We start from the raw sequence: 57,671 nt of genomic DNA on the forward strand, positions 1-57,671 counted from the left end.
ATGGTCACCCGGTCGTATCCGGACGGGGCCTTGCCCGCCGAGGTGACGGTCCACGTCTGCCAGTTGTTGCCGGCCTGGCACGGCAGGGTGTAGATCGACCCGGCGCTGTTGCTGTCCAGGCACATCCCGGTGGCGTAGTTCTGGAACTGGCCGGTGAACTCGTAGGCCGCCGCCGCCGGGGAGGCGGACGCCACCGCCGCCCCCGCGACCAGCATCATCGTCGCGGCCAGTCGGGCGAGGACTCCCCGCCAGCTCGCGCCACCCATCCTGACTGTCACCTTCACTCCTCCTGTCATCGGTACGGCCCCTCCCGTGCGGGCCGACGCCATCCGGCTACCAGGAGTACAGCGGCACCCGGCGAGGGTGAACATGCAGAACAGCAGGCAACAACCGGCGGCGGCGCGGTGCGGTCGTCCGTCCCGACCGGGTGACCCGGCGGATGGGCCCCGGTCGGCCGGCCCCTGTGCGGAGGCCCGGCCGACCGGGGCGGCGCGCGCCGGTCAGCTGCGCAGGTTCCACTGCTGGTTCTGTTGGCCGTTGCACGACCACAGGATCAGCTTGGTGCCGTTGGCCGTGGCCGCGTTGTTGGCGTCGAGGCAGAGGCCGGACTGGACGCCGGTGACGGTCCCGTTGGCGTTGACGTTCCACTGCTGGTTGGTCCCACCGTGGCAGTCCCAGATGATCACCTGGGTGCCGTTGCTGGTGCCCTGCCCGTTGGCGTCGAGACACTTGTTGCCCAACACCTGCAACTGCTTGCCCGCCGTGTAGGTGAACCGCTGGGCCGTGCCCCCCGTGCAGTCCCAGAGCTGGACCTGGGTGCCGTTGGTGGTGCTGCCGTTCGGCACATCCACACACCGACCGGACTGACCGCCCACGAGCTGGACGCCCTGCTGCGGCGTGCCGCCACCGGCGGGGGCGTACCCGGCGGCGGCGATGTTGGCCTGCACCGCGTCCTCGGTGGCCGGCGACGGGTAGCCCGAGGTCAGCACGCCCTCGAAGAAGGTGCCCCGGCCGGAGACGCTGTTGTCGCCGCCGATGCCGAGCAGAATCGCGCCCTCCTTCTTCATCGGGTGGTATCCGTTGGGTCGCCGCCCGTCGAAATAGGTCGTCAGGCCGCCCGACTGCGCGTTGCCACCGCGGATCGCCCAGTGGTTCGGCTCACCCTTGACCATGGCGGTCACGAATCGGTGGTTGATGGACGCGATGTTGTTGTATCCCGCGTTCACCCCGGAGAACAGCCCCCACTCCAGGTCGGCCATGACCCACGGGCCGGCGCCGGCGCCGTAGCCCCACTGCTTGTTGGCGCCGAAGTAGACCGTCTCCATGATGGCCGGCGCGTCGGCCTGGCCGTCGGTCTGCGCATTGCCGTAGTCGAAGCAGCACCACTGGTTGTAGTGGGTGCCGTCGACGACGGCGTAGATGCCCTCGGGCTGGTCGCCGGTGGCGACGCCGTTGGTGTTGTTGTTGCGGTAGCCGGTGCCGGGTGAGACGTAGACGCCGTACGCCTTCTGGCCGCCGATCGTGACCGGGGCCGCCTTCGCGTCGGCCAGGTTGTCCCAGCCGCCCGGCGCGGGGCCGGGCCAGTAGCCCGGGGGTGCCTGGGTGAGGCGGTTGTTGCGGCCGGACTGGTCGTAGATGATGGTGATCACACAGCTCGTGTTGGCGCAGAAGGAGTCCTGGGTCGCGGCGTTGACGACGCCACCCGCGCTCAGCACCCCGACGTCCCGGGTGGTGTTGTCCGACGTCCGGCGCACCTGGTACAGCGGCCCGTTGTAAGCGCCGTACAGGGCGCGGGTGGTGCTGTGCGCGGCCACGCACGGCGTACCGCCCGAGGCGTAGATGTCGCACGGGCCGGTGGTCGCCGCCCGTGCGCCCGGCGCGTCCGCCACCACGGAGCCGCCGCTGACGACGACGAGGGTCGCCATCGTCGCCACGGCGATCGTCATACGACTGGGCCTTCTCTTCACATTCATCGAATCCTCTCCGGAACGGTATGGGTACGGTGGTGGCTGCCTCTGGTACGGCTGCGCTTCGCGTCCGAACGACCGGGGTACGGAACCGATCCGTCAGCCGCACCTGCTCCTGACATAAACGTCAGATCTTTAACATTAACTTCTGTCGATATATTGCGCTACCCTGCGATCCCTGTCCGCCCCGCCCTGTACGCCACCGAACGCCGGGCATCGGCGGATCGCCCCCCGGGAGCGGCGACGGAACTGTTCCTGCCCCGTTGGGGAATTGCCGGACGGTTATGCTCCATGGGAAACACGGCGCATTCCCGCGTCGGTGGCGGAATTCGGCTTGAGGGCGGGCATGAACATCGGTGAGATCGCCCGGCGGGCCGGGGTGTCCCGCAGCACCGTGTCCTATGTGTTGAGCGGGAAGCGGGCCGTGTCGGCGACGACCCGGCAGCGGATCCAGGCGGTCATCGACGAGCTGGGCTACCGGCCGAACGCCAGCGCCCGCGCGTTGAAGGAGGGGCGCACCCGCACCCTCGGGCTGGTGATCCCCCCGGCCAGCCAACGCCTGACCGACATGCAGCTGGGCTTCGTCGCCAGCGTCGTCGAGGCGGCGGCCCGGCACGATCTGGACGTGCTGCTGTCCCCGTCCGGCGGCGACCACGACCGGTCGTTCGAGCGGATCGTCACCGGGCGGCGGGTGGACGGGGTGGTGCTGATGGAGATCCGGCTGACCGACGACCGGGTGACCCGGCTGGCGACGGCGGGGGTGCCGTTCGTGACGATCGGACGGACGGCCGAGCCGCACGGGATGAGCTGGATCGACATCGACTACGCCACGTTGATCTCCCGCTGCGTGCACCATCTGGCCGACCTGGGGCACCGGCAGGTGGCCCTGGTGAACCGGTCCGCCGAGCTGGTCGCGGCGGGTTACGGCCCGAGCCACCGCGCCCTGACCGGCTTCCGGACGGCCGTCGCCGAACGGGGTCTGACCGGCTTCGACGTCTGCTGCGGCGACGACACGCCCTCCGGCGAGGCGTGCGTGGAGCAGCTGCTGGCAGCGCATCCGGAGGTCACCGCGGTGGCCACCATCAACGAGGCGGCGCTGCCCGGCATGCAGCGTGCGCTGCACGCCGCCGGCCGGTCGGTGCCGGGCGACTTCTCCGTCACCGGAGTGGCCGCCCAGCACTGGGCGGAGGATTTCCACCCCCCGCTGACCGCCGCCGACGTGCCGATGCGCCAGATGGGTGCCGAAGCGGTGGCGTTGCTGCTGGAGCTGATCGCCGCGCCCGGCGGCCCACCCCGCCACCGGCTCTACGCGCCGCCCATCTCGCTGCGTTCCAGCACCGGCCCGGTCCGCTCCCGCTGACCCGGCCCCGGGGTCCGGCGCAGGCCCGGCCGGTCGGCTTCCGGGTGCCGACCCGCGGTCGGTCGCACCCAGGCCGTTCACCGGGCCGCCGGCCCCGTCGCGTCCCCCGTTGGTGAGCCGTTGCGTTCCTGCTGGGCGGCGGCGAGGATGAGATAGCTGCTGGCGGTCCAGGTGTACGCCCGGTCGCGCAGCCCCGCGCCGGTCTCGGCGTCGAAGTTCTCCGCGAAGCCGGACTTCTCACACAGGGCCAGGAAACGCTGGCTGATCTCGTCGGCGACCGCGATGTGCCCGGCCCGGCGCAGGCCGTCCTCGACCAGCACCGTGGAGGGTGCCCAGATCGGGCCCCGCCAGTAGCCGTCGGCGAGGTAGTGGGCCGAGTCCGTCGGTTCGGTGGCCAGCCCGTGGGTGGTCAGGTGGGCCTCGATCCGCCGGGCCAGCACGGAGGCGACCGGGGCGGGCAGGTCGTTGCCGAGCGTGACGGGCATCAGGTCGAGCAGGCTGCGGCTGGCCCCTCGGCGGCCGGTGAGCGGGCTGCGGGCGGTGAAGCGGGTGCCGTCCCACAGGTCCCGCAGCAGGGCGGCGCGTACCCGGTCGGCCTCGGCGGACCACCGGTCGGCGGGCTCGCCCAGCTCGGTGGCCAGGTCGGCCAGGCAGCGCAGCTGGCTGACCAGGAAGGCGGCGAGGTCGGCGGTCTCCAGCACCCGGTCGTGGTCGAAGGTGGTGGCGTTGTCCCAGCCGCTGTCGTTGCCGTGCTGGTAGTGCGGCAGGTCGTGCCCCGGGGCGCGGCGCGCGTCCAGCCAGAACCGGGTCCACCGGGCCAGCCGGTCGTACGTCTGGGCCAGCGCCGCCCGGTCCGGCGGCGTGGGCAGCCGGCGGCGCAGCTGCCGCAGGGCCCAGCCGTGGACGGGTGGCTTGACGTAGTTGTACAGCACCTCCGAGTGGGTGACCGAGTCCGGCAGGGCACCGGCCGCGTCCTGGTGGTCGAAGGGCAGCTGGAACTGGTGCCAGGCCAGCTCGGGCTCGCCGGCGGCCAGGGCGATCGCGTTGAAGCAGTGGTCCCAGCTCCACACCTTGTCCATCCAGTGCTTGGACATGAGTACGGCCGGTCGGGTGACGAACCCCGCCGGCCCGACGGTGGCCGACCACACCACGTACGCGGCCAGCTCGGCGGCGGGGGTGTCGACGCCACGCCAGGGGGCGACCGCGTCGACGAACGCGGCGAACTCGGCGTCGCGGTCACGGCACAGCTCGTCGAAGGTGCCCGACCGGGCGTAGGGCCGGCGGGCGGTGGCGTACTCCTCGATCGCGATCTCCCAGGGCTGGTCGGCGGGAAGGTCCAGCCAGCGGTCGGCGGTGCCGAGCGCCTCCGCTCCCCGGGTCGCGCGCAGCGCGCCGGACAGCACGGTGATCCGGTAGCGGCGGCCCGTCTCGTAGGAGGTGAACACGGCCGACCCGTCGACCGGGTCGAGATAGAGGTAGGTGCCGCTGAACGGGGTGAGGGTGCCGGCGGCGGCGGCGATCCGCAGCCCGAGCCCCCTTCCCCGCAGCCGCAGGGTGTCCGGCCCCTGGTAACCGGCCTCGATCCGGTCGTCACCGCTGCGCCAGGTGAGCAGCGTGGGAGTGGCCACGACCGTGCTGCCGGCGTCCGGGGCGAGGCGGAGCACCGGGTGCAGTCCGGTCTGGTGGGAGACCAGGTGCAGATCGTCGGCGTACGTCTTCTCGGCCACCACCGGGGAGATGTTGAGCCACGAACCGCGGTAGCTGAACGGGATGTCCTGGAGGGAGAACTCCGGACCGGACGGTGCGACGGTCATGGCTGGTGACGCCCTTTCTGTGGTACGGGTGGTCAGTCCTTGACCGCGCCGGCGGTGATCCCGGTCGAGACGTACCGCTGGGCCAGGACCAGCAGCACGGCGGCGGGGACCGAGGCGACGACGGCGGTGGCCATGATGGCGTTCCACTGTTGGTTGTTGTTGCCGATGTAGCGGTAGATGCCCAGGGTGATCGGCTGGTGCCCGCCGCCGGCGGCCAGTGTCGAGGCGAACACGAAGTCCGACCAGGCCCAGAGGAACGCGAACAGCGACACCGTGACGACCGCGTTGCGGCTCAGCGGCAGCACCACCGACCAGAAGGTGCGTAACCGGCCCGCGCCGTCGACCACGGCGGCCTGGAGCAGCTCGTCGGGGACACCGGACATGAAGGCCGTGAAGATCAGCACGCCGAACGGCACCGCCAGGGTCGAGTCGGCCAGGATCAGACCCGGCAGGGTGTTCAGGATGCCGAGTTCGAGATATCCGGCATAGAAGCCCATCGCCATGATGATGCCCGGAATCATCTGCGCGGTCAGCAGCACGAAGCTGAGCGCCGGGCCGCCGGGTGGGCGCAGCTTCGCCAGCGCGTAGCCGGCGGGGGCGGCCAGCGCCACGGTCAACGCCACCGTCCCGAGGCCGACCAGCAGGCTGGTGCCGAGGTACGGCAGCTGCTGGTCGAGCACCGCCCGGTAGCCCTCGACGGTGCCGTCGAGGGGGAACAGGTGCGGCGGGCTGGCCCGCAGGTCCCGGTCCCGGGTGAACGACACGTTGATCATCCAGTAGACGGGGAAGAGCATCAGCCCGCTCAGCACCAGGCCGACGCCGGTCTTGCACCAGGTACGCGTCCGGCGCCGGGTGCGCCACGGGGCGGTGGTGGTCACGACCGCTGCCTCCGTTGCAGCCGAAGGTAGCCGAGCCCGGCGAGCAGGGCCAGCACGATGAGCAGGTTGCCGACCGCCGCGCCCGGGCCGAACCGGGGCAGCAGGTTCCCGAAGCCGAGCCGGTACGCCCAGGTGGCCAGGGTGGTGGACGAATCGGTCGGGCCACCCCTGGTCATGATCCAGATTAGATCGAAGACCTTCAGTGTATAGATGAGGCCCAGCAGCAGGGTGACCGCGGAGACCGGGCGCAGCAGCGGGAAGGTGATCGACCGGAACCGTTGCCAGCCCGTCGCGCCGTCGAGGGAGGACGCCTCGTACAGCTCGGCCGGGATCGCCTGGAGGCCGCTGTGCAGCACCACCAGGTTGAACGGGATGCCGATCCAGACGTTCGCGATGATCACCGAGACGAGCGACCAGCGCGGCGACGTGAGCCAGTGGACCGGGTCCACCCCGACCACACCGAGCGCCGTGTTGACCAGGCCCGCATCGCTGTTGAGCAGCCACGACCAGGTGGACGCCGAGACGATCAACGGCAGCAGCCAGGGCACCAGGATCACCGCCCGCAGGGTCCGGGAGAGCGGGAAGTGCTGGTGGAAGAAGAGGGCCAGCGCCATCCCGATGACGAACTGGAGGACCAGCGACGCCGCGGTGAAGACCAGGGTGTGCGTCAGCGCCGGCCCGAACGTCGGATCGGCCAGGACCGTCCGGTAGTTGTCCGGGCCGGCGAAGGGCGCGCCGCCCTGGACGAACGACCGGACGGTGTACTCCCGCAGGCTCAACTCCAGGTTCCGGTAGAGCGGGTACGCGTAGCAGACGAGCAGGTAACCGGTCACCGGGGCGAGGAAGGCCCAGGCCGACCACTGTCCCACCCGGGACACGCGGTAACCGGGTGGGACGGTGGCGGCCGTCCCCCGACGGCCGCGCCCGGCGGTGGCGGCAGCTGTCGGGGTGGTCGGATGCGAGGCGGTCGGACGCGGGGTGCTGGATCCCGTGGCGGTCACGATGTCGACTTGACCCGGCTATCCGGCGGCACGCTGCGCGGCGGCCAGCGCCTCCTGCGGCGGCTTCGCCCCGCTGAGTGCCGCCTGCACCCCGGTCCACAGGGCTTCGGAGATCCTCGGGTACTTCGTGCCGAGGTTGTCACCGGTGCGGCCCTTGGCGGCCCGGACCGCCTCCACCCAGACCTTGAGCTGGGGGTCGACCGCCGCCTGCCGGTCCTGCACGGCGGTCACGGGCGCGACGTAGGAGAGGGTGGTGTCGGTGGCGAGGAGGTTGTCGGCGCTGGTCAGGCAGGTGACGAGCTGGCGCGATGTCGCGTACCGGCCGGTGTCGCGCTGCACCGGGACGGAGACGAACTCCCCGCCGGTGGGTGCCGGGGCCGGGCCACCCGCGCGGGCCGGGATCGCGATGATGCCGTAACCGAAGCCGAGCTTCGCCGCGTTGGCCAGCTGCCAGGTGCCGTTCTCGGCGAAGGCGTAGTCGCCGGTGGCGAACTCCTGCCAGCTCGTGGTCTGGGTGTTGTTGATGACGGAGTTCGGGGCGTATCCCTGCCTGAGCCAGTCGGTCCACAGCGTCAGCGCGGCGACGGCCTGCGGTGAGTCCAGCGCGGTCAGTCGGGCACCGGCCCCCCAGAACCAGGGCAGGAACTGGAAGCTGCCCTCCTCGGTGCCGATCGCCGAGAAGGTGATGCCCTTCTTGCCCGCGGCCTTCACCTTGGCCAACGCGCTGTTCAACGTGGCCCAGTCGGTGATGGTGGCGGGATCGACGCCTGCGGCGGCCAGCACCTCCCTGTGGTAATAGAGGGCGAGGGTGTTCGCCCCGATCGGCACCCCGTAGGTCCGGCCCTCGCGCTGGCCGGCGCCGAGCAGGTTCGCCGCCATGGTCTCCACGTCCAGTTCGTTCTCGTCGGTGGTGGTGAGCGCGCCGGCCTCGGCCAGGGTCGAGATCACCGGGTTGTCCACGATCAGCACGTCCGGCGAGTTGCCCTGCTGGGCGGCGAGCAGGGCCTTGTTGGTCAGGTCGGTGGTGTCGTAGCCGGTCCGCTCGACCGTCACCCCGGCCGCCGCGCCGCACTTCGTGAGCAGCGCGACCCAGGCGGAGTCGGCGGCGAACTGGGGGTACGGGTCCCAGACCAGGTAGCTGCCGCCGCCCGAGGGGTCGTCGGCGGACGAGCAGGCACCGCCGGCCAGGGCGACGAGCGTGGCGACGGCGACGGCCAGGCACCGCCGACGGCTGGTTGCTGTCATGTGCTGCCTCAATTCGCGTGCGGTGTCAGGTGGCGGGAGCGACCGCCGCTCGGAGCAGCGCGGCGATCATGAGGCGAATCGATTCGACTAATCCGTTCACACGAACATAGGTCTGTCGATGCGACCGGGTCAAGGGGGGCCACTCAGGAAGGGGATCATCGGCGGAAACCCCGACGTCACGGCCCTGTCATTTCATTGACATCCTTCACAGTCTCACCCTACGATCTCTGCGAATCGATTCGCATGCGAAGCCCTCCGGAGAGCGTTCCCCGCGCCCCACCAAGGAGCCGCCCGTGAAAACCCCGTCCCGCAGCCGGCCCGGACGAGTCCGCGTGATCGTCACCCGACTCGCCGTCGGCCTGCTCGCCGTCGCCGCCAGCACCGTCGCCGCCACCCCGGCCCAGGCCGCCGACGAGTCGATCAGCGTCAACTTCTCCGCCACCGACGGCACACCGACCTACCGCGCCTCCGGCTGGATCTACGGCATGACCGAGAACGCCAGCGGTCCGGCCGACCACTTCTACCGGGACGTCAAGTTCCAGTACATGCGGGCCGGGGGCGCGCAACTGCCGGGCAGCGGCTGGGTCGGCGGCAACTACGACCGCCGGTGGAACTCCACGCTCGCCCAGGCCCGACGCACCGCCGCCCTCGGCGGTCAGTTCGTCATCCTGCCGCACGACCTGTGGGGCGCGGACGGTGCCGGAATCTCCCGCTTCCCCGGCGACAACGGCAACTGGACCGACTACGACGCCTTCCTCACCCGGCTCATCGGCGACGTCCGGTCCGCCGGGCTGAGGGTGCAGTGGGACATCTGGAACGAACCCAACATCACGATCTTCTGGAACCGCCCGATCTCCCAGTACCTCGAACTGTGGCGGCGCACCTACCAGCGGCTGCGCGCCGAGTTCCCCGACCAGCTCATCGTCGGGCCGAGCTGCGCCTGCGTGCCGTCGACCAGCCACGCGTTCTGGAACCAGTACCTCGACTTCGTCCGCTCCACCAACACGGTGCCGGACATCGTCAGCTGGCACGCGCTGCCCGGCGACCCGGTCGCCAACGTCGCCGCCGCCAACGCCACCCTCGACCCGCGCGGCATCGCCCACCCCCGCCCGTACCAGATCAACGAGTACGGCGCGTCCAACGAGCAGAACCCGGCGGACGGCGCCTGGTACGTCGCCCGGCTGGAGCGGGCCCGCGCGGACGGCCTGCGGGCGAACTGGGCCGGTGGCGGCAACCTGCACAACGACCTGGGCAACCTGCTGGTGCGCAACGCGGCCGGCCAGCACCAGCCCAAGGGCGAGTGGTGGGTCTACCGCTACTACGCCGCGCAGACCGGGCAGATCGTCGCGGTGACCCCCAGCCCGTCCTACGACGCCTTCGCCACCAGGGCGACCGGGGCGGCGAGGGTGCTGGTCGGCGGCGGTCGGACCACCGGCAACCTGACGGTCAACCTGCAACGGCTGGACGCCACCAGCGGGATCGTGCAGAACAACCAGGTGCGGGTGCTCACCCAACGCATCCCGTACAACAACGGCGGCGCGGTGCAGGGGCCGGTCACGGTGTCGAACACCGTGCTCACGCTGACCAACAACGCCGCCTCGGTGACCCTGCCGTACGGCAACCAGAACGACACGTACACGGTCACCGTCCTGCCGCCCTCGGACACCGGTTTCACCTCGGTCGCGGTGGCCCAGCACTCCCAGCAGTGCCTGGACAACACCGGCCCGGGCACCGCCGACGGCAACCCCCAGCAGCAGTTCCCCTGCGAGGGTGGTGACCAGCAGCTCTGGAACTTCCGCCCGGTCGCCGGGGTGGCCGACACGTACACCGTGGTCAACCAGCAGAGCGGCAAGTGCCTGGACGTCAGCGGGGCGTCCACCGCCGACGGCGCGGCCGTGCAGCAGTGGACCTGCCAGAACGGCCCCAGCCAGCAGTTCACCCTGCGCCGGGTGACCTACGGGGGCAACGACTCCCACGACTACCAGCTCGTCGCCCGGCACAGCAACAAGTGCGTCGACGTCAACGGGGTCTCCACCGCCGCCCAGGCGCGGATCCTCCAGTGGACCTGCAAGCCGGTCGGCCAGAGCAGCCCGCTGAACCAGACCTGGCGCGTCTGGGGTCGGTAGACCCGTCCCGCATGGGGTCGGGTGCCGAAAGGCCGGCGCCCGACCCGGCGTGGTCGCCGGAGGTGACGGGGACGAACCACCGCAAGCCATTGATTGATGTCGCTTGGTCCGTGATCCTGAAAAGGTCCGAACCGATTCGCCACCACCACCGACCGTAGGCGGATGCGCCCCGGTGCGCCGCCGACGAACCAAGGAGCCGCTTCGTGCGCACCCCGTCCCCCAGCGGACCAGGACAGGTCCGCGCCCCCATCCCCCGCCGCCGCCTGCACCGGCTGACCATGCTGGTCGGCGCGCTGGCCGGCGTCCTCGTCGTCGCCGGGGCCACACCCGGCCTCACCTCGCCGGTCGCCGAGGCCGCCGCCGCACCCGCGCTCGCCGCCATCGAGCCGGGGCAGAGCACCCGGATCGTCGGCACCGCCTCCGGGCGCTGCCTGGAGGTACCCAACTCCAGCACCACCAACGGCACCCAGACCCAGCTGTGGGACTGCCAGGGCGGGGCCAACCAGACCTGGACCTGGACCACCAGCCGGCAACTCACGGTCTACGGCAACAAGTGCCTGGACGCCTCCGGCCGGGGCACCACCGCCGGCACGGCGGCGATCATCTGGGACTGCAACGGCCAGAACAACCAGCAGTGGAACGTCAACGCCAACGGCACCATCACCGGCGTACAGTCCGGACTGTGCCTGGACGCGAACGGCAACGGCACCGCCAACGGCACCAAGATCCTGCTATGGACCTGCAACGGTCAGGCCAACCAGCAGTGGACCTCGCCGACCACCCCGCCCACCACCACCCCGCCGACCACGCCGCCGCCGACGACTCCCCCACCCGGCGGGGCCCTGCCGTGCGACATCTACGCCGCCGGTGGCACCCCGTGCGTGGCCGCCCACAGCACCACCCGGGCGCTCTACGCCGCCTACAGCGGCAACCTCTACCAGGTACGCCGCTCCTCGGACAACACGACCCGCAACATCGGGCTGACCGGCACCGGCGGCACCGCCAACGCCGCCACGCAGGACTCGTTCTGCACCGGCACCACCTGCGTGGTGACCGTCGTGTTCGACCAGTCGGGTCGCGGCAACGACCTGTGGTACCAGGGCTCCAGCGTGGTGCCCGGGTCGCCGCAGAGCCGACCGGCGGTCGCGACGTCGGAGTCGCTGACGGTGGGCGGCGCGAAGGCGTACTCGCTCTACATCAACCCGGGCAACAGCTACTGGCGTGACGGGCACCTGACCGGGGTGCCGACCGGCGCCGCGCCTGAGGGCATGTACATGGTCACCAGCGGCACCCACGTCAACAACGGCTGCTGCTTCGACTACGGCAACAGCGAGACCACCCGCAAGGCCGACGCCGCCGGCGCGATGGACGCGATCAACTTCAGCACCCAGTGCTGGTTCGGCGGCTGCTCCGGCTCCGGCCCGTGGGTGCAGGCCGACCTGGAGTGGGGGCTGTTCCCCGGCGGCAGCAGCTCGTGGAACCCCAACCAGCGGGCGTTCCCGCACAAGTTCGTCACCGCCACCCTGAAGAACAACGGCACCTCACGCTTCGCCATCAAGGGCAGCAACGCCCAGTCCGGCAGCCTCTACACCCTCTACGACGGGTCGCTGCCGCCCGGCTACAGCCCGATGAAGAAGCAGGGCGCGATCATCCTGGGCAGCGGCGGGGACTGCTGCAAGCCCGACGGCGGCGCGAACCTCAGCGCCGGCACCTTCTACGAGGGGGCGATGGTCGCCGGCTACCCGTCGGACGCCACCGAGAACGCGGTGCAGGCCAGCATCACCGCCGCCGGCTACCGCTGACCGACGACAGGTCGTCGCCGCGCCGGTCACCGTCCACGGTGGCCGGCGCGGCGGCCGTCGGCGTGGGACACCGGCGCTACCCGGCCGGCGCCCCGAGGCGGTGGTCCAGGGCGGTGTGCCGGCGGCCCGCGCCGACGGTACGGACGGCGGCGGCCAGCGCCCGCCGGGAACCGACCAGGACGACGAGTTGCCGGGCCCGGGTCACGGCGGTGTAGAGCAGGTTGCGTTGCAGCATCATCCAGGCACTGGTGGTCAGGGGTACGACCACCGCCGGGTACTCCGAGCCCTGCGAGCGGTGGATGGTCATCGCGTACGCGTGGGCCAGCTCGTCCAGCTCGTCGAACTCGTAGTCGAGGTTCTCGTCCTCGTCGGTGCGTACGGTGAGGGTCTGTTCCTCCGGGGTGATGGCGGTGACGATGCCGAGGGTGCCGTTGAAGACGCCGGCCTGACCCTTGTCGTAGTTGTTGCGGATCTGGGTGACCTTGTCGCCGATGCGGAACACCCGCCCGCCCATCCGCCGCTCCGGTTGCCCCTCACGGTGCGGGGTGAGTCGCTGTTGCAGCAGGGTGTTGAGCGCGGCGGCACCGGCCGGCCCCCGGTGCATGGGGGCGAGGACCTGCACGTCGCGGCGCGGGTCGAGGCCGAACCGGGCGGGGACCCGGGCGCAGGCGACGTCGACGGTCAGCGCGGCGGTGGCCTCGGTGTCCTCGCAGGCGAACAGGAAGAAGTCCGGCAGGCCGTCGAGCAGGGGCGGCCGGCCGGCGTTGATCCGGTGCGCGTTGGTGATCACGCCCGACTGGGCGGCCTGGCGGAACACCCGGGTCAGCCGCACCCGGGGAATGGCCGGCGCGGTGAGCAGGTCGCGCAGCACCTCCCCGGCGCCGACGCTGGGCAACTGGTCGACGTCGCCCACCAGGAGCAGGTGCGCCCCCGGCGGCACCGCCTTGACGAGCTTGTTGGCCAGGATCAGGTCGAGCATGGACGCCTCGTCGACGACGAGCAGGTCGACGTCGAGGGGGTTGTCCCGGTCGTGGACGGCTTCCCCGCCGGGACGCAGTTGCAGCAGCCGGTGCACGGTGGCGGCGGGGTGCCCGGTCAGCTCGGACAGCCGTTTCGCGGCCCGGCCGGTCGGCGCGACCAGGGTGATCCGGGCCTTCTTCGCGGCGGCCAGCGCGACGATGGACCGCACCGTGAAGCTCTTGCCGCAGCCGGGCCCGCCGGTGAGCACCGCCACCTTCGCGGTGAGCGCCAGCCGGACGGCGTGCTCCTGCTCGGGGGCGAGGTCGTTGCCGGTGACCGTCCGCAGCCAGGCCAGCGCCCGGGGCCAGTCGACGTCGGTGAAGTGGGGCAACCGGTCGGCCCTCTCGTGCAGCAGCCGCAACAGGGCGGCGGCCAGGGACTGCTCGGCGCGGTGGAACGGCACCAGGTAGACCGCCGGCACCGGCTCGCCGTCGTCGCCGGGCAGGAACTCCCGGACCACGCCCTCCTCGGCGATCAGGTCGTCCAGGCAGCGGGTGACGAGGTCACCGGGAACGTCGAGGATCTTCGTGGCGTCGGCGACGAGCGCCGGGGCGGGCAGGTAGCAGTGGCCCGAGTCGGTGGCCTCGGACAGGGTGTACCGCAGGCCCGCCATCACCCGCTGCGGACTGTCGTGCGGGATGCCCACCGCCTGGGCGATGGTGTCGGCGGTCTTGAAGCCGATGCCCCACACGTCGGCCGCCAGCCGGTACGGCTCCTTCGTCACCACCTCGATCGACGCGTCGGCGTACTGCTTGAAGATCCGCACCGCCAGCGACGTCGACACCCCGACGCCCTGGAGGAAGACCATCACCTCCTTGATGGCCTTCTGTTCCTCCCACGCGGCGGTGATCTTCGCGGTGCGTTTCGGCCCGAGCCCGGCGACCTCGACCAGCCGGGCGGGTTCCTCCTCGATGATCCGCAGGGTGTCCAGGCCGAAGTGCGCCACGATCCGCTCGGCGAACACCGGCCCGATGCCCTTGACCAGGCCGGAGCCGAGATAGCGGCGGATGCCCTGGATGGTCGCCGGCAGCACCGTGGTGTACGAGTCGACCTCGAACTGCCGGCCGTACTTCGGGTGCGACGACCAGCGTCCCGACAGCCGCAGGCTCTCGCCGGGCTGCGCGCCCAGCAACGCGCCGACCACGGTCAACAGGTCGCCGCCCCGGTCGGTGGCGACCCGGGCCACGGTGTAGCCGGTCTCCTCGTTGACGTAGGTGAGCCGTTCGAGGACCGCGTCCAGGGTGGCGAGCGGCGGGCGGGCGGGGGCGGTCACCCCCTCATCGTGCCGGGTACCCGGAGCGCCCCGTGCACCGCCCGGACGGACACCGGCGTCCTCCCCCGCCGGGCGGGCGGGGAAGGACGCCGGGTGTCGCGGTGCGCCTGGTCAGCCGATGGTGAGGTTGCCACCGGAGGCGGTCAGGGTGATCTCCCGGGTCGACGCGCCGGTCCAGTCCGACGAGAACAGCAGCCGGTCACCGTCCCAGACGGTGATGCCGATCCCGTCGCGCCGGCCCGGCTCGCCCCGGTCGGTGGCGGTCACCCGCATGGTCAGCCCGGTGGCCACCGCGACCGGGTTCTGCGCGGTGGAGATGTCGTACAGGGTGACCTGGTAGCGCAGGTCGGCGACCGCTTCCCCGGCCGTCGTGGCGACGCCGAACGACTCCAGCGCGGTGCTCTGGAACTTGTACCGCTTGCCGCCCGACTTGTAGCCGACCTTCGCGCTGCCGACCAGCTTCTTGCCGTTGTTGATCCGGCCGTCCAAGGTCACCTCGATGCGCCGGTCGTCGTCGAGCGGGTAACCACCGGCGGTGGCCCCGCCCTTCAGGTAGCCCGAGCCGGCGACCGACCGGCCGTACCCGCCGGCCACCGTGACGGTGGCCGTCGCGCTGCCGGTGTACGCCCCCGACAGCGTGGCGGTGACCGGGTGCGCGCCGTGCGGCAACACGGCGCGGCAACTGGCCGAGCCGTCGTCCGCCGCCGCGCCGAACGGCGTCGCGACCGCCGTGCAGAGGGTCTCGTCGCCCTCGGTGAAGGTCACCGTGGCGTTGCGGACGTCACCGCCGCCACCCCGGACGGTGGCCCGCAGCAGCACCCCGGTCGAGTCGGCGTCGTCCACCGGGGAGGCCAGGGCGTCACCGGTGTAGGTGACCGTGGCCGCGCGGACCTGGGTGATGGCGAGGTCGGCGTCGCTCAGGTCGAAGAAGACGTTGCCGACCGCCTCGATCTTCAGCCGGCCCCGGGCGGTGTCCACGTTCGGCAGCGTCACCGTCGCCGCCCCGGTGTTCGGGGTGCGCTCGGCCAGCACGTACGGGAAGGTCGCCCCACCGTCGGCGGAGAACGAGATCCGCACCTCGCTGACGTTGACCGGCGCGGCGTCCGTGCCGGCCACGTCCCAGGTGACCGGCATGGTGCCGCCGCCCAGGTGGGCCGCCGACGTCGCCTGCGAGGTGACCAGGAACGGGCCGGCCGCCGGGGCGAGGGTCAACGCCACGTCGGCGCTGCCGATGCCGCCGCCGCCCGGGTGGTGGTCCCGGCCGGTGAGCCGGAAGTGCAGGGTCCGGTCGTTGGTGACACCGACCCAGTCGGCGGTGGGCAGGAACTCCGAGTAGCAGTCCACCGTCGCGGCGGGCACGTTGCTCGCCCCGCCGGTGGCCGGCGGGGCAGGCGCGGCCGGGCAGGCCCCGGTGGCGGCGTTGGTGTTGTTCGCCGCGATCTGCGCCAGGTTGGGGAAGTGCCGGGTCGGATCGGTGGTCACCGCGTTCTCCCCCGGCGAGTGGTACTCCAGGGTGTCGGTCGGGCTGACCGCCGCCGCCTCGCCGAACTGCCGGAACAGCGGCCCGTTGGTCTTGGTGTTGTTGACCAGCGCGGTGCCGGTGCTGCCGCCCCGGTCGTTCTGCTCCCACAGGTAGCTGACGGTGTCCCCGTCGGCGTCGGTGGCGCTACCGGTCAGCGCGAACGGGGTCCGCGCCGGAATGGTGTGCGCCGCCGCCGGCACGGTGACCACGGGGGCCCGGTTGCCGGTCTGCGCGGTCTGGAAACCGTTGTTGCCGGCCGCCCCGCCCCGGGCGGTCTCACCGACGAAGCCGGACGCGCCGACGAGGTCGGTCAGTTCGAGCGCCGGCACGTCGACCCCGGCCAGCGGGCCCGCACCGAAGGTGACCTGGAAACCGGTGTCGTTCGGCGCGCCGAGCCCGCCGAAGGCCGACACGGTGACGGTGGCCCCGGCCGGCCAACCGGCGATCGACTCGATGGCCGCCTTGATCCCGGCGGCGGTGTAGTTGCCGCCACGCACCACCGGCACGGACGACTGCCCCGCGTAGCTGATGCGCAACGCGTCGCCGTCGGTGTCGAAACCGGACAGCGAGACGGTCTGCACCTCGTTGAGCGCCGGGCGGGTGCCGGAGACGAACGTGCTGATCTCGGTGTAGCTGCGCTGCGACCAGTACGGGTCGCTGTGCGGCTGGAGGTTGTCCTGCTGGCAGATGCCCGCGTACGCCATGATCGACGAGCCGCTGCCCGGCTCGTAGGAGTTGGCGGCGCTGCGGTTGCTGCCGGAGCAGTTGTACTGGGTGCCGTTGAAGGTGTGGTTGCCGGCGAACTGGTGCCCGATCTCGTGCGCCACGTAGTCGACGGCGTAGAAGTCACCGACCGGGGTGGGCAGGCCGGTGCAGCCGCGGGCCTTGCCGTCCAGGCCGACCACGCCCAGGCCGGCGACGCCACCACCGGGCAGGCCGAGGCCGATGTGCCCGACGTCGTAGTTGCCCGCGCCGACGAGCTGGCCGAGCACGATCCGGTTGCGGTTGAGCAGCGAGCTGGTGCACGACGAGATCTGCGCCGGGGTGTAGCAGGCCGCCGCGCCGCACGGCCCGTTCGGCTCGGTGGCCAGGGCGGCGGTGTTCAGGTTGGTCTTGTCGGTGTCGTTGACCAGCACCAGCCGGATCGCCGTCTCGTCCTCGTAGATCTGGGTGACCCGGTTGATCAGGGTCACCTTCGCCGCGGTGACGTTCTCCGCGCCGAAGAAGGTGGCGTACGACGGGTCGGTCACCAGGGCCAGCCGGTAGGTGCGCAGGGTGACCTGCGGGCCCGCCGGCTCGTCCGCGGCCACCTCCGGCGACAGCGCCCCGGCCGCCGCCGCGACGTCCTCCCGCTCCACCATGGCCGGGTCGGTGTCGACCAGGTCGCGGGCGTAGTAGCTGGCGTAGACGCTCTGGTCGCCGTGGTAGTACGGGTCGAGGTACCAGCTGCCGCCGGTCGACCGGACCGAGGCGTGGAAACCCAGCGGGGTCAGGTCGGCCCGGATGGTCGCCGTCGGGTCGTCCAGGCCCCGGCCGACGTACGTGCTGATCTCGGGGTGCCGGGCGGCGAGGCCCGGCTCCATCACCGGCGAGTCGACCAGGCTGAACCGCTGGAAGCCTCCGGTGGGGGTGGGCAGCGCGACGGTCAGCGCCGGCTGCGCCCGCCGGGCCGTGCCGGCCCGCTCGGCGGGGGCGTCGGCCAGGGTGTCGGCCAACGCGGCCCGGTCCAGGGTGTACGCGGCGAACCGCTCGGCGCGGATGTCGGGGGTACGCCCGCCCCGGGCGTTGGCCGACAGCTCGCCGGGCAGCTGCCGCCAGGGGCCGGGGTCGGCCGGCGCGGCGACCGCCGCGGTGCCGCCGATCAGCGGCAGCGCGGTGGCGACCAGCACCGCGGCGAGCAGCCCGGCCAGCCGGCGGCGGCCGCGACCAGCGGGATCGGGGGGTGGAACCGTCATCGAGTGGGCCTCACTTCACGAGGTCGGGGAACGGGCCGGATGGCGTGGCGTTCGTGGGCCACGCCGGGCTGTCCCGGGAAACACACGCTATGACGGGTCCCCTGTCGACAGACATCATCCGTAAAGTCGACGCGGCGGCACAGCCCGGCGGTGTAGACCCTCCCCGGTGGACCGCGCGCCACACGCCGGGGAGGCCCGAGCGACGCCGCCGTCCGGGCCGGCCGGGTGGGGGCGGTCGCGGACCGGGTGCCGGTGTCAGCCGGTCGGTCGATCGCCCCGGATGCGGGCGTGCAGGTGCATGTCGTGCCGACCGTCGGCGTGCACGGCGTCGCTGCGTTTGGTGCCCTCCAGGAGGAAACCGGCGCGCAGGGCGGTCCGGCAGGAGGCGACGTTGCGGGTCGAGTGGTCCAGGTGCAGCCGGTGGAAACCCGCCGTGTCCAACGCCCAGTCACCCAGCGCCGTCAACGCCCGGGAGGCCACCCCCGCCCGGCGGGCGGCGGGAAGCACCCAGTACGCGCACCCGGCGACGCCGTCGTCGAGATCCATGCTGGTCAGGGCGATCCGGCCGAGCACCTCGACGCCGTCGCGGGTCACCGCCCAACTGGCGCCGGTCTCCCCCGCCCAGGCCCGGTCATAACCCCCGAACCACTCACGGACCTGACTCTCCGAGGCCGGATGACGGGTGTGCCAGTGCCGGATCTCCGGGTCCCGGTAGGCGGCCAGGAACACCGGGGCATCGGACGCCTCCCAGGGACGCAGGACCAGGCCCCCCGGCGCGGCGAGGGTCGGCTGCGCACCGGCGGCGAGGGCCCCGGCGGGAATGGCCGGTGGTGTGGAAAGAGGGACCCGCACGTCTCATCCTCCCCCGATGCCGTGTGCCGGTGTCAAACCCCGCCCGGTGCGGCGACGTCGACGTCGACGCGGGCGACGCCCCGGTGCGCGGCGAGGCGTTCCGCCTGTGCGACGATGCCGTCGCGGGTGGCGGCAGGCAGCTTCCGCCACGGCTGGACGGCGAGCGTCAGCGTCCGGCCGGCCTTACGGGGACGCCAGGTGCCGACGATCTCACCGCCGGCCAGGACGGCGCCGGGGCGGCCCAGCACCGGCCACAACTGCTTGGCGTGGGCCGCGTCCGGCACCAGGGTCGCCCGGTCCCGCGCCTGGAGGAACAGGTCGTACGGGCCGAGCAGGCGGACCGCCGTGGTGTCGGCGGCACCGGCGAGCGCCGGCTCGTCGGCGGCGAGCAGCGAACGGGCCTCCCCGTCGACCCGCACCTCGACCACGTCCTGCGGCCAGCGGGCCCGCACGTCCCTCACCGGGGCGTCGAGGTAGTCGGCGACCTGCCGGGGGGTGGCCGGGCCGAGCAGCCGCAGGTAGGCGCGGACCAGGTCGAACCGGTCGCCGGGCGGGGCGGCCCGGGTGAACCCGGGGATGCGGTGCAGGACCGGTGGCGAGGTGTCGGCGCGCAGCTCCAGCCCGGCCCGCACGGCCGCCAGCCGGAACGGCATCTCGTAGAGGTGGGTGGCGGCGCAGGGCCGGCAGAACCGCAGGTAGGGCTCGGGCAGCAGGGCGGCCAGCCGCCCGGAGACGTCGCCCTTGACCGTCGGGGTGGTGACCACGGCCCGCATCCGCGCCGCCACCTCGTCGAGGGCGGCCAGGTTGCCGATGCCGGCGGCCTTCAGCGGCCGGGCGGCGTCGTAGATGCGTTTGCCCGCGTCCGCGTCGGAGTACGGCGCGACCGCCCCCGCCACCTCGGCCACGTCGGCGCGACGGTAGAGATGCGGCGCGCCCCGCACGGTCCACAGCAGGACCAGGTCGTCCGCGACCGGTGCGGTCACCGCGACCCCGCGCAGGGCCAGGGCCCACCGGCCGCCGTCCGGGCCGGTGTCCTGCACCCCGATGTCGAGCACGGCGGTGTCCGCCGGCGTGCCCTCGGCCCGGCCGAGTTGCTGCGCCCCGACCCGGAACTGCATCACCTGACGGCGGTCGATCATCCGACCAGCCTAGGTGCCAACCCCGACAACCTCCGTCCCGTCGGGACCGGCACGCCGCGCACCGTCGTGGCCGGCACCCCGGGGCACCGGCCACGACGGGCGGGCCGCTGCTACTCCCGGAGCCCGATGTGGTCGACCGGCGGGACCCGGAGCAGCCGGCGGACCGGCCACACCGTCGTCGCCAGCGCCAGCAGGGCGACGCCGCCGAGCACCACCACCACACCCAGCGGCGGCACGTACGGCACCGGGCTGCCGGTCAACGCGGCGACGATCGCGCCCAGGGTCAGCGTGGCGACCGTCGCGCCGATCAGCACCGCGCTGCCGAGCAGCCCGGCCTGCTCGGCAAGGACCATCCTGCGGATCTGCCGCCGGGTGACCCCGACCAGCCGCAGCAAGGCCAGTTCGCGGCGGCGGGCCAGCGCGGCCAGCACCATCGTGGTGGCCGAGGCCAGCGCCGCGTAGCCCACCAGCACGCCGATCAGCAGCCGGTTCAGCCAGGCACCCAGCGCCAGGTCGGTGCCGATCAGCCGGGTCCGGGTGGCCGCGTCGCGCAGCTGCCCGCCCGGCTGGCCGGCCGCCCAGCCGGCCAGCGGCGCGTCGGCGTCCGGGCCGGCGCGGACCAGGATCTCGTCGGCGGTGGCCCCGGCGGTGTGCCCGGCGACCGTCCCGGTGGCCAGGGTGACGTCACCGAAGCCGAGGCCCCGGCCGTAGACCGCCACGACCCGCAGGGTGACCGGGGTGCCGTCGCCCAGCCACAGGTCGGCCCGGTCGCCGACCCGCCACCCGGACGCGGACGCCTGCGTCGTGGACAGCGCGACCGTGCCCACTGTCAGGTCGGCCAGGTCGCCGTCGCGCACGTCGAGGTCCATCGTGTCGGTGAGGCCGACCGGGTCGACGGCCTGCGCGGGGACCGGCGTGATGCCGTCGAGCGACGACCGCACCACCACCTGGGTCCGGCGTACCCCGGTGGCGGCCCGCACCCCGGGCAGCGCGCGGACCTGGCCGGCGGCGTCGGCGGGCAGCCCACCCGGCGCGGTCAGCACCCGCCCGGCGAGCGTCCCCGCGCCGCTCTGGGCGACGGTCTGCCGTTCCAGGTTGGTCTGGAAGAACCAGACCGAGCCACCGAGGCCCACCGCCAGCACCAGGAAGGTCAGCACCGTCGCCGTGCCCCGCGCGGTGGCCCGCAGGTTGGCCGCGGCCAGGTAGCCGCCGACCCCCCAGAGGCGGGGCAGCGCCGGGGTGAGCAGCCGCGCGACGTACCCGTTGATCCACGGCGCGAGCAGCGCCACCGCGACGACGAACAGGTAGAGCATGCCGACCGCGCCGGCCAGCGCACCCGTCGAGCCGGTGCTGCCGGCGGTGACCGCCCCGGACGAGACCGCGCCCGCCAGCGTCAGGCCACCGACGACCAGCCGCACCCGGCCCGGCGGTCGGGCCTCGACGGCGGGCTCGCCGAGCGCCTCGACCGGCTTGATCGCGGTGACCCGACGCCCGGCGACCAGGGCGGCGAGCACCGCCACCAGCACCGCCGTGCCGGCGGCGGCAGGCACCGCGAGCAGGCCGCCGGCCATCGGGAAACCGGCCGGGACGAAGCCCCGGTCGACCAGCTCACCGTGCACCCAGCGGGCGGCCAGCAGCCCGGCGGGCCCGCCGAGCGCGGCGGCGACCAGGGCGAGCAGGGCGGCCTCGGCGAGTAGCAGCCGACGCACCTGGCCCGGGGTGGCCGCGATCGCGCGCAGCAGCGCCAGGTCCCGGCGGCGGTGCCGGACGGAGAGCCCGATCGTGCCGGCCACCACGAACACGACCAGCAGGACGACGTACCCGCCGAAGGCCGAGCCGACGGTGACCAGCAGGCCCTGGGCGGCCAGGTCCGCCGGCTGCTCCACCGTGCCCCGGTCGCCGCCGACGTGGACGGTGGCGCCGGTGGGCGCGGCGACCCGGCGGACCGCGTCGGCGACCGCGTCGTGGTCGGCGTCGGGGGCGAGCCGCACACCGATCGTGTCCACCCGGCCCGGGTGGACGGACAGCCGGGCCGCCTGCGCGTCGGTGAAGAACACCGCGTCGGTGCCGGTGTCGACGGTGGCGCTCACCCGGTGGGACCGGGCGACCCCGCCGACGACCAGGTCGATCCGGTCGCCGGGGGACGCGCCGAGCCGCACGTCGACCGCCACCTCGTCGTCGGCGCGGGGCGCGACGCCCATGCTGACCGGCCGGCCGGCGAAGGCGTACGTGGCCCAGCCGTGCCCGACGGCCGGGGGCACACCGATCGGCACCCGGTCGTCGCCGGTGGCGTCCGCGACGCCGGGCAGCCGACGGACGCGTTCCACCAGGGCGGCGTCCACCGTGCCGCCCTCGGGCAGGGCGACGGTGCTGGTGGTGGTGTCGCCGCCGAACTCCCGCGTCTGCTCGCTGAGCGTGCGGTGGGCGACCACCAGGTCGGCAGTCGCCCAGAGCCGGGGCTCCGGCCGCCACCGCAGCCCGGACTCGACGAGGGTGCCCATGGCGACCAGGATCGTCACCCCGGCGAGCAGGGCGAGCAGCGTCGCGACGGCCGGGCCGGCGCGGTGGCGCAGCAGCCGGGCGGCGAGCCGGGTCATCGGACGGCCCGCCCGTCCAGCGCCGCCAGGCGTTCGGCGATCCGGGCCGCCCCGAGCTGCGGCAGGTCGGCGACGATCCGGCCGTCGGCCAGCACCAGCACCCGGTCGGCGTACGACGCGGCGACCGGGTCGTGGGTCACCATCACCACGGTCAACCCGTGTTCGTCGACGATCGCGCGCAGCAGCGTCAGCACCTGTGCCGCGGTGTGCGAGTCGAGCGCCCCGGTGGGCTCGTCGCAGAAGACCACCTCGGGTCGGGTGGCGAGCGCGCGGGCGATCGCCACCCGCTGCTGCTGGCCACCGGAGAGCGCGGCCGGCCGGTGACGCAGCCGGTCGGTGAGCCCGACCCGCGCCACCACCTGACCCAGCCAGGCCCGGTCGGGGCGGACCCCGGCCAGCCGCAGCGGCAGCACGATGTTCTCCTCGACGGTGAGCGCGCCGATCAGGTTGAACGCCTGGAAGACGAACCCCATCCGGGTCCGCCGCAGCTCGGTCAGCCGGGTCTCGGACAGGGTCGACAGGTCGGTGTCGCCGAGGACGACCCGGCCGGAGGTGGGCCGGTCGAGCCCGGCGGCGACGTGCAGCAGGGTGCTCTTGCCGGACCCGGAGGGGCCCATCACGGCGGTGAAGGTGCCCCGGTCGAAGCCGACGTCGACCCCGGCCAGCGCGGTCACCGGGGTGGGACCGGACGGGTAGACCCGGGTGAGCCGGGCGACGCGCACCGCCGCGCCGACGGGCCCCGCCGGGTCGGCGGTCCGTACGGGGTCGAGGGGGTGTGCCGGATGGACTGGCATCCTGGTGGCCTTCCGTGTCAGCGGGTGTGGGCTGCGCGCACCAGGAACGCTATGCAGGTGGAGGACCGGGAACCATCCAGCGGGCTGCCCGGACGGCGGTACCGCAGGCGCTACCCCCGGCCGCCGTCGAGGTGCCGCAGCACCGCGGTGACCCGGCGGTCGACCCGGTCGTCCGGGGGGAGTTGGAGCTTGGCGAAGATGTTGCGGATGTGCTTGTGCACCGCCCCGTCGGTGACGAACAGGCGCTCGGCGATCGCGGTGTTGCCGAGCCCCTCGGCCATCAGCCCCAGCACCTCGCGCTCGCGTGGCGACAGCTCGCCCAGCGCGGTGTCCGGGCGGCGGTTGCGGGCCAGCAGCTGCCCCACCACCTCCGGGTCGATCACGCTGCCGCCGTCGGCGACCCGGTGCAGCGCGGCGAGGAACTCCTCGACCCGGCCCACCCGTTCCTTGAGCAGGTAGCCGAGCCCGACCGCGCCGACGGAGAACAGGTCGGTGGCGAACGCCTGCTCGACGTACGCCGAGAGGACCAGCACCGCGAGGCCGGGCCGGCGGCGGCGGGCCTCCACCGCGGCCACGATGCCCTCGTCGGTGTGCGTCGGCGGCATCCGGACGTCCACGATCGCCACGTCCGGCGTGTGGGCGTCGACGGCGGCCAGGAACTCGCCCGGGGTGCCCGCCGTGGCGACCACGTCCAGGTCCTCCGCCCGCAGCAGCAGCGCCAGCCCCTCCCGCAGCAGCGGGTCGTCCTCGGCGATCACGATCCGCACGGCAACTCCACCTCCAGTCTCGTCGGCCCTCCCGGTGGGCTGGTCAGCGTCATCCGGCCGTCGTACGCCCCGACCCGCCGACGGATGCCGGTCAGCCCCGAGCCGCCGGCCTCGTCGGCGTCGCCGTGCCCGTCGTCGGTGACGGTCACCAGCAGCCGGTCCCGCTCGCGGCGGACGGTCACGTCGACCCGGCCGGCGCCGCTGTGCCGGACCACGTTGGTCAACGCCTCCGCCACCACGAAGTAGGCGGTGGCCTCCACCGAGACGGCGCAGCGTACCGGCACGTCGACGGTGAGCCGGCAGGGCACCGCGCAGCCGCCGGCCAGGCCGGCCAGGGCACCGGTGAGGCCCCGGTCGTCCAGCACGGGCGGCAGGATGCCCCGCACCACCGTACGCAGTTCGCCGAGCGCCTGTTCCGCCGCGTCCTGCGCCTGCCCGAGGATCTCGTCGGCCCGGTCCGGGTCCCGCCGTACCGCCCGGCGGGCCGCCCCCAGCAGCACGTTGACGGCGACCAGCCGGTTCTGGGTGCCGTCGTGCAGGGAGCGTTCGATGCGGCGCAGTTCGACCGCGTGGGCGTCCAGCGCCGCGGCCCGGGTGGCGGTCAGCTCGGCGACCCGCAGCGACAGGTCGAAGCCCGGCGGCGGGGGCAGCAGCCACCGGCCCGGCCGGGCCTGGAGGCGGGCCAGCGCCGGCACGAACGCGACGGTGGCGGCCAGCCAGCCGAAGCCGAGCAGCCCGACCACGAGCGCCTCGCCCAGCCCGTCGATGCGCCACCAGACGATCCCCGGCGCGCCGGCCTCGGGTGGCAGCAGCCGGTACCACAGCGGGAAGGTGAGGTCCTGCACGGCGTAGAGCGGCAGGGACAGGCCGAGCAGTCCGCCGGTCAGGCCGGTGACCGCGTGCAGCGCGACCCAGCCGAGTTCCCGGCGGACGAACGGGTCGCGTACCGCCACCCGCAGCTCGGCCGGCACCGGGCCCGGGGCGGGGACCGGCCCGCCCCAGCGGGACAGCCGGGCCCGCTCCCGGTCGGCCACCGCGCGTACCGCCCGCAGCGTGCCGGGCGCCGCCGGCAGCCCCACCCAGACCAGGCAGGCCGTCGCCACGACGAGCACCCGGAGCAGGGTGGCCAGCGCCAGCAGCGCGGTGCCGAGCCCTCCGACGAGGTGGGCGAGGGCGTCGACCGTGGTACGGGCCCGGTCCCGCAGGTGTGTCATCGGAAGACCTCCCGCGCCAACATAGGCCACCGGGCGGCCGGCCCGGCACCGTCGGTGCGGAAAGTACCGCCTGCTGTACCACCGTCGGTCGTGCTGGCGGGATCGTGTCCGGCCCGCCGCCGCGCCTAGCGTCGACCTGGTCGAACACCCGCCCACCCGAGGAGGCAGCCATGACCGATCCGTACCGCATCGCCGACGCCCCGGCCGACCCGCCGCAGCCGGCGGCCGACCGGCTCCGTCCGCTGCTGTGGCTGGTGCTGGTGGTCAGTGTCGCCGCCAACGCGGTGCTGACGACCGTGCTGGACAACCAGTGGGCCGGCTCCGCGTGCGGCCTGCTGGCGGTGCTCTGCGCCGGGACGCTCGTCGCCCGGCACCGCCGCGCCCGGTGACCGGCGCCGGGCCCGCCACCGGCCCCCGGGGCGGTGGCGGGCGGGCAGCCGTCGGCCGGAGCGGTCGAGCCGCGCCGGTGCCAGCGGTCACGGTTCCCGGTCGCGGAGCATCAGCACGTACGTCGCGGTGAGCGCCACCGGGCGGTCCGCGTCGACGGCCAGCTCCGCCAGGGCCCGCGACGCCCGCTCCCCCGGGATGCCCGCGAGCGCCTGGGTCAGGCGACGGCGTACCGGCGACGCGACGGCGTCACCGGTGAGGCCCGCGACGAGCGCGGCGGCGATCCGGTCGGCCGATTCGGCGTCGACGGCCAACGCGGCCAGCGCGTCGGCGGCCTCGACGTCGTTCGCCTCCTGCACGACCATGTCGACGAGCGTCGGAACGGCCTCGGGTACGCCCCGGGCACCGAGCGTGAGCGCCGCGCACCTGCGGACCGCCACGTCACGGTGGTCGAGGGCGTCACGCAGCAGCGCCGTCGCGGCGTCGTGCGGGATCTCCACCAGGCACCGCACCGCGCGGTCGCGTACCGCCGCCACGGGCGCGTCGAGCCCCTGTGCCAGCAGCGGCAGTCCCGCCGCGCCGGCCCGCGCCACCGCCCACCGCAGCGCCCCGGCCACGTGCGGGTCGGGTTCGCCCAGCGCCGCCTCGACCAGGGCCTCCACCGCGACCGCCCCGACCGGGGCCAGGGCGGCCCGTTGCCGCTGCGCCGCGTGCGACGAGCCCAGGGCCCGCAGCAGCGCGACGGTCTGCAGGACGTCGGTCCAGTCGCCCGGCCCGGCGGCGTCGATGCGCTCCAGCCGGGTGAGCAGCCGCGTCTCGTCGGCGATCCGCGCCCGGGTCCGCCGGATCAGGTCGTCGACAAGCGTCGTCGGGGTGAAATCCGGATCGTCGAGCGCCTGCCCCACGGCGCGCAGCGACAGCCCGAGCGACCGCAGGCTCTCGATGTGGAAGATCCGCCGGACGTCCTCACCGGAGTACTCGCGGTAGCCCGCGCCGGTGCGTCCGCCCGGCCGTACCAGGCCGAGCGACTCGTAGTGCCGGAGCATCCGGACGCTGACCCCGCAGCGCCGTGCCACGTCGCCGATCAACACCGCTGCTCACCCCTGCCGGTCGGCGTCGCCGAGCGCCACGACGCGTTTCGCCTCCTCGAGCGAGAACGCGAAGCCGGCGTCCGGGTCACGCATCAGCCGCCGGGTGGCGGTCGCGTGGGCCCGTACCCGGGGGTCGGGGTGGGACGCGGCGGCGTCCAGCACCGGCGTGACGACCTCGCCGAGGGCGGCCAGTGCGCGGGCCAGGCTCAGCCACGTCGCCCGGTCGCCCCGCCCGAGCTGGGTGGCCAGGATCGCGGCCAGCCCGGCTTCGGCGTCGTGGGGCACGAGCACGACTGCGGCCCGCCAGGCCGCCCGCGCCACCTCGTCGTCGGCGTCGGTGAGCAGCGCCGGGGTGAGCGCCGGCCAGGCCGACCTGTCCCCGATCTTGGACAGGGTGTGCAACGCCTGGCTCCGGGCCTGCGCGGACGGCGTGCCGAGCGCGGCGACCAGCCGGGGGACCGTCACCGCCGCGGGGTGCCGGGTGAGCGCCCAGGTCAGCATCTCGCGTACCGCGAAGTCCGGTTCGACCGCGCACCGGGCGACGAGCGGGTCGACGTCGCGCGGGTCGGGGGCGGTGCCCAACGCGAGCGCCACCCGTAGCCGCACCGACGGGTCGCCGCCCGCCAACCCCCGTGTCCGGTCCGTGTCCGCTGCCGACCCGGTCATCGTGACCACCTCCGGGTCACAGTGAAGACCCTGCCACCGTGTCAGGGTCAAGCCGGTCCGGGGCGGGCGTGGCGGCGGTCGGCGTGGCCCGCCGGGTCAGTGGGCGCGCTGCGGCGTCGCCCCGGTGGGGGTCGACGCCCCGGCCGGACGGCGGGAGACGAGCATCCCGAAGGCGGCGGCGGTGAAGAACATGAGGCTGCCGTAGACCACCGACGGCATCGCCATCGTGGGGTTGTCCAGCAGCGTCGGGCTCATCCCGATGGTGATGGCCAGGGTGGCGTTGTGCAGGCCGATCTCGAACGAGGAGGCGACCGAGTCGCGGTGCCCGGCCCGTAGCAGGCGCGGCGCGAGGTAGCCGACGGCGAGGCTGAGCAGGTTGAACAGGGCGACGATCACGATGATCTCGCCGAGGGTGGCCAGCACGTCGTCCTTGATGCCGGCCACCGCACCCACGATGATCACGGCCAGCACCAGGACGGAGACGATCTTCACCGGGCGTTCCATCCGCAGGGCGAACGTGGGGAACCGACGCCGCAGCAGCATGCCGACCGCGATCGGGACCAGGACCAGCGCGAAGACCTGGACCACCTTGCCGAACTGGAGACCGATCGTGCCGTCCGCACCGGCGAAGCCGGCCACCGACAGGTTGACGATCAACGGGAGGGTGAACAGGGCCAGCACCGAGTTGATCGCGGTCAGCGAGACGTTGAGCGCGACGTTGCCCCGGAACAGGTGGCTGTAGAGACCGGCGGTGCTGCCCCCCGGCGAGGCGGCCAGCAGCATCATCCCCACCGCCAGCTCCGGACGCAGGTCGAAGGCGGTCACCAGGCCCAGGCAGACCACCGGCAGGAGCAGCATCTGACACCCGAGGCAGATCAGCACGACCCGGGGGTGGCGGGCCACCCGGCGGAAGTCCTCGACGGTCAGGCTGAGGCCGATGCCCAACATGACGATGCCGAGGGCGACCGGGAAGAGGGCGAGCGACAACCCGGAACCCATGATCCACCACCCTCCGGAGAAAAATTGACTTGCCTCGTTGGAGGATGGCACCGGCGGGTGTCCCCGGGCACCTCACGGCATGCTCATCCCCGGCCGTCCACCCCGGAACGACCCCGGCGCACCCGCTCCGACCAGGCAACCGGACGGTCCGGGGTGTCGGGTTGTTGTCGGGGCGCAGTCGGGTGCCCGCTAGAGGCGGGTGCGGTGTGAGCGGAGGGTGACACCAGCCGACCCGCCACTGCGAGACGAGGTAGTCATGCCCGTCACCCCGACCTATCCCGGCGTGTACATCGAGGAAGTCGCGAGTTCCGTCCGCCCCGTGATCGGCGTGGCCACCGGGGTGACCGCCTTCGTGGGATACGTCCGGACCGGACCGGAGAACCGTGCCGTCCGGGTGAACACCTTCGGCGAGTTCGAACGCCGGTTCGGCGGGGTCGACCGGGACTCCGAACTCAGCCTGGCCGTGCAACAGTTCTTCCGCAACGGCGGGGCCGCCGCCCTGGTCGTCCGGGTGCCCCGCGCCGACGCCCGCGCCGCCTCGGTGACCCTGCTGGACAAGGTCGGCGCCGGGGCGAAGTCCGCGCTGCTGCTGGACGCGACGAGCACCGGCGCGTGGGGCAGCGGGCTGCTCGTCGACGTCGATCACGACGGGGTCGCCGACGCCAAGTCGTTCAACCTCACCGTCACCGACACCGCCACCGGCGACACCGAACGGTTCACCGGGCTGTCCGCCGACCCGGCCAGCGCCGCGTACGCGGTGGCCCTGCTCAACGACCCGGACCGGGGTTCGGCGCTGGTCCGGGCACGCGCCGGGGCCGCCGGGGCGGGCCGGCCGGTGCCCAGCGGCACGGTCGGCACCGCTCTCGGCACCCCCACCGTCGACGCCGCGAAGAACTACCGGCTCACCGTGCAGCCCGACCGGCCCACCAAGCCGGACCCGAACGACCCGGCCAAGACCGTGCCGGCGGTCGCCCCGGTGACCGTGACCGTGCTGGACAAGGGAGAGCGGCTGCCGTCCTCCCCCGCCGGGGTGGCCGCGCTGCTGCAACGGAAGGTCAACGCCGCGTTGGGTGCCGCCGACAGCGCGGCCGGCCTGCGGGTACGGGTGACCCCCACCGCCGCCGGCGGGCTGCGCGTCCTCGGTGACGTGGACGCGGTGGTCGCCCCGGCGGCGCTCGACGCGGCCTTCACCGTCGCGGGGGTCTCCCCCGCCGGTGACGTCGCCGACGGCGCGGCCCTGCTGGGCCTGGCCGGGACGACCGCCAACGTCGGCCGGTTCAGCCCGCTCGGCGTCAAGCGGCTCGGCCAGGGTGACCTGGTCACCGGCTCCGACGGCACCACCCTGCCCGGCACCGGCGCGCTGATCGGCAGCGAGGCCGCCTACACCGGCATCTACGCGCTGCTCAAAACCGACCTGTTCAACCTGCTCTGCATCCCCGACGCCACCCGTGCCCGGCACGGCGACCCCGCCGCCATCGACAACGGGCTGGACCCGGAGGCCGTCTGGTCGGCCGCCTACGACCTCTGCGAACGCCGCCGGGCGGTCCTGCTGGTCGACCCGCCGCCCGGGGTGGACGACCCAGACCGCGCCCTGGACTGGATCAACCAGCTCGGGGTCAAGGGCCCCAACGCGGTGGCCCACTTCCCCCGCCTGCGCATCCCCGACCCTACCGACGGTTTCCAGCCCCGCACCGTCGCCCCCGGCGGCACCCTCGCCGGCCTGTACGCCCGCCAGGACACCGAGCGGGGCGTGTGGAAGGCGCCGGCCGGCACCGAGGCGCAGCTACGCGGGGTGACCAACCTAGTCTATCCGTTGACCGACGCCGAGAACGGGGCGCTCAACCCGTTGGGGCTCAACTGCCTGCGCACCTTCCCGGTGACCGGCACGGTCAACTGGGGGGCCCGCACCACCGCCGGCGCGGACGTGCTGGCCAGCCAGTGGAAGTACACGCCGGTGCGCCGGCTCGCCCTGTTCATCGAGGAGAGCGTCTACCGGGGCACCCAGTGGGCGGTCTTCGAGCCCAACGACGAGCCGCTCTGGTCGCAGCTGCGGCTGAACCTGACGTCGTTCATGCAGGACCTGTTCCGCAAGGGCGCGTTCGCCGGGCGTACGCCCCGGGAGGCGTACCTGGTGCGGTGCGACGCGGAGACCACCACCGCCGACGACCGGGACCGGGGAGTGGTCAACGTGGTCGTCGGGTTCGCCCCGCTCAAACCCGCCGAGTTCGTCATCGTGCGGATCCAGCAGCTCGCCGGCCAGAGCCCGTCCTGAGAGGTGTGAGTCATGGTGCAGTTCGCGGTCAACCCGACGCGCTTCGACCCGTACAAGAACTTCAAGTTCCGGGTGAAGTGGGACGGCCGCTACGTGGCCGGGGTCAGCAAGGTCAGCGCGTTGAAGCGGACCACCGAGGTGGTCAAGCACCGCGACGGCGGCAACCCGTCGACCAGTCACAAGTCGCCGGGGCGGACCGAGTTCGAGGCGGTCACCCTGGAACGGGGGCTGACCCACGACGCCGAGTTCGCCCAGTGGGCGGGCCGGATCTGGGCGCTGCACGCCGGTGCCGGGGCGGAGGTGTCGCTGGCCGACTTCCGGCGGGACATCACCATCGAGCTGCTCAACGAGGCCGGCCAGGTCGCCCAGTCGTACCGGCTGTTCCGCTGCTGGGTGTCGGAGTACCAGGCGCTGCCGGAGCTGGACGCCAACGCCAACGCGGTGGCGATCGAACACCTCAAGCTGGAGAACGAGGGCTGGGAGCGCGACGAGGCGGTCGCCGAACCGGCCGAACCCCGGCTCGGGTCGTGACCGCCGCGGGCCCGCCGTCGACCGAGGTGGCGCTGGTCCACGCCTGGGACGACGCGCTCGGTCAGCCCGCGCCGCGCCGGGGGTTGCTGCTGCTCGGCCGGCCCGACGCCGACCGGCTGCCGGTGGGCGAGGTGACGGCGCTGCTGCTGGCCACCGCCGGTGGCTGGACCGGCGGCCGGGTGGCGACCACGGTGGACTGTCCGGCCTGCGCGCAACGGCTGGAGGTGACCCTCACCGTCGCCGACCTGCTGACCGCCGCGCCGCAGCGGACCGACCGGACCGCCGGCCCGTTCACCCTGCGGTGGCGGGGGCACCTGCTCACCCTGCGGCTGCCCACCCCCGCCGACCTGGCCGGGGCGGCGCGGGCCGGTGACGCGGCGGCGGCCGAGCGGTGGCTGCTCGACGCCTGCCTGCTCGACGCCGACCCGCCACTGGCCGACCCGTCCGCCGCGCTGCCGGCGGTGTCCGCCGCGATGGCCGAGCGCGACCCGCTCGGCGTCGTCGCGGTCGCCCTGACCTGTCCGGGCTGCGGCGGCGACACCGAGGCGCTGTTGGACGTGCCGGCGTGGGCGTGGCACGCCGCCGACGTCCGGGTGCGCCGGCTGCTCGACGAGGTGCACCGGCTGGCCCGCGCGTACGGCTGGTCCGAGGCGGAGGTGCTGGCCCTGGGTCCGCACCGCCGGGCGGCGTACCTGGAGCGGGTCCCGTGAGCGGCTACCTGGCCGCGCTGGCCGCCCTGGCCATCGGGACCGCGCCCCGGCTGCGTCCCCGCGCCCTCGGCCGGTTCGAGCCGCAGGAGCCGGAACCGGACGGCTTCCTGACCGAGCAGGAGCAGGAGCGGTGGCCGGCCACCCCGCCGCCGCCCGCCCGACCGACCGGCGCGCCGCCGTCGCCGGAGTCGCCGCCACCGCTGCCGTCGTCGCCGGGTTCACCGGTGGTCGCTCCGGCGGCACCGGCCGTGCCGGTGGCGACGCCGCCCGCGCCGCCGGCCGGGGCACCGGTCCCCGGGCCGCCCCGCCCACTGCCTCCGCCCGGCACCCGCGCCCCGGACGTGCCCGGGCCGGACCGGCCGGTGATGGTTCCGGCGCGGGCGGACGCGACCCGACCGGGCGCGCCCGTACCCGCGCCGGCGACCCGGGACGCACCGCCCCGACCGCCGGTCACCCCGACCGCGTCGGCCGCGCCGACCGGGGCACCGGCGCGTCGCCGGGACGACCCGGACGATCCGCCGGCCCGGACGGCCACCCCGACGCCCGCCGTGCCGGCCCCGGTCGCCCCACCGGTTCCCGCCGTGCCGGTGGCACGCGTCGCGCCGACCGTCGAGCCCGCCCACCGCGCACCGGTCACCCGGGCCGACGCGCGGGTGCCCGAGCCGGTCGCCGTGCACGTGCACATCGGTCGGATCGAGGTCCGGCTCACCCCGCAGCGGAATCCGGCGGCAGCCCCGCCGGTCACCGCACCGACGGCCGCCCCGGCACCCGCCGTCGCCCCGGGCCCGGCGCCGGAACTGGAGTCGTACCTGCGCGGATCGGGGGTGACGCGGTGAGCACCGGGTACGCCCTCGCCGCCGTGACCGCCGTGCTGCGCGGGCAGTTGATGGCGTACCTGCGGGCCACCGGCGCCTCGTCGGCGGTCGGCGGGGTGTCCGTCTCCGCCGGCCCACCCGACCGGGTGACCGTCGGCAACCAGGAGGGCAACCAGGTCAACCTGTTCCTGAGCCGGGTGACCCGCAACCCCACCTGGGCCAACCTGGGGCCACCGCCGCGCAGCACCGGCGGGGACGACGTCGCCGCGCCGCCGCTCGGGGTCGACCTGCACTACGTGGCCAGCGTCTACGGTCACGACCCGCTGACCGGGGAGATCCTGCTCGGTCACCTGCTGGCGATGCTGCACGAGACGCCGGTGCTGACCCGGGCGGCGATCCGCCGGTCACTCGCCCCCGACCCGCCGGACCCGACGCTGCCCGCCCCGGTGGCCGAATCCCGCCTCGCCGAGCAGGTCGAGCAGTTACGGGTGAGCGTCACCAACAGCCCCGGTGGGGAGGAGAGCTTCCGGCTCTGGTCGGCATTCAGCGCGCCGTACCGCAGCAGCGTCTTCTTCGACGTTTCGGTGGTGCTGATCGACCCGCTGCGCGGCGCGCGGGAGCCGCTGCCGGTCCGTGCGGTCACCGCCGGCACCGTCGACGTCGCCGGTCCCGAGGTCGACCAGGTCCGCGCCGACGGGCCGACCGGCACCCCGGTCACGGCCGGCGCGACGCTGGTGGTGACCGGCCGCAACCTCGCCGGGCCGGACGTGCGGGTGCGGATCGGGGCGGCCTCGGCCAGCCCCGCCACCGTCACGGCGGGCGAGCTGCGGCTGCCGCTGACCGCGTTCGACCGGCCCGTCGCGGCCGGTATCCGGGGGCTGGTCGTCACCCACGCGGTGGCGCTGGGCGACCCGCCCACGCCCCGGCCGGCGGTCAGCTCCGACGCGGTGCCGGTCACCTACCGGCCGACGATCACCGTGGCCCCCGCCGACGTGGTCGTCGAGTCCAGCCGCACGGTCGACGGGGTGCTGCTGCGCACCGGCACGGTCACCGTCGACGTCGTCCCCGAGGTCGAGACCGGCCAGCAGGTCACCCTCGGGCTGACCGGGGTGGGTGGCACGGTGCTCGCCGCGCCCGCCGACAACGGGGTGCCGCCCGGCGGGCAGCGCACCGGGCGGATCGGTTTCGCCTTCCGCGACCTGCCCGCCGGCAGCTACCTGGCCCGGTTGCGGGTCGACGGGGTGGACAGTCCGCTGCACGCCGACCCGACCGGCCGGTACGACGGCCCCGCCGTGGTGCTGTGATGCCCGCCCCGCGCCCGGCCGCCCGCTGGCCCGCCCCGCCCCCGGCGGACGCGGGCGGCGACGGGCTGGCCGCCGAGCTGGACCGCATCCGCCTGCGGCTCAAGGGGGAACCGGCGGCCGACGCCCCGACCGACGACTCCCCGCTGGACCGGATCGGCACCGGGTTCGGGCTGACCGGCTTCGAACGCGACGTGCTGGTCGCCACGGTCGCCGGTGAGCTGGGCCTGCTGGACCGGCCACCGACGTTCGCCTGGTGCCTGGACGCCCTGCCCGGCGGGCACTGGGACGCCCTCGCCGCCGACCGGCCGTTGCGCGCGGCCCGGCTGGTGGAGCTGGGCGAGGGTCCCCTGCCGCACGCCCCGCTGCGGGTCGACGAACGGGTCCTGCACGAGCTGCACGGCGTCGGCCGGCTCGACGAGCGGCTCCGGCCGTACCTGGTGGCGCTGCCCGCCCCGCCGGCCACCCTGCCGGCCAGCCGCCGTCGGGCCGTACGGCAGCTCTGCGCCACCTGGCAGGCCGGGCGACGGCCGCTGCGGGTGTGCGGACCCGACCCCGCCGACCGGGTCGACGTGCTGGCGGCGGCCTGCGCGGCGGTGGGCCGGACCGGGCACCGGGTGGCCGCCGCCGACCTGCCCCGCGCGGTGACCGACCGGGACGCCTTCGCCCGGCTGTGGAACCGGGAGGTGGTGCTCGCCGACCCGGTGCTGGTCGTCGAGCTGACCGGCGACGAGCCGCCGGAGACGCGGGCCGCCGTGGCGCACCTGCTGGCCCGGCTCGTCGGTGACGTGGTGGTCAGCGTCCCCCGCGCCGTCGCCCTCGACGGGGTGGCCCCCGGGCCGACGGTGGACCGGCCGACCCGGGCCGAGCAGCGGGCGCTGTGGGGGGAACTGCTGCCGGGTCGGGCCGCGGCGGCCGCCGCCGGGCTGGCCCGGGAGTTCGACCTGGGGCACCGGGAGATCCTCGACTCCGCAGCCCCCGCCGCCGGGCCCGACGGCGACCCGGTGGCGCGGGCCCGGGAGCTGGTCCGCGAGCGGGTCCGCCGCGACCTGGACGGGTTGGCCGAGCGGATCGACGTGCGGGCCGGCTGGGACGACCTGGTGCTGCCCGCCCCGGCCCTGGCCCAGCTGCGTCAGTTGACCGCCGCCGCGGCCGGCCGGGCGCTCCTGGTCGAGCAGGGTTTCGCCGGCCGGACCGGTCGGGGCCTCGGGGTGAGCGCGTTGTTCGCCGGGCCCAGCGGCACCGGCAAGACCCTCGCCGCCGAGGTCGTCGCCGGGGTGCTCGGGTTGGACCTGCACCGGGTGGACCTGGCGACCGTGGTGAGCAAGTGGATCGGGGAGACCGAGAAGCAGCTGCGGCGGATCTTCGACGCCGCCGAACGGGGTGGCACGGTGCTGCTGTTCGACGAGGCCGACGCCCTGTTCGGCCGCCGCTCCGAGGTCCGCGACAGCCACGACCGGTACGCCAACATCGAGGTGTCGTACCTGCTGCAACGGATGGAGCGGTACCGGGGCGTGGCGGTGCTGACCACGAACATGCGTACCGCCATCGACCCGGCGTTCCTGCGTCGGCTGCGGGTGGTGGTGCCGTTCGGGCATCCGGGTCCCGCCGAGCGGGCCGGGCTGTGGCGGCGGGCCTTCCCGCCCGGGGCCGCCACCGCCGACCTGGACCTGCCCCGGCTGGCCGAACTGGACCTCACCGGCGGGGACGTCCACACCGTCGCGCTGCGCGCCGCGCTGGTCGCCGCCGGGGAGGGCGTCCCGGTCGGGATGCGGCACGTGCTCGACGCGGTCGCCGCCGAGTACGCCAAGCACGACCGGCCGGCCGACCCGGGGCTGTGGTCGTGAACCCCGACGTCACGACCGTCGAGGTCGACATCCGCCGGCTGGTCGTCACCGGGGTCGACGGGCCGGTCGACGCCACGCTGGCGGCCGAGGTGGGTGCCCGGCTGACCCGGCTGCTGGCCGAGCGGGGGCTGCCGTCGACGGTGGCCCCGGTGACCGACCCGCCGGCCGCCGCCGACCTGCCGACCGCGCTGGCCGAGGCGATCTGGGTCCGGCTGCGTCTGCCCGGGTGGCGGCGGTGACCGCCCCCGGCCCGGCCGCGCAGCGGGCCCCGCTCCCGGCGGCGGACCCCGTCGCGGCGCGCGACGACGCCCTCGCCACGCTGACCCGGGACCTGGTCGACAGGTACGCCCCGGCGCTGGGGCTGCGCCCCGACGCGGTGCGGGTGCGCCTCGGCGGGGACGGTCGCCGGGCCGCCAACCACGGCGCGCGGGGGCTGCTCGCCGACGGCACGGTGCACCTGGCCCCGGGTTTCGACCCGTCCCGGGCCGCCGGGCGGGCCCTACTCGTGCACGAGCTGGGGCACCTGGCGCAGGCGGGCGGCACGTCGGCGGCCCCGGGGCGGCGGGTGGCCGACCCGGAGGCCGAGGCGCGGGCGCTGGCCGACGCGGCGGCGGCCGGGCGGGCCCTGTGGCGGCCGGTGGCGTGGTTGCCGGCCGGCGCGGTCGCCGCCGACACCGGTGCCGTGGCCACCCCGCCGCGCCCGGCCAGCCCGCCGGCCCCCGACCGGGTGCCCGCCGAGGAGGCCGGGAGCGGGCCGTTGGAGGCGGAGCTGGGGGCGCTGGTGGACCGCCGGTACCGGGCGGAACGGGCCCGGATGATCGACCTGCTCGACGGGCTGTGGGTCTCCGGCGACGACGTGCGCGGCTGCCTGCGCATCCTGGACACCCTGCCGTTCGTGGTCGCCCGCAGCCTGGTGCACAGCCTGCCGGCACCCCGGCGCACCGACCTGTCCCGCAACCTCGACGACGACCACCACCGCGCCTACCCGCGGGCCGCGCTGGCCGCCCTCGGTGGGCAGTCCCCCTACCTGCTGCGGGTGCTGGAAGCCGACAACGTGCACGGGTTGGACACCGACGGGCTCGACCCGGTGCAGCGGCGCACCGCCCTGGACGTGCTGCGGGCCTTGCGGACCGGCGTGCTGCGGGAACTGCTGGCCGGTGACCGCAAGGCGCAGTTCCGGGCGTTGCTGGCCGAGCGGCCCCCGGTGGGCGACGACGCCGACGCCCTCCGCGAGCAGGTCACCGCGCTGGACGGGGAGACGACCGACGACGCCCGGCTCGACCGGGACACCGACCTGGCCACCCGGCTGCGCCAGGTGCGACGGTCGGTCGACGACCGCCGGGCCGACGAGGCGCTGCGCCAGCTCGCCGACCTGGCCCCCGCCGCACCCACCGCCGGCACCCCGGCCACCGCCGCGTCGGCCGCCGCCGGGCCGCCCGAGCCGGGTCCCCGGCTGCGGTACGCGGTCCGCCAGCTCGACGACGGCGGCCACCTCGACACGCTGCTCGACCAGCTGCCGTGGGAGGAGAGGCGGGTCGACGCGCCGCTCGGCCCCCGGCTGCTGGTCGTCCTCGCCGCCCGCCCGGAGCACCGGAACCTGGCCCGGGTGGAGGGGCTGCTGTCGTACGGGCTGTTCGACTGGGCGATCCGCGACCACGAGGCCCGCTTCGCGTACCTGCTGCTGCGCAGCCTGCCGCTGGCCGCCCAGGACCGGTGGCGGCAGCTCGACCAGGGCAGCTGGTTCGACCGGCTGGAGGAGAACATCCCCGCCGCCGACGTGCTCGGCGGCGGCTACACCGGCGTCGGCACCCTCGCCGAACCGCTGCAGCGGCGGCGGCGCAGCGCCGGGCAGGTCGACGCCGACCGGCTCGTCGCCGACATCCACCGGATCGTGCAGGGCGGCCTGGACGGGGTGAACGCCGTCGAGCTGGTCCGCCGGCTGATCGGCTACGACCGGCCCACCGCCGCGACCACCGGCCCGGACGCCCGGGGGCGGGAGGCGCTGCGGACCGCCGTGCACCGGCTGGACGCGCTACGCGACCTGGACCGCATCCTCGCCGCGCTGCCCGACGCGTACCTGACCCACGAGATGTGGCGGGCGGAGCTGCTCGACCTGCTCGCCCTGCGCGACCCGGCGCACCTGCAACGGCAGGCCCGCGGCCTGCTCGCGACCGGGCTGACCGACTGGGCGGTGAACCCCCGGGAGGCGTGGCTGGCGTTCCAGCTGGTGCGCAGCCTGCCGGTGGCCGACCAGGCCCGGCTGGCCGCCGAGGACCCGGACCGGTGGGCCCGGATGCAGTCCGGGATGACCCCGCAGATGCGCGCCTCACTCGCCGTCACCGCGATCTCCGGTCCGCGCCGCGTGGAGGCCCGCGACCAACTGCGTGACCGGCTGCGCGACGACCGGCTCTGGCGGGCCGGGCGGGTCACCGAGCTGCGGTCGCTGATCATCCAGGCGTACGCGCTGGACGACCGCCGCTGGGTGTTCCTGCGTTCCCGGGAGGTCCGCGCGGACCTGCTGCCCGCCCTGTCGACGCTGGTGGCGGAGCTGCGGCTCTACCACGCCACCCGGCGGCCCACGTTCGATCCGGAGTCGTTGCGCACCGACGGCACGCCGACGGTGGTGGGTGACCTGGCCCGGCTGGTCGCGGTGGGGCTGAAGCTGCTGTTCCTCAGCCGCACCGGGCTGAGCCTGTTCACCGACGAGGTCACCGTCGACGAGTTCGACCTGCACGACGCCCAGTGGATCAGCGGCGACCTGGGTGGCGCCCGGTTGCGCGACACCGACCGGGAACGCGCCAACCGGTTGTCGCTGTCGCTGGACGCCCGGCAGGGGGTGCTGCGGATCAGGCTGCCCCGGCTGGAACTCGACGGGGTGAACCGCACCTTCACCGGCAGTTCGCTGCGCACCGGCCGGCTCACCCTGACCGACCTGGACATCGTCGCCTCGTTCTCCGACCGGGGTTACGAGCGGCCGGTCGGCGCGCAGGCCGGGATGGGCGCGTTGAGCGTCTCCGACGTGGTGTACGCCAGCGACGGGCTGCCCGGCGGGCTGCTCGGGTTGACCCGGTTCGGCCTGTCCACGCTGGCCTTCCGGGCGGGGGCGACCGGTCAGGAGAACCTGACCGAGCCGGGCCGGCACGGCTGGGTCGGCATTCCGATCATCGATCCGCTGATCCACCTGCTGCACAACGTCATCGCGTTCTACGGCGGGCTGCCGTTCCTGTCCAAGATCAGCGACGCGTTGCTGGCCCCGTACACGGCGGGCGCGCCGTTCCTGGCCCAGCAGTTCACCTCGCTGACCGCCGGGGAGATCTTCACCCCGCTGGCCAACGCGACGATCGGGCTGCTCACCGACGGGGTGTTCCGGCCGCCACGGACGGTCGGCGAGCGGGTCACCGACGCGGTGGAGATGATGCACTCGCTGCGGGTCAGCTTCTCCAGCGCCACCGCCGAGGGGCTCTCCTTCGCCGGCCTGCAACAGATCGGCCGGATCGAGGTCGGCCGCACCCTGATCGGGGTGGCCACCAGCCTGCCGGCCCGGCTGCGCGCCGAGCAGGAGTCGCTGCGGCTGCGCCGCGACGCCGCCACCGGGGCCGGGCGCGCCACCCTGGACGAGCGGCTGCGCGCCGTCGACAGCCAGCTCACCGCGCTGGAGCCGGCGGAGCGGGAACTGGACCGGTTGGAGGCCCGGCACCGCTGGCACGCCGAGTCGCTGTCCGAGGCCGAACGCCGCCGACTGGTCGAACTCTCCGACCAACTGCGGCAGTCCGTCGGCGGGGCGATCGACGTCGGTGGCATCCGGGTCACCGGGCTGACCGGCCGGGTCGAGGCCGCCGGGGTGGAGATCGACCCGATCCACGCCGAGGCGTCCCTGCCGTCGCGCGCCGGGGAGTACCTGCCCGACGACGAGCTGATCGCCCGGTTCCGCCGCGACCGCGTCCCGGCCGACGCCGCGACGACGGCCCGGGGCAGCACCGGGTCGGCCACCCTCACCGGGGTACGGCTGCTGCCCGGCCCGGCCGGCGCACCGGCGCTGCGGCTGACCGCCGGTGACCTGCCCACCCGCGCCGACGTCACCGCCCAGCTCGCCGCGCTGCCCGACGAGCCGCGCTGGGCGCAGCGGCGGGCGGAGCTGACCGGCTGGCTGACCGACCTGGACCGGCTGCGGGAGCTGGAGTCGCTGGCCGCCGAGCCGGTCGACCCGGCCGGCCGCTATCTGCCGGGGCACCGCACCCGGGCCCAGGAGCAGGAGCTTCAGCTGCTGCGGGAGCGGGCCCGCCGGTACTTCGGGGTCACCGTCGGCGGGCTGACCGTCGGTGGGCTCGACGTCACCCTGGACCCGGCCACCCTCGGGGTGCAGGTGCGGCTGGCCGAACTGACCGCCACCGACGTCCGGGCCGGGGCCACCGCCGTGGAGCGGCTCGCGGCGTCCCGGCTGCGGGTACGGGCCGACCTCGACGCCGTCGGCGGTGGCCGGCTCCCCGCCGAACTGGCCGGCCCGGCCGCCGCCCAGGGGTTGCCGGTCGGCCGGACCGCCGTCGGTTTCGGGGTGGGTGAGCTGGCGGTGACCGGACTCTCCGGGCCGGGCGTGGAGGCCCGACGGATCGCCTTCACCGCGCCGGCCCGCGCCGACGGCTCACCCGGCGAGGCGATCCACGGCCGGGTGCTGCCCGACGGCGACGACCTGCGCCTGCCCGACCTGGTGGTGGAGCAGACCGAACTGACCGGGCTGGCACTGAACTCCCCCGGCCGCAGCGTCTACTCCCGGGGCAGCACCCGGATCGGTCGGATGAGCCTCGACGTGCGGGTCCGCACCGGCGCGACGGCCACCGGCCGGCAGGTCCGTGGCGCGCTGGTGCGCAACCTGGTCATCGAGCGGATCGACGCCGACCGGATCGGGATGGACGTCACCGATCCGGCGCCGGGCATGAGCGTCGAGGTGGTCTCCGGCGCGCTGATCGGGGTACGGCTGCGTGACCTCGACGTGGACCTCACCGGCGCGGAGCTGACCTACTCGGGACGGCTCACCGTCGGCCAGCTCGACCGGCTGCGGTTCGCCGTGGTCTCCCGTGCGGTGCAGGGCGGCCCGACCACGATCACCGGCACCGTGGCCGGCCGGCCGACCGCCCCGAACGCCGCCTCGGTCACCGTGGACCTGATCCGGTCCGGGCCGCACCAGGTCGACCCGGTGACCGGCCGGATCGTCAGCGACCCCACCGACAGCCAACGCATCCAGCTCGACGGGCTGACCCTCACCGACACCACCCTGCGGACCCCGGACGGCGCGGTCACCGTACGCCGGGCGGGGCTGGGTGGCCGGTTGGTCACCGAGCGGGCCGGCGGGCTGCGGTTCGAGGACGTCGGCCCGGCCCGCATCGAGCTGGGCGCGATCGACTGGCGGGCCGGGGACGGGCGGATCGTCTCCCGGGGGGCGACCGTGCTGGACGGGCTGACCGTCAGCGGTCGCTGGGACAGCACGCCGGAGCAGCGCGACGCGGCCGGTCGGGTCGTCCCGGCCACCGCCGCGCTGCACGTGGAGCGGCTGCACGTCGCCCGGATCACCGGGCGGGACCTGCGCTACCGCGACGGGGTGCTCGACGTCGGCCTCGGCCGGCCCGAACCGACCCCGGCCGGTGAGCCGGACCGGCCGCCGCTGGAGATCCTCGACGTGGACCTGCGCGGCCTGCGCTGGTCGGCGGCGGCGGGGCTGACCGCCGGACGGCTCACCACCGGGGCGACCCGGGTGGAGATCACCGGCCGGATCGACGCCGCGCTGCACGTCGACGGCGCGTTGTGGGCCGCCCAGATCACCCTCGCCTTCGGTCGGGGCGGCCGGGTCCAGGCCCGGGTGGTCGGCGGCGAGGGTCACCTCGGCGTCGGGCCCCGGCCGGGCGAACACGACCAGCACGTCGGCATCCAGGGGCTGGACACCGGTGTGGTCAGCATCGGCCCGGACCGGATCGAGATCGGCCCGGACGGGCAGCCGGGGCTGAGCCTGGCCACCATCTCGGTGGACGCGCTGAACTGGCAGGGCGCGGCGCTCGGCCTGCGCATCCCGCCGGGCGCGGGGGCGATCAGCCTGCTCGGCATCAGCGCGCGGGCCCGGGTCGACCTGTGGCCGGCCGGCACCCCCGGCGGCCGGTTCCGCCGGCTGCTGCTGCGCGAGCTGGTGGTGCAGCAGACCCGGGCCAGCGGCCTGCTGGTGGACCTGCACGACGGCACCACCATCCGGCTCAGCCCGGACGTCGAGGCGGTGCTCGGTGAGCTGCGGCTGGTGCCCGCCGCCGGGCAGGACGGCTTCCTGGTGGAGGCGACCCGCACGGCGGAGGGGATGCGGATCCTCGGCGGCCTGCGGATCGGGGCGATCGAGGCGGCCCGGGTCGGCTTCGACATCGGCGCCTTCCTGTCCGGCGGCACCGCCGACTTCGCCGCCGGTGGGCTCAGCGTCGACTTCCTCGACCACGGTGGGCTGCGGCTCAACCTGGCGCAGCCCACGCTGACCGCGATCAGCGCCCAGGTCACCGCCGACCCGCGCCGGCAACTGCTGTTCCTCGGCGCGCCGGCCGGCCGCCCCGAGTACGGGCTGCGGTTCACCTCGATCGGCTACGAGCAGGACCCGGCCGGGCCGGACGGCACGGCGGCCCCCGGCCGGCGGATCGCCGTACGCGGTGGCGAGGTGACCGGGCTGACCTTCGCCGACAGCGGCCTCGGGTTGTACATCTTCGTCGAGCAGGGGCTGCTCGGCGACCTCACCCACGACCTGACCAGCGGCTCGGGTGAGCTGCCGTCGCTGGACATCCGCAACGCCCGGTTCGTGCTGGACCTGGCCACCATGCTGGGCGGCGGCTCCCCGGTCCCGGCCCCGCCGCCGGCCCGTACCACCAGCGCGCAGCGCCGGGCCGCCCTGGCCGGCAAGTGGGACGCCCTGGTGCGGGCGCTGGACGCCTACCGCATCGGTGAGGTGCTGGACAGCCTCAACGGGCACATCGACTTCGACGTCACCCACGACGGGTTCCTGTGGGGCGAGCGGAGCTGGGAGGTGCGGCTGGCGTTGCGCGACGGGGCGGTCGACTACCGCCGGCTCACCGGCGCGCTGCCGTGGTGGACCCCGGGCCGGTTCCTGGTCGAGGGCGACGACCTCGTCTACCGGGTGCACCTGCCCAGCTTCGGGCCGGAGGGCGCTCCCCCGCCGGACAGCGACGTCGACGTCCTGCGGTGGCAGCTCGACACCGGCGAGGTCAGCCAGGCCCGCACCGCGCACCTGGTGCGGCTCAACCGGCTGCTGCGACCGACCGCCGCCTCCCGCGACGACCTGCTGCACACCATCGCCGACGTGCAGAGCGACGAACCGTCCACCGGCCCGCCCGGCCGGTTGGCGATCGGCAACGTCGACGTGGACCTGTCGGTCAACAACCCCCGGGAGATCACCCTGCCGCTGGGCGGCAGCAACGAGATCGTGCTGGCCCCCGACGCGCTGGTGCACCTCGCCGTCGGCGGCGGGGTACGCCGGGCCGCCGGTGGCGTCGGCCGGCCGGGCCGGCTGCGGCCGGTGTCGTTGCAGAGCGCCACGGTGGCCCGGGTGAACCTGCTCTTCGACGGGCTCGGCCTGTCCACCGGGCAGATCCGGATCACCGACCTGACCGACTGCACCGTCGACTTCAGCGGGTTGGACCCGCTGCTGATGCAGGGCCGGATCACCCGGGCCGTGGCGGAGCGGATCCGCTGGCGGCGTCCCACCTCTGGAGGCACCCCGTGACCAGTCCCCTCAGCCCCCGACTGCTGCGCGCCGGTCTGGTCGTGCTCGACCCGGACAGCGGGCGCAGCCGCCGGGTGATCACCCTCCAGTACAACCCGGACGCGCTGACCCGTGGCTTCCAGCTCAAGACGGCCGGGGCCGAGGGTGGGGCCCGGGGCGAGGCGCTGCGGATCACCGGCCCGCCGGTGCAGACGCTCACCCTGGAGGCCGACCTCGACGCCGCCGACCAGCTCACCGACCCGCAGACGGTGGAGCTGGGGCTGACCGCGCAGCTGGCCGCGCTGGAGTCGTTGGCCTACCCCAGCCTGGCTGCCGTGCAGGACGCGGCGGCGCTGCTGGCCGCCGGCACCCTGGAGGTGGTGCCGCCACCGGCGCCGCTGGTGCTGCTGGCGTTCGGACGACGCCGGCTCTGGCCGGTACGGATCACCGAGTTGACCATCACCGAGGAGGCGTTCGACCCGATGCTGAACCCGATCCGCGCCAAGATCCGGCTGGGTCTGCGGGTGCTGACCGTCAACGACGTGGGCACCGACGGCCGGGCCGGCGGCCTGGCCATGGCCGCCCACCAGCAGCTCGAACAGCTCGCCGGCCGGGCGCGCGGCGGGCGGCTGGCCGACCTCGGCATCGACCGGCTGCCATGAGCGACCCGACCGACACCGATCCGGCCCTGGTGGCCGCGCAGAGCCGGGTCGCGGAGACCCTCTTCGCCGCCACCGGCGCGGGTGGCGGCGGCCAGCCGACGCCGAGGGCCCTCTCGCCGGACAGCCGGTACGCCACCGTGGGCACCACGGTCACCGTCGACCCGGAGACCGGCCAGGAGATCGTGCACCTGCGTCGCCGGTTCGTGCCGCCCGCCGAGCGGCTCGCCACCGCCGGCTGGGAACCGGTCGCCGACGGTGACCGGGTCGACCTGCTGGCCGCCCGTACGGTCGGCGACCCCACCGCGTTCTGGCAGCTCTGCGACGCCAACGGGGTGTTCGACCCGGCGGAGCTGACCCGTCCCGGCCAGGTGGTCCGGGTGGCCCTGCCCGAGGGGTTCCCGGGGAGCCTCGATGCCTAGCGGGGTGCGGTTGCAGGTGCTGATCGGGCCGCTGACCTTCCGACCGGCCCCGATGGAGCTGGTGGCGGCGGTGCAGGAGGCGCAGGTCACCCAGAACGCCGGGCAGCGCTCGGGGTTCCAGCTGCGTCTCGCGCTGGGCCGGGGGTCGCTGGTGGAGCGGATGCTCGCCGACGGCAGCCTCGACCCGCCGACCCGGGTGCTGCTGGTGCTGCACGTCGACGGCCGCCCGCAGGTGCTCTCCGACGGGGTGGTGACCCGGCACGACGTGGCCCGCAGCAACGACGCGGGCGCGTCGACGCTCACCCTCACCGGGGTGGACGTCAGCCAGATGATGGACCTGATCGACCTGTCGGACCTGCCGATGCCGATGCCGGCGGAGGCCCGGGTGCTGACCCTGCTCGCCCCGTTCGCCGCGTACGGGGTGGTGCCGATGGTGGTGCCCAGCGTGCTGGTGTTCGCGCCGAACCCGGTGCAGCGGATTCCCGCCGTGCGCGGCACCACCTTCGCGTACGTGTCGCAGCTCGCCGACGAGGTGGGCTACACGTTCTATGTGGAACCGGGGCCCACCCCGGGGATGAACACCGCCTACTGGGGGCCGGAGGTGCGCGCCGGTCAGCCGCAGCCGGCGTTGACGGTCAACGCCGACGCGGGCGCGAACGTGGAGTCGTTGTCGTTCTCCTTCGACGGGGTGCAGAAGACCGTCTACCTGCTCACCGCGTTCCCCGAGCAGGTACGGGTGCCGATTCCGCTGCCGGTGCCGGACGTCAGCCCGCTCAACCCGCCGCTGGGCCGCAAGATCCCGATTCCGCTGTCGTACCGGCGGATGAACGTCGGGCGGTCCAACCCCGACGGCACCGACGACGCCACCGCCCGGATGGACGTCGTGCAGACCCTCGCCCGGGGCCTGGCCCGGGCCGCCCAGTCGGCGAACGTGATCACCGGGTCCGGTTCGCTGGACGTGCTGCGCTACGGCCGGCTGCTGCGCTGCCGCCGGCTGGTCGGGGTGCGCGGGGCGGGCCGCGCCTACGACGGCGAGTACGTGGTGCGCAGCGTGACCACCACGGTCAAGGCGGGCGAGGTCAAGCAGCGCTTCACCCTCGGCCGCAACGCCCAGGTCTCCATCTCCGGAAGGGCACAGCCATGACGACGAGGTATTACGGCAAGTATCGCGGCACGGTGGTCAACCACCTCGATCCGTTGCAGCAGGGCCGCATCCAGGTGACCGTCCCGGACGTCACGCTTCCCCCGTCGAGCTGGGCGATGCCCTGCTTCCCGCTGGCCGGCATCCAGGCGGGCATGTTCGCCGTGCCGTTGCCGGGCACCGGGGTGTGGGTGGAGTTCGAGCAGGGCGACGCCGACCATCCGATCTGGACGGGCTGCTGGTACGGCTCGAAGGCGGAGATCCCGGCGCTGGTGTCGTCGGCCCCGCCGCCCACCCCGCCGATCGTGTTGCAGACCCCCGGCCAGGCCACCCTGATGATCTCCGATGCTCCCGGCCCGACCGGCGGCATCCTGCTCAAGACGCTGACCGGGGCGATGATCTCGATCAACGACACCGGGATCATCATCTCCAACGGCAAGGGTGCCTCGGTGACCCTGGTCGGGCCGACCGTCGCGGTCAACCAGACCGCGTTGACGGTGACCTGATGCCCGGCCCGTTGCTGCACGTCGGCGCCGTGCTGACCTGCCCGCACACCGGTCCGGTCACCCCGCAGACCGGCAACGCGCGGGTGCTGGTCAACGGCCTGCCGGTGGTCACCGCCACCGACGCGTACCCGGTCACCGGGTGCACCTTCCAGGTGCCGGTGGGCGCGGGCACGAAACCGCAGCCCTGCGTCCAGCTCCAGTGGACCACCCCGGCGGCCCGGGTGCTGGTCAACGGGCAGCCGCCGGTGCTCGGCACCAGTGTCGGGCTCGGGGTCAGCGCGGAGGGCATCCCGCAGGGGCCGCCGACGGTGGCCGGCGTGCAGGTCCGGGCGGTGGCGTCATGACGTACCCGGCGTTTCCGTGGCGGCCGGACAACCGGGGCCGCTCCGGCCTGGCCGGCCCGGACCGGCACGTCGCCGACCTGGTGGAGGCGGTGCTGTTCACCGTGCCCGGGGAGCGGGTGAACCGGCCCGACTTCGGCGCCGGTCTCGGCCAGCTGCTGTTCGCCCCGGTCGACGACGCGGTGGTGGGCACCGCCGAGTTGCAGGCCCGCAGCGCGTTGCAGCGCTGGCTCGGCGAACTGATCGAGGTGGACGACGTCCGGGTCGACCTGGCCGAGGCGGCGGTGCGGGTGCACGTCGAGTACCGGCTACGGGCCACCGGCCGACCGGCGCAGGTGTCGGTGGAGAGGGGTGCGGGATGAGCGTGCGCTGCGACGACGACGAGCGGCGGGCCGAGGTGGCCCGGCCGGGCAGCGCGTTCAACGGCATCGACTGGGTCGAGGTGGACGCCGCCGACCAGCGGCTGCTGCACGTCGGTTTCCTGCACCCGCTGCCCGGCCAGACCGGCGGGGTGCCCGCCGGTGCGCCGCTGACGGTGGGGAACGTGGTGGTCGACGGCGGGGTCCGGATCACCGGCGTGCGGGTGCTCAGCGTCGCCGCCGCCGGGGCGGAGCTGACCGTCCGGGTGGACCGGGCCGGTGACTTCTCCCCGTACACCCTGCGGTTGGTGCGCTCGGCGGTGGACGACCGGGTGCCGCCCGGCTTCGACCCGGTGCTGTCGGCGCAGGGTTTCTCGTTCAAGGCCAACTGCCCCAGCGACCTGGACCCGGCGCCGGCCGCCCCGCCGGTGCCGCCACCGCCGGCGACCACCGCGCCGGCCGACTACCTGGCCAGGGACTACGCCGGGTTCCGGCGGCTGATGCTCGACCGGCTCGCCGCCCTGCCCGGCGGCGTCGACCGGCACCCGGCCGACCCGCTGGTCACGGTGGTGGAGGCGTTGGCCCACGTGGCCGACCGGCTGTCCTACCGGCAGGACGCCGCCGGCACCGAGGCCTACCTGGGCACCGCCCGCAGCCGGATCTCGGTACGCCGGCACGCCCGGCTACTGGACTACGCGGTGCACGACGGCTGCGCGGCCCGCGCCTGGCTCAGCGTGCGGGTGGCCGCCGGATCGGACGTGGAGAGCCGGGGCCTGCCCGCCGGGACGCCGGTGCTGGCCGCCGACCGGGCCACCCCGGCGGTACGGCCCGCCGACGCGGCGGCGCTGCTGGCCGGCGGTGCGACCGGTTTCGAGACGTTGACCCCGCTCGCCCCCCGGGCCGCCCGCAACGAGATCGCCCTGTACGTGTGGGGCGGCCGGGACTGCGGCCTGCCCGCCGGGGCGACCCGGGCCACTCTGGTCGACCTGCCCGCCACCGGTCTGGCCGCCGGTGACCTGCTGCTGCTGGAGGAGGTGCTCTCCCCGCACACGGGTCGACGAGCCGACGCCGACCCCACCCACCGGCAGGTGGTCCGCCTGGTGTCGGTACGCCCCACCACCGACCCGGTGACCGGGGTGGCCGTGCTGGACGTCGGGTGGAGCGCCGCCGACCGGCTGGCGTTCCCGCTGACCGTCACCGCCTCCGTCGCCGGCACGGGCACCGACCACCTGGTGACCTGTGCGGTGGCCCGCGCCAACCTGGTGGCCGTGCAGCACGCCAGCGCGGTGTCCGGGCAGCTCCCGCCGGCCGCCGAGCACCGGTGGCGGCCGGTGCTGACCGACGAACCGGTCGCCGCGGCGGTGCCGTTCACCACCGACACCCCGGCCAGCCAGGCCCTCGACCAGGACCCGCGCGCCGCGGTGCCGCTGATCCGGTTGGAAACCGCCGAGGGCAGTTGGCGGCCCCGCCGGGACCTGCTCAGCGCCGACCGCTTCGACCAGGGTTTCGTCCCGGAACGGGAACGCGACGGCCGGGTGAGCCTGCGCTTCGGCGACGACGTGTCGGGACGGCGGCCGCCGGCCGGCACGGTCTTCCAGGTCGCCTGGTGGCGCGGCGGCGGCGCGGCCGGCAACCTCGGCCACGACGCGCTGACCACCCTGGTCACCGACCGGGTCGGGCTGCTCGCCGCGACCAATCCGCTGCCCGCCGTCGGCGGCACCGACCCGGAGGACGTCGAGCACGCCCGGCAGCACGCCCCGGTCGCCTTCGCCACCCAGGAACGGGCGGTCACCACCGCCGACTGGGTGGCGGCGGCACGGCGGCTGCCCGAGGTGGCCAACGCCACCGCCCGGGTCCGCTGGACCGGCTCCTGGTGGACGGTGTTCCTCACCCTCGACCTGACCGGCGGGCAGCGGCTCACCGACGAACCGGAGCTGGCCCGCCGGCTGGCCGGGCGGCTCGACCGGTTCCGGGTCGCCGGCTACGACCTGCAACTGCGCGACCCGGTGGACCTGCCGGTGGAGCTGCGGCTGTGGGTGTGCGTCACCCCGGGGGCGTTCCGCTCCGACGTGCGCCGGGCCCTGCTGGACCTCTTCTCCGCCCGGGACCTGCCGGGTAAGGCGCGCGGGTTCTTCCACCCCGACCGGTTCAGCTTCGGCACCCCGCTGTACGTCAGTCAACTGCTGGCCGCCGCGGTCACCGTCCCCGGGGTCACCGACGTGCGGGTGACCGAGCTGCACCCGGTGGGGGTGGCCGCCGGCGGGGAACTGGACGCCCGGGTGCTGCGGGCCGGCGACACCGAGGTGATCCGCCTCGACAACGATCCCAGCGTGCCGGAGCACGGCATCCTGCACCTCGACCTGGTGGGTGGACTGTGACGTCACGAGTGGGCCGGGAACCCAATCCGCCCGGCCGGGCCGCCATCGGGTACCGGTTGGGCCGGCAGGCGGACTTCGCCGCCGAGCTGGTCGACCGGCTCTCCGGCCGGCCGGAGCTGGCCGGGCTGACCACCCGGGAGGTCGACGACCCGGCGGTGGCGCTGCTGCACGCCTGGGCGGGCACGCTGGACGTGCTCGCCTTCTACCAGGAGCGGATCGCCAACGAGGGTTTCCTCGGCACCGCCACCGAGCGCGGTTCGGTGCTGATGCTGGCCCGCGCGATCGGCTACGAGCTGCGCCCCGGGGTGGCCGCGACGACGTGGCTGTCGTTCACCGTCACCGCCACCCCCGGCGCCCCGGAGGGGGTGCCGATCCCGGTGGGCAGCCAGGCGCAGAGCGTGCCCGGCCCCGGCGAGCTGCCGCAGGTCTTCGAGACGGTGGCCCCGCTGCTGGCCCGCCCGGAGCTGAACGCGGTGGGGCTGCGGGTCACCGCGCCCCGCACGCCCCGGCCCGGTGACGACACCCTGCACCTGGCCGGCACCGACACGGTGCTCACCCCGGGCACCGCGCTGCTGGTGCTCGGCCCCGACTGGTACGACGTGCGCCGGGTGCGCTCGGCCACGGCGGTGCTGCCGGCGGTGGTGGCCGCGTCCGACGGCGGCGCGCTGGTGCCGGCGTACACGGTGGTCGGGTTGGACGCGGCGGTGACCGCCCAGCCGCTCGGCACGGAGCTGCGCCAGTCGGGACGGGAGGTGCAGGTGCACCTGCTGACGCAGCGGGCGGCGCTCTTCGGCCACCAGGCGCAGCCGTGGTCGGCGTTGCCGGTGGCGTTGCGGGTCGGCGAGGTGAACCCGGGCACCAACCAGGTGCTGCCGGGTGCGTACGCCACCCGCAAGGACAGCTGGGTCGACGCCCCGCTGGGCAAGGACGAGCGGGCGCTGCACCTGGACCAGTCGTACCCGTCGATCCTGGCCGGGTCGTGGCTGGTGTTGGAGACCGCCGGGGTGCCGCAGGTGCGTCGGGTCGACGCGGTGGCGGAGCTGCCGGTCGCCGACTTCGGCATCGCCGCCCGTACCACCCGGGTCACCGTGGCCGGCGGCGACTCGAAGACCTTCACCCGGCGGACCACCACCGTGCTCGGCGGCAGCCGGCTGCTCCCGACGACCGCCCCGCCGCTGACCGCCCCGCTGGCCGCGACCGCGACCCTGGAGCTGGCCCGGCCGACGCCCGGACTGGAACCGGGCCGGCCGCTGGTGCTCACCGGCGTCGACCCGGACGGCGGGCCGGTCGGCGAGGTGGTGACGGTGCTGCGGGTGCGGGACGCGACCACGGTGGACCTGACCGCGGCCGTGACCCGACGCTACCGGCGGGACAGCGTCCGGGTGCTGGGCAACGTGACACCGGCGACCCACGGGGAGAGCCGGGCCGAGGTGCTGGGCAGCGGCGACGCGCGGCAGGCGTTCCCCCGGTTCACGCTGCGGCACGCGCCGTTGACCCACGTGCCGGCGGCGACCGCGAGCGGCTCCCGTACCACCCTCGCGGTCTGGGTCGACGGGGTGCGCTGGCAGGAGGTGCCGGCCCTGCTCGGGCAGGCCCCCACCGCCCGGGTCTACACCGTGCGCCGGGCCGACGACGGCGTCGTGACGGTCACCTTCGGCGACGGCCTGACCGGGGCGCGGCTGCCCACCGGGCGGGACAACGTGGTGGCCACCTACCGCAGCGGCGTCGGACGGTCGGCCGACCTCGCGCCGGGCCGGTTGACGATCCCGCTGTCCCGGCCGCTGGGCCTGATGGAGGTGGGCAACCCGGTGCCGGCCGCCGGGGCCGACGACCCGGAGGGGGTGGACCGGGCCCGCCGCAACGCGCCGCTGGCGGTCCGCACCCTGGGCCGGGTCGTCTCGCTGGACGACCACGCCGACTTCACCCGCGCCTTCGCCGGGATCGGCAAGGCCCGCGCGGACCTGGTCTGGGACGACGCCCGGCAGCTCGTCCTGCTCACCGTCGCCGGCCCGGACGGGGCGGAGATCCCGCCGGACGCGCCGGTCCGCGCCGACCTGCTGCGGGCGCTGGACGCCGCCCGCCAGGCGTCGGTGCCGGTGCGCATCCTCGGTCACCACCGGCGTCGGGTGGCGGTGACCGCGCGGCTGCTGCTCACCCCCGGGTACCGGTTCGCGGCGGTCTCGGCCGCCGCCCGCGCGGCGCTGGTCACCGGGTTCAACTTCGATGCCCGCGACTACGCGCAACCGGTACGCGCCAGCGAGGTGCAGGCGCTGCTGCACCGGGTGCCCGGCGTCGCGGCGGTCGTGCTGGAGCTGCTGTACGACGCCGGGCAGGCACCGGCCCGGCTCGACGTGATCACCGCAGCGCCGGCCCGTCGGGTCGGTGACGTGCTGCTACCCGCCGATCTGCTCACCGTGGACGCCGGTGACGTCACCCTGCTGGAGGCATCGTGAGGGTCGAGGAGATCTGGGGCCTGCTACCGGCCGCCCTGCGCAGCCGGGACGAGGCCGCCGGCGGGATGCTGCGCGTCCTGGTGGAGGTGCTGGCCGGCCAGGCCGCCGCGCTCGACGCCGACATCGACCAGCTCACCGACGACTGGTTCGTGGAGACCTGCGCCGAGTGGGTGGTGCCCTATCTCGGTGAGCTGGTGGGGGCGGGTCAGCTGCATCCGCTGGCCGACGGCGGCGGGCTGTCCGACCGGGCCCGGGTCGCCGACACGATCCGGTTCCGCCGGCGCAAGGGCACCGCCGCCGCCCTGGAGGAGCTGACCCGGGCCAACACCGGCTGGAGCGCCGCCGTCGTCGAGTTCTTCGAACGGCTGGTCGCCACCCAGCACGTCAACCACGTCCGGGACGCGCCGGCCACCGCGTCGATCCGGGACGCCGCACCGTTGGAGCTGGTCGGCGGGCCGTTCGAGACGGTCTGCCGGACGGTGGACGTGCGGGCGATGGACACCGGGACCGGCCGCCCCAACATCGGCCACATCGGCCTGTACGTGTGGCCGCTGCCGTCGTACCGGCTGGACCGGGCGACGGCCGCGCCGGTCGTGACGCCGTCGGACGGCCGGTGGTGGATCGACCCGGTGGGGGTGGGCCGGCAGTTGACCGGGCCGACGGTGACCGAGCCGGACATCGACCACCGGGCCGACGAGGCGAACGTGCCCGGTCCGCTGCGCCGTCGGCCGCTGCGCGACGAGTTGGCGGCGCTGGCCTCGGACAGCCCGCCGTCGGCGGAGCAGCGGCGCTGGTTCCGCGACGACGACCCGTCGTTCGTGGTGTGGATCCAGCCCACCCCGGCCGACGAGCTGCGCCCGGTGCCGCTGGACCTGCTGCGGATCTGCGACCTGGCCGGCTGGGAGCTGCCGACCGGCAGCGTGGTGCGGGTCGACCCGGTGCGCGGCCGGATCACGGTCGCCGCCGGCCGGCCGGTGCACCGCCTCGCGGTCTCCTGGTGGTACGCGTTCAGCGCCGACGTCGGCGCCGGCCCGTACCCGCGCCGGGGTGACCTGGGGGCGGCGGACGGGCCGGTGGACTGGCAGCTCGCGGTGAGCGTGACCGAGCCGCCGCAGGCCGGGGAGGTGGTCGCCTCGCTGGGTGAGGCGGTGACCGCCTGGCACGACTTCCAGGCCGCGCACCCGGGCAGCACCGGCCGGATCGTGGTGCTGGACAGCCACCGCTACCGGGAGAACCTGTCGGTGCGGGTGGGGCAGGGCAGCCGGTTGAGCGTGCTGGCCGCGCAGTGGCCCCGGCCGCCGGACCGGCCCCGCCGGCAGGGCGACCTCGACCCGGTCGGGGTGCGGCCCTGCCTGCTGGGCGCGTTGGCGGTCACCGGCGTCGGCGTCGGGGACCGCCCGGGTGAGCTGGTCGTCGACGGACTGCTGGTCGCCGGGGCGGTGACCGTCACCGCGCCCGCCGGGGGTGGGCCGGGCCTGGGCCTGGTCGAGCTGCGGCACTGCACCCTCGGGCCGGCGGCGACCGGGCTCAGCGTCACCGCCGGCAACGACCGGACCCGGGTGGTGGTACACCGCTGCGTGACCGGAGCGCTGACCACCACCGACGGCCCGCTGACCGTGACCGACTCGCTGGTGCACGGCACGGTGGCCGCCGGGGACGCGGCGGCGGAGCTGACCGGGGTGACGGTGCTGGGCGCCACCACGGCGCGGGTGCTGACCGCCACGGACTGCCTGTTCGACCAGCCGGTGACGGTGGCCCGCCGGCAGCAGGGGTACGTCCGGTTCAGCTACCTGCGGCCCGGCTCGGTCACCCCGCGCCGCTACCGCTGCCAGCCGGACCTCGCCCAGCAGGCCCACCCCGACGACCCGGACGTGGCCACCCGGGTCGGGCCGGCGTGGGCGAGCACCCGCTACGGCGACGCCACCTACGGCCGGCTGGCCGCCACCGCCGCGCTGGAGCTGCGTACCGGTGCGGAGTCCGGGGCCGAGCTGGGGGCGTTCCGTCGTGCCGTGACCCCGCAACGTCTGCACAACCTCACCCTCGCGCTGGCGGAGTACCTGCCGCTGGGGCGGGTGGCCGCTGCCCTGCCCGTCCTGCCGACCGGAGGAACCACACCATGAAGGGCGACATCAGCCGCGTCACGTTCGACCAGCGGCGGCACGCGACGAGCGTCCGCAAGCAGCAGGGCCGGGTCGACCTGGACGCGGACTGGAACGAACAGCAGGACATCCAGGCGCACCTGCGGGCCACCGCGCTGACCGACGTGGTCGGCGCGGCGGGCGCGCCGCTGGTCGGCGGGGCGTTCGGGTTGACCGGCGGGGCCGACCTGAAGCTGTCGGCCGGCCGCTACTACCTCGACGGGGTGCTCTGCGAGAACGACACCCCGGTCTCCGTGTTCGCCCAGCCGGACCTGCCGGCTGCCGGGCCGTTCGTCCGTAGGCTCGACGGCACCTGGCTGGCCGCCGGTGCCCCGGTGCCGCCGGGGGTCTACGCGGCGTGGCTCCAGGTGTGGTCGCAGCACGTGACGGCGATCGAGGATCCGGCGCTGCGGGAGGTGGCCCTCGGCGGGCCGGACACCACCACCCGGCTGCGGACCGTGTGGCAGGTGCGGCTGTTGCAGGCCGGGCCGCCGAACACCCCGGTCGGCTGCGCGGACACCCCGCCCGGTTGGGCGGAGCTGACCGCCGCCTCGACCGGCACCCTCGCGGTCCGCGCCGATCCGACGGGCAGTTCCGGCGGTGACTGCGTGATCCCGACCGGGTCGCCGTACACCGGGTTGGACAACCAGTTCTACCGGGTGGAGATCCTCACCGGCGGGGCGCCCGGCACGGCCGGTTACGTCTGGTCCCGGGACAACGCCGCCACGGTGGCGACCTGGGAGAGCATCGACGTGGACGTGCTGACCGTGAAGGTGCCCGGCCGGGACGGCAGCGCCGGCTTCACCAACGGCTCCTGGGTGGAGCTGACCGACGACGGCCGGGAGCAGAACGCCCTGCCGGGCACGCTGGTGCAGGTCGACCGGGTGGAGGGGGACCGGATCGTGATCCGGCCGGGCACCGCCACCGGCAGCCTCGACCGGGCCGACTTCCCGTCCCGGCCCCGGGTGCGCCGCTGGGACGGCCGGGGCACCGTGCCGGCCGGCGGCGGCGAACTGGACCTGGAACTCGGCATCAAGATCCGGTTCTCGGCGGCGGGCAGCTTCCGCACCGGCGACTGGTGGTCGTTCCCCGCCCGCTCGGCGGTGCACGACGTGCAGTGGCCCCGGGTCGGCACCACGCCCGTCGCGCAGACCCCGCACGGGCCGCGCCGGGCGCACGGCCGGATCGGCGTCGTCGGCTGGGACGGCAGCCAGTGGAGCGTGCTGCGCGACTGCCGGCCGGTGTTCGCCCCGCTGACCGGGCAGGCCACCCTGAGCCTGCTCGGCGGGGACGGCCAGGAGGCGGTGCCGGTGCCGGGCAACCCGGCGACCCTGGTGCCGCTGGGGCACGACCTGGTCACCGGGGTGGCCATGGGCGGCCAGCCGGTCGCCAAGGCCCGGGTCCGGTTCACCGTCACCGGCGGGGCGGGCCGGGTCACCGCCGGGGCGGTCACCGCCGTCACCGTCACCGTGGAGACCGGCACCGACGGGCGGGCCCGGTGCGCCTGGCAGCTCGACTCCGCCGCCGCCACCCAGGAGGTCACCGCCCAGCTCCTCGACGAGGCCGGCCAGCCGGTCCACCTGCCGGTGACCTTCACCGGCGCGCTGTCGCGCGCCGACCGGGTGTCGTACGACCCGACCGGGCGGCCGTCGCTGGCCGGGGCGACCACCGTGCAGGCCGCCATCAACCAGCTCGCCGCGTCCGCCACCGGTGGCTGGGCGACGATCACCATCCGGCCCGGCATCGACTGGGTGCAGGCGCTCAACACGCTGCCCGCCGGGGACGTGCTGATCTGCTTCGCCCCCGGCCTCTACACCAGCACCGTGCCGGTCACCTTCACCGGCCGGGCCAACATCCGGGTGCTGGGCAGCGGGCCGGCCAGCCGCATCCGGGTGCAGGGCCAGGAGTACGCGCTGATGTTCGTCAACTGCGGCACCGTGTCGGTGGCGCAGCTGGCGGTGGAGACCTCCGGCCCGGCCGACGTGCAGGGGCGGCTCGGGCCGGTCTCGGCGATCAACTGCGCCGAGGTGACGATCGACCAGTGCCAGCTGACCGGGGTGGCCGGCGCGTCGCCGCGGAGCACCTGCCTGACCGTCCGCAACGACCAGGGCACCCCGCCGGGGAAGGTCCGGGTGCTCGACTCGGACTTCCTCGTCGGTCACGGCCAGCAGGGGGTGCTGCTGGTGAACCCGGACCACGCCGTGGTCACCCGGTGCCGGTTCTCCTGCCCGCCCCGGCCGGCCTCGCTGACCCTGGCCGAGCTGGTCAAGGACGAGAAGTTCCGCAGTCAGCTCGCCGCCCAGCTGGTGGGCCGGCTCGCCCTGGACCGGGACGACCGGCTGGAGACGGGCGAGTGGAACACGGCGTTGCGGGTCGGTCGGTGGGGTGTCCGGATGAACTCGATGGTCCCGCTGAGTGAGTGGAAGACCCTGTCCACGTTGCGCCCGCCGACCGCCGAGGAGTTGCGTACCGCGCAGGGCGCCGGAGCGTACGTGCTGCGGCTGGCGGACGCCGCCACCGAGGACCCGGCCCAGCTGCCCTCGTACAAGCGGCAGCTCGCCTCGCTCAAGGGGCGGCTCGGGCAGAACGCCGGGCGGATCTTCGACACCGACGAGGGTCGCAAGACGCTGCGGGACTACCTGGTCGGTGAGGGCATCGACGTGCGGGAGGCCGACGACATCGCCCGGGACCGCCGTGAGGTGGCGCTGCCCGTGCCGGGGGCGAGCCTGCGGTTCGACTCGGCGTTGAGTCAGGGCGCCTGGGAGGCGGCGGTGGCGGCGTCGCCCCCGTCGCGTCCGGTGCAGACCCCGTCGGCGGCGGCCCGGCACCTGCGGGGTGTCGCCGACCGGATCCTGCTGGAGCCCGCCTTCGGCGAGAAGTACGCCGGCGGCTACCGGCAGGAGCTGACCGCGGCGGCGGAGGTGTCGGTGGGGGCCTGCGCGGTGGTGATCGGCGGTGGCACGGCCGTCGGCGACGTCGAGGTCTCCGACTGCCGCATCGACCAGATCGCCGAGGGCGTGCACATCGGTGTGTCGTACCACAAGGGACCGCCGATCCAGGCCCGCACGATCCGGGTCACCGGCAACGACATCCACCTCTACGCGGCGTGGTGGCGCAACGCGAGCACGATCCGGGGCATCAAGATCGGCAGCATCCGCAACGTGTTCGTCTCGGACAACCGGATCTCGGTGGCCGCCGGGACCGGCGTCGGCATCTGGGCCTTCGCCGCGGGCGGCCCGATCATGGCGATCCGCGACAACCTGGTGCAGAACTGCGAGCCGGCGATCCTGTGCAACCCGTCCTGGTCGGGGGCACCGGCCAAGCGGCTGTGGTCGGTCACCGACAACGTCTCGCTCAACGGCGCCATCCAGGTGGGTGGGGGTGCGCGCAGCACCGGCAACGTCAGTTGAGCTGTCACAAGGGCGACTGCGTCGGCCCGGCACGCGGGCCTACGCTCATGGTGACTGCCACTTAGCGCGGTTGCGGATCGCAGATGTGGTCTAGGGGTTCAAATCCCCTGGCAGTCGCCAACAAGCGGCGGGGCGGGCCTTCGGGCCCGCCCCGTTCGTCACCTGTGCCCCGGCGACCGCG

39 protein-coding genes (1 of these 39 running past the window's edge) are annotated in these 57,671 nt (G+C 74.7%); 22 read left to right on the plus strand and 17 right to left on the minus strand.

The window, feature by feature from the left end; all coding sequences use genetic code 11:
• Positions 1 to 278, minus strand: partial view of an RICIN domain-containing protein gene (locus FJK98_RS18390; RefSeq protein ID WP_145920114.1) — the 5' portion only. The gene continues 250 nt to the left of window position 1, outside the view; 278 of the gene's 528 nt are visible here — the first part of the coding sequence; the start codon lies at positions 276 to 278; the stop codon falls past the left edge of the window.
• Between the two features lie 222 nt (positions 279 to 500).
• Complete coding sequence (locus FJK98_RS18395) at positions 501 to 1,946, minus strand: arabinofuranosidase catalytic domain-containing protein (RefSeq protein WP_240762138.1); 1,446 nt, start codon at positions 1,944 to 1,946, stop codon at positions 501 to 503.
• Positions 1,947 to 2,313: 367 nt separating this feature from the next.
• Between FJK98_RS18395 and FJK98_RS18400 the strand changes: the two genes are divergently transcribed.
• On the plus strand, positions 2,314 to 3,327 hold the full coding sequence (locus FJK98_RS18400; RefSeq protein WP_145920116.1) for a LacI family DNA-binding transcriptional regulator: 1,014 nt from the start codon (positions 2,314 to 2,316) through the stop codon (positions 3,325 to 3,327).
• Positions 3,328 to 3,404: 77 nt separating this feature from the next.
• Here the strand turns inward: FJK98_RS18400 and FJK98_RS18405 are convergent, their stop codons facing one another.
• The 4 genes from FJK98_RS18405 to FJK98_RS18420 all read right to left on the minus strand — a co-directional run bounded on the left by FJK98_RS18405 (position 3,405) and on the right by FJK98_RS18420 (position 8,265).
• Complete coding sequence (locus FJK98_RS18405; RefSeq protein WP_145920117.1) at positions 3,405 to 5,141, minus strand: amylo-alpha-1,6-glucosidase; 1,737 nt, start codon at positions 5,139 to 5,141, stop codon at positions 3,405 to 3,407.
• A gap of 32 nt (positions 5,142 to 5,173) precedes the next feature.
• Complete coding sequence (locus FJK98_RS18410) at positions 5,174 to 5,935, minus strand: carbohydrate ABC transporter permease (RefSeq protein ID WP_145922860.1); 762 nt, start codon at positions 5,933 to 5,935, stop codon at positions 5,174 to 5,176.
• Positions 5,936 to 6,015: 80 nt separating this feature from the next.
• The gene (locus FJK98_RS18415) at positions 6,016 to 6,897 is read right to left on the minus strand and encodes a carbohydrate ABC transporter permease (RefSeq protein ID WP_205789531.1); all 882 of its coding nucleotides are present in this window, start codon (positions 6,895 to 6,897) and stop codon (positions 6,016 to 6,018) included.
• A 141-nt stretch (positions 6,898 to 7,038) separates the two neighbouring features.
• A complete protein-coding gene (locus FJK98_RS18420; protein ID WP_145920119.1) occupies positions 7,039 to 8,265 on the minus strand; it encodes an extracellular solute-binding protein in 1,227 nt (408 codons plus the stop codon).
• Positions 8,266 to 8,597: 332 nt separating this feature from the next.
• Between FJK98_RS18420 and FJK98_RS18425 the strand changes: the two genes are divergently transcribed.
• Both FJK98_RS18425 and FJK98_RS18430 read left to right on the plus strand, forming a co-directional pair.
• On the plus strand, positions 8,598 to 10,391 hold the full coding sequence (locus tag FJK98_RS18425) for an RICIN domain-containing protein (RefSeq protein ID WP_240762140.1): 1,794 nt from the start codon (positions 8,598 to 8,600) through the stop codon (positions 10,389 to 10,391).
• Positions 10,392 to 10,594: 203 nt separating this feature from the next.
• Positions 10,595 to 12,193 (plus strand): arabinofuranosidase catalytic domain-containing protein, encoded by a 1,599-nt coding sequence (locus FJK98_RS18430; protein WP_205789038.1) that lies wholly within the window; start codon positions 10,595 to 10,597, stop codon positions 12,191 to 12,193.
• Between the two features lie 76 nt (positions 12,194 to 12,269).
• Here FJK98_RS18430 and FJK98_RS18435 read toward each other — a convergent pair whose 3' ends face one another.
• The 8 genes from FJK98_RS18435 to FJK98_RS18470 form a co-directional block, all read right to left on the minus strand.
• On the minus strand, positions 12,270 to 14,486 hold the full coding sequence (locus FJK98_RS18435) for an ATP-dependent RecD-like DNA helicase (protein ID WP_145920121.1): 2,217 nt from the start codon (positions 14,484 to 14,486) through the stop codon (positions 12,270 to 12,272).
• Between the two features lie 111 nt (positions 14,487 to 14,597).
• The gene (locus FJK98_RS18440; protein ID WP_145920122.1) at positions 14,598 to 17,963 is read right to left on the minus strand and encodes a M12 family metallo-peptidase; all 3,366 of its coding nucleotides are present in this window, start codon (positions 17,961 to 17,963) and stop codon (positions 14,598 to 14,600) included.
• Positions 17,964 to 18,218: 255 nt separating this feature from the next.
• Positions 18,219 to 18,815 carry a GNAT family N-acetyltransferase gene (locus FJK98_RS18445; RefSeq protein ID WP_145920123.1) on the minus strand — a complete coding sequence of 199 codons (597 nt, stop codon included), beginning with the start codon at positions 18,813 to 18,815 and terminating at the stop codon, positions 18,219 to 18,221.
• A gap of 32 nt (positions 18,816 to 18,847) precedes the next feature.
• Positions 18,848 to 19,954, minus strand: a complete 1,107-nt coding sequence (locus FJK98_RS18450) for a winged helix DNA-binding domain-containing protein (RefSeq protein WP_145920124.1) — start codon at positions 19,952 to 19,954, stop codon at positions 18,848 to 18,850.
• Between the two features lie 110 nt (positions 19,955 to 20,064).
• Positions 20,065 to 22,551, minus strand: coding sequence for an FtsX-like permease family protein (locus FJK98_RS18455; RefSeq protein ID WP_145920125.1), 2,487 nt, complete (start codon positions 22,549 to 22,551; stop codon positions 20,065 to 20,067).
• Positions 22,548 to 23,345, minus strand: a complete 798-nt coding sequence (locus tag FJK98_RS18460) for an ABC transporter ATP-binding protein (protein ID WP_145920126.1) — start codon at positions 23,343 to 23,345, stop codon at positions 22,548 to 22,550. The genes FJK98_RS18455 and FJK98_RS18460 overlap by 4 nt, the downstream gene beginning before the upstream one ends.
• Positions 23,346 to 23,455: 110 nt before the next feature.
• Positions 23,456 to 24,112 (minus strand): response regulator transcription factor, encoded by a 657-nt coding sequence (locus FJK98_RS18465; RefSeq protein ID WP_088646624.1) that lies wholly within the window; start codon positions 24,110 to 24,112, stop codon positions 23,456 to 23,458.
• Positions 24,100 to 25,326: a sensor histidine kinase gene (locus tag FJK98_RS18470; RefSeq protein WP_145920127.1), complete on the minus strand. Its 1,227-nt coding sequence runs from the start codon at positions 25,324 to 25,326 to the stop codon at positions 24,100 to 24,102. Before FJK98_RS18470 ends, FJK98_RS18465 begins: the two co-directional genes overlap by 13 nt.
• Positions 25,327 to 25,496: 170 nt before the next feature.
• Here FJK98_RS18470 and FJK98_RS18475 point away from each other — a divergent pair, with 170 nt between their 5' ends.
• Positions 25,497 to 25,715, plus strand: coding sequence for a hypothetical protein (locus FJK98_RS18475; protein ID WP_145920128.1), 219 nt, complete (start codon positions 25,497 to 25,499; stop codon positions 25,713 to 25,715).
• Positions 25,716 to 25,802: 87 nt separating this feature from the next.
• On the opposite strand, the gene FJK98_RS18480 is transcribed toward FJK98_RS18475, so the two are convergent.
• From FJK98_RS18480 to FJK98_RS18490, 3 genes are all read right to left on the minus strand, one after another.
• A complete protein-coding gene (locus FJK98_RS18480; protein WP_145920129.1) occupies positions 25,803 to 26,804 on the minus strand; it encodes a MerR family transcriptional regulator in 1,002 nt (333 codons plus the stop codon).
• Positions 26,805 to 26,810: 6 nt separating this feature from the next.
• Positions 26,811 to 27,470, minus strand: a complete 660-nt coding sequence (locus tag FJK98_RS18485; protein ID WP_145920130.1) for a HEAT repeat domain-containing protein — start codon at positions 27,468 to 27,470, stop codon at positions 26,811 to 26,813.
• A gap of 96 nt (positions 27,471 to 27,566) precedes the next feature.
• Positions 27,567 to 28,469 (minus strand): bile acid:sodium symporter family protein, encoded by a 903-nt coding sequence (locus tag FJK98_RS18490; RefSeq protein WP_145920131.1) that lies wholly within the window; start codon positions 28,467 to 28,469, stop codon positions 27,567 to 27,569.
• 256 nt (positions 28,470 to 28,725) lie between these two features.
• Between FJK98_RS18490 and FJK98_RS18495 the strand changes: the two genes are divergently transcribed.
• From FJK98_RS18495 to FJK98_RS18580, 18 genes are read left to right on the plus strand one after another with little or no spacing between them, the layout of a single operon-like run.
• On the plus strand, positions 28,726 to 30,741 hold the full coding sequence (locus FJK98_RS18495; protein ID WP_145920132.1) for a phage tail sheath C-terminal domain-containing protein: 2,016 nt from the start codon (positions 28,726 to 28,728) through the stop codon (positions 30,739 to 30,741).
• Between the two features lie 12 nt (positions 30,742 to 30,753).
• A complete protein-coding gene (locus FJK98_RS18500) occupies positions 30,754 to 31,272 on the plus strand; it encodes a phage tail protein (RefSeq protein ID WP_145920133.1) in 519 nt (172 codons plus the stop codon).
• Positions 31,269 to 31,982 (plus strand): hypothetical protein, encoded by a 714-nt coding sequence (locus tag FJK98_RS18505; protein WP_145920134.1) that lies wholly within the window; start codon positions 31,269 to 31,271, stop codon positions 31,980 to 31,982. The genes FJK98_RS18500 and FJK98_RS18505 overlap by 4 nt, the downstream gene beginning before the upstream one ends.
• The gene (locus tag FJK98_RS18510; RefSeq protein WP_145920135.1) at positions 31,979 to 32,818 is read left to right on the plus strand and encodes a hypothetical protein; all 840 of its coding nucleotides are present in this window, start codon (positions 31,979 to 31,981) and stop codon (positions 32,816 to 32,818) included. The genes FJK98_RS18505 and FJK98_RS18510 overlap by 4 nt, the downstream gene beginning before the upstream one ends.
• A complete protein-coding gene (locus tag FJK98_RS18515; protein ID WP_145920136.1) occupies positions 32,815 to 34,101 on the plus strand; it encodes a DUF4255 domain-containing protein in 1,287 nt (428 codons plus the stop codon). Before FJK98_RS18510 ends, FJK98_RS18515 begins: the two co-directional genes overlap by 4 nt.
• Positions 34,101 to 35,945 (plus strand): ATP-binding protein, encoded by a 1,845-nt coding sequence (locus FJK98_RS18520; RefSeq protein ID WP_145920137.1) that lies wholly within the window; start codon positions 34,101 to 34,103, stop codon positions 35,943 to 35,945. Before FJK98_RS18515 ends, FJK98_RS18520 begins: the two co-directional genes overlap by 1 nt.
• Positions 35,942 to 36,184 (plus strand): hypothetical protein, encoded by a 243-nt coding sequence (locus FJK98_RS18525; protein WP_145920138.1) that lies wholly within the window; start codon positions 35,942 to 35,944, stop codon positions 36,182 to 36,184. The genes FJK98_RS18520 and FJK98_RS18525 overlap by 4 nt, the downstream gene beginning before the upstream one ends.
• Complete coding sequence (locus FJK98_RS18530; RefSeq protein WP_145920139.1) at positions 36,181 to 43,704, plus strand: DUF4157 domain-containing protein; 7,524 nt, start codon at positions 36,181 to 36,183, stop codon at positions 43,702 to 43,704. The genes FJK98_RS18525 and FJK98_RS18530 overlap by 4 nt, the downstream gene beginning before the upstream one ends.
• A complete protein-coding gene (locus tag FJK98_RS18535; RefSeq protein WP_088645885.1) occupies positions 43,701 to 44,345 on the plus strand; it encodes a hypothetical protein in 645 nt (214 codons plus the stop codon). Before FJK98_RS18530 ends, FJK98_RS18535 begins: the two co-directional genes overlap by 4 nt.
• Complete coding sequence (locus tag FJK98_RS18540) at positions 44,342 to 44,764, plus strand: hypothetical protein (protein ID WP_205789039.1); 423 nt, start codon at positions 44,342 to 44,344, stop codon at positions 44,762 to 44,764. Before FJK98_RS18535 ends, FJK98_RS18540 begins: the two co-directional genes overlap by 4 nt.
• Positions 44,757 to 45,908: a hypothetical protein gene (locus tag FJK98_RS18545; RefSeq protein WP_145920140.1), complete on the plus strand. Its 1,152-nt coding sequence runs from the start codon at positions 44,757 to 44,759 to the stop codon at positions 45,906 to 45,908. Before FJK98_RS18540 ends, FJK98_RS18545 begins: the two co-directional genes overlap by 8 nt.
• Positions 45,905 to 46,411, plus strand: a complete 507-nt coding sequence (locus tag FJK98_RS18550) for a phage baseplate assembly protein V (RefSeq protein WP_145920141.1) — start codon at positions 45,905 to 45,907, stop codon at positions 46,409 to 46,411. Before FJK98_RS18545 ends, FJK98_RS18550 begins: the two co-directional genes overlap by 4 nt.
• Positions 46,411 to 46,755 (plus strand): hypothetical protein, encoded by a 345-nt coding sequence (locus FJK98_RS18555; RefSeq protein WP_145920142.1) that lies wholly within the window; start codon positions 46,411 to 46,413, stop codon positions 46,753 to 46,755. Before FJK98_RS18550 ends, FJK98_RS18555 begins: the two co-directional genes overlap by 1 nt.
• Positions 46,752 to 47,114, plus strand: coding sequence for a GPW/gp25 family protein (locus FJK98_RS18560; protein WP_145920143.1), 363 nt, complete (start codon positions 46,752 to 46,754; stop codon positions 47,112 to 47,114). The genes FJK98_RS18555 and FJK98_RS18560 overlap by 4 nt, the downstream gene beginning before the upstream one ends.
• A complete protein-coding gene (locus FJK98_RS18565) occupies positions 47,111 to 49,489 on the plus strand; it encodes a baseplate J/gp47 family protein (protein ID WP_145920144.1) in 2,379 nt (792 codons plus the stop codon). The genes FJK98_RS18560 and FJK98_RS18565 overlap by 4 nt, the downstream gene beginning before the upstream one ends.
• A complete protein-coding gene (locus tag FJK98_RS18570) occupies positions 49,486 to 51,942 on the plus strand; it encodes a putative baseplate assembly protein (protein ID WP_145920145.1) in 2,457 nt (818 codons plus the stop codon). Before FJK98_RS18565 ends, FJK98_RS18570 begins: the two co-directional genes overlap by 4 nt.
• Entirely contained in the window at positions 51,939 to 54,062 is a 2,124-nt protein-coding gene (locus FJK98_RS18575) for a phage tail protein (RefSeq protein WP_145920146.1), read from the plus strand. The genes FJK98_RS18570 and FJK98_RS18575 overlap by 4 nt, the downstream gene beginning before the upstream one ends.
• Complete coding sequence (locus tag FJK98_RS18580) at positions 54,059 to 57,490, plus strand: DUF6519 domain-containing protein (RefSeq protein WP_145920147.1); 3,432 nt, start codon at positions 54,059 to 54,061, stop codon at positions 57,488 to 57,490. The genes FJK98_RS18575 and FJK98_RS18580 overlap by 4 nt, the downstream gene beginning before the upstream one ends.
• Positions 57,491 to 57,671 lie beyond the last annotated feature (181 nt).

Source organism: Micromonospora sp. HM134 (assembly GCF_007833915.1).
GTDB classification, from domain to species: Bacteria; Actinomycetota; Actinomycetes; order Mycobacteriales; family Micromonosporaceae; genus Micromonospora; species Micromonospora wenchangensis.

What these genes read in the sequence shown, in the direction of transcription:
- FJK98_RS18395 (WP_240762138.1), bottom strand. Translation starts at nt 1,946, where the DNA reads ATGACGATCGCCGTGGCGACGATGGCGACCCTCGTCGTCGTCAGCGGC.
- FJK98_RS18400 (WP_145920116.1), top strand. Translation starts at nt 2,314, where the DNA reads ATGAACATCGGTGAGATCGCCCGGCGGGCCGGGGTGTCCCGCAGCACC.
- FJK98_RS18405 (WP_145920117.1), bottom strand. Translation starts at nt 5,141, where the DNA reads ATGACCGTCGCACCGTCCGGTCCGGAGTTCTCCCTCCAGGACATCCCG.
- FJK98_RS18410 (WP_145922860.1), bottom strand. Translation starts at nt 5,935, where the DNA reads ATGCTCTTCCCCGTCTACTGGATGATCAACGTGTCGTTCACCCGGGAC.
- FJK98_RS18420 (WP_145920119.1), bottom strand. Translation starts at nt 8,265, where the DNA reads ATGACAGCAACCAGCCGTCGGCGGTGCCTGGCCGTCGCCGTCGCCACG.
- FJK98_RS18440 (WP_145920122.1), bottom strand. Translation starts at nt 17,963, where the DNA reads ATGACGGTTCCACCCCCCGATCCCGCTGGTCGCGGCCGCCGCCGGCTG.
- FJK98_RS18450 (WP_145920124.1), bottom strand. Translation starts at nt 19,954, where the DNA reads ATGATCGACCGCCGTCAGGTGATGCAGTTCCGGGTCGGGGCGCAGCAA.
- FJK98_RS18455 (WP_145920125.1), bottom strand. Translation starts at nt 22,551, where the DNA reads ATGACCCGGCTCGCCGCCCGGCTGCTGCGCCACCGCGCCGGCCCGGCC.
- FJK98_RS18460 (WP_145920126.1), bottom strand. Translation starts at nt 23,345, where the DNA reads ATGCCAGTCCATCCGGCACACCCCCTCGACCCCGTACGGACCGCCGAC.
- FJK98_RS18470 (WP_145920127.1), bottom strand. Translation starts at nt 25,326, where the DNA reads ATGACACACCTGCGGGACCGGGCCCGTACCACGGTCGACGCCCTCGCC.
- FJK98_RS18475 (WP_145920128.1), top strand. Translation starts at nt 25,497, where the DNA reads ATGACCGATCCGTACCGCATCGCCGACGCCCCGGCCGACCCGCCGCAG.
- FJK98_RS18485 (WP_145920130.1), bottom strand. Translation starts at nt 27,470, where the DNA reads ATGACCGGGTCGGCAGCGGACACGGACCGGACACGGGGGTTGGCGGGC.
- FJK98_RS18490 (WP_145920131.1), bottom strand. Translation starts at nt 28,469, where the DNA reads ATGGGTTCCGGGTTGTCGCTCGCCCTCTTCCCGGTCGCCCTCGGCATC.
- FJK98_RS18495 (WP_145920132.1), top strand. Translation starts at nt 28,726, where the DNA reads ATGCCCGTCACCCCGACCTATCCCGGCGTGTACATCGAGGAAGTCGCG.
- FJK98_RS18500 (WP_145920133.1), top strand. Translation starts at nt 30,754, where the DNA reads ATGGTGCAGTTCGCGGTCAACCCGACGCGCTTCGACCCGTACAAGAAC.
- FJK98_RS18520 (WP_145920137.1), top strand. Translation starts at nt 34,101, where the DNA reads ATGCCCGCCCCGCGCCCGGCCGCCCGCTGGCCCGCCCCGCCCCCGGCG.
- FJK98_RS18540 (WP_205789039.1), top strand. Translation starts at nt 44,342, where the DNA reads ATGAGCGACCCGACCGACACCGATCCGGCCCTGGTGGCCGCGCAGAGC.
- FJK98_RS18545 (WP_145920140.1), top strand. Translation starts at nt 44,757, where the DNA reads ATGCCTAGCGGGGTGCGGTTGCAGGTGCTGATCGGGCCGCTGACCTTC.
- FJK98_RS18550 (WP_145920141.1), top strand. Translation starts at nt 45,905, where the DNA reads ATGACGACGAGGTATTACGGCAAGTATCGCGGCACGGTGGTCAACCAC.
- FJK98_RS18555 (WP_145920142.1), top strand. Translation starts at nt 46,411, where the DNA reads ATGCCCGGCCCGTTGCTGCACGTCGGCGCCGTGCTGACCTGCCCGCAC.
- FJK98_RS18560 (WP_145920143.1), top strand. Translation starts at nt 46,752, where the DNA reads ATGACGTACCCGGCGTTTCCGTGGCGGCCGGACAACCGGGGCCGCTCC.
- FJK98_RS18565 (WP_145920144.1), top strand. Translation starts at nt 47,111, where the DNA reads ATGAGCGTGCGCTGCGACGACGACGAGCGGCGGGCCGAGGTGGCCCGG.
- FJK98_RS18580 (WP_145920147.1), top strand. Translation starts at nt 54,059, where the DNA reads ATGAAGGGCGACATCAGCCGCGTCACGTTCGACCAGCGGCGGCACGCG.